The sequence below is a fragment of the Hephaestia mangrovi genome (assembly GCF_019880555.1).
Taxonomy (GTDB): Bacteria; Pseudomonadota; Alphaproteobacteria; order Sphingomonadales; family Sphingomonadaceae; genus Sphingomonas; species Sphingomonas mangrovi.
This window is the reverse complement of the sequence record NZ_JAINVU010000003.1, coordinates 115343-173013: the sequence shown is the minus strand read 5'-3', so window position 1 is coordinate 173013 and position 57671 is coordinate 115343. Positions and strand designations below refer to the sequence as shown.

44 protein-coding genes (2 of these 44 running past the window's edge) are annotated in these 57671 nt (G+C 66.1%); 26 read left to right on the top strand and 18 right to left on the bottom strand.

Annotated features, from left to right (window positions below; translation table 11 throughout):
* Window positions 1-867: the 5' portion of an ABC transporter ATP-binding protein gene (locus K7G81_RS08175; protein ID WP_255586791.1), read on the bottom strand. Its footprint begins 66 nt before the window's first position; the window shows 867 of its 933 coding nt (coding positions 1-867); the start codon lies at window positions 865-867; the stop codon falls past the left edge of the window.
* Window positions 868-914: 47 nt separating this feature from the next.
* Between K7G81_RS08175 and queG the strand changes: the two genes are divergently transcribed.
* The gene (queG, locus tag K7G81_RS08170) at window positions 915-2075 is read left to right on the top strand and encodes a tRNA epoxyqueuosine(34) reductase QueG (RefSeq protein ID WP_223030285.1); all 1161 of its coding nucleotides are present in this window, start codon (window positions 915-917) and stop codon (window positions 2073-2075) included.
* On the opposite strand, the gene K7G81_RS08165 is transcribed toward queG, so the two are convergent.
* The 6 genes from K7G81_RS08165 to K7G81_RS08140 all read right to left on the bottom strand — a co-directional run bounded on the left by K7G81_RS08165 (window position 2030) and on the right by K7G81_RS08140 (window position 9847).
* Entirely contained in the window at window positions 2030-2833 is an 804-nt protein-coding gene (locus K7G81_RS08165) for a fructosamine kinase family protein (RefSeq protein ID WP_369412062.1), read from the bottom strand. The two genes, queG and K7G81_RS08165, sit on opposite strands and share 46 nt — an antisense overlap.
* The gene (locus tag K7G81_RS08160) at window positions 2830-3300 is read right to left on the bottom strand and encodes a low molecular weight protein-tyrosine-phosphatase (RefSeq protein ID WP_223030284.1); all 471 of its coding nucleotides are present in this window, start codon (window positions 3298-3300) and stop codon (window positions 2830-2832) included. Before K7G81_RS08160 ends, K7G81_RS08165 begins: the two co-directional genes overlap by 4 nt.
* Window positions 3297-5201: a CocE/NonD family hydrolase gene (locus tag K7G81_RS08155; RefSeq protein ID WP_223030283.1), complete on the bottom strand. Its 1905-nt coding sequence runs from the start codon at window positions 5199-5201 to the stop codon at window positions 3297-3299. The genes K7G81_RS08160 and K7G81_RS08155 overlap by 4 nt, the downstream gene beginning before the upstream one ends.
* A gap of 131 nt (window positions 5202-5332) precedes the next feature.
* Window positions 5333-5635, bottom strand: a complete 303-nt coding sequence (locus K7G81_RS08150) for a hypothetical protein (RefSeq protein ID WP_223030282.1) — start codon at window positions 5633-5635, stop codon at window positions 5333-5335.
* A 28-nt stretch (window positions 5636-5663) separates the two neighbouring features.
* A complete protein-coding gene (locus K7G81_RS08145; protein WP_223030281.1) occupies window positions 5664-8525 on the bottom strand; it encodes a M16 family metallopeptidase in 2862 nt (953 codons plus the stop codon).
* A gap of 791 nt (window positions 8526-9316) precedes the next feature.
* Window positions 9317-9847, bottom strand: coding sequence for a type VI secretion protein (locus tag K7G81_RS08140; protein ID WP_223030280.1), 531 nt, complete (start codon window positions 9845-9847; stop codon window positions 9317-9319).
* 220 nt (window positions 9848-10067) lie between these two features.
* Here K7G81_RS08140 and K7G81_RS08135 point away from each other — a divergent pair, with 220 nt between their 5' ends.
* The 4 genes from K7G81_RS08135 to K7G81_RS08120 all read left to right on the top strand — a co-directional run bounded on the left by K7G81_RS08135 (window position 10068) and on the right by K7G81_RS08120 (window position 17154).
* On the top strand, window positions 10068-13196 hold the full coding sequence (locus K7G81_RS08135) for a TonB-dependent receptor domain-containing protein (protein WP_223030279.1): 3129 nt from the start codon (window positions 10068-10070) through the stop codon (window positions 13194-13196).
* 70 nt (window positions 13197-13266) lie between these two features.
* Window positions 13267-15297, top strand: coding sequence for a tetratricopeptide repeat-containing sulfotransferase family protein (locus tag K7G81_RS08130; RefSeq protein ID WP_223030278.1), 2031 nt, complete (start codon window positions 13267-13269; stop codon window positions 15295-15297).
* Between the two features lie 49 nt (window positions 15298-15346).
* Window positions 15347-16870, top strand: coding sequence for a 2OG-Fe(II) oxygenase family protein (locus K7G81_RS18005; protein ID WP_223030277.1), 1524 nt, complete (start codon window positions 15347-15349; stop codon window positions 16868-16870).
* A gap of 56 nt (window positions 16871-16926) precedes the next feature.
* Window positions 16927-17154: a hypothetical protein gene (locus K7G81_RS08120; protein WP_223030276.1), complete on the top strand. Its 228-nt coding sequence runs from the start codon at window positions 16927-16929 to the stop codon at window positions 17152-17154.
* A 66-nt stretch (window positions 17155-17220) separates the two neighbouring features.
* On the opposite strand, the gene clpB is transcribed toward K7G81_RS08120, so the two are convergent.
* Window positions 17221-19800, bottom strand: coding sequence for an ATP-dependent chaperone ClpB (gene clpB, locus K7G81_RS08115; protein ID WP_223030275.1), 2580 nt, complete (start codon window positions 19798-19800; stop codon window positions 17221-17223).
* 169 nt (window positions 19801-19969) lie between these two features.
* Here clpB and K7G81_RS08110 point away from each other — a divergent pair, with 169 nt between their 5' ends.
* The 6 genes from K7G81_RS08110 (at window position 19970) to K7G81_RS08085 (ending at window position 24789) form a co-directional block, all read left to right on the top strand.
* Window positions 19970-20293, top strand: coding sequence for a glycine zipper 2TM domain-containing protein (locus tag K7G81_RS08110; protein ID WP_223030274.1), 324 nt, complete (start codon window positions 19970-19972; stop codon window positions 20291-20293).
* A 62-nt stretch (window positions 20294-20355) separates the two neighbouring features.
* Window positions 20356-20742, top strand: coding sequence for a glycine zipper 2TM domain-containing protein (locus K7G81_RS08105; RefSeq protein WP_223030273.1), 387 nt, complete (start codon window positions 20356-20358; stop codon window positions 20740-20742).
* Window positions 20743-20767: 25 nt separating this feature from the next.
* A complete protein-coding gene (locus tag K7G81_RS08100) occupies window positions 20768-21196 on the top strand; it encodes an OsmC family protein (protein WP_223030272.1) in 429 nt (142 codons plus the stop codon).
* Between the two features lie 122 nt (window positions 21197-21318).
* Window positions 21319-22233, top strand: a complete 915-nt coding sequence (locus tag K7G81_RS08095; RefSeq protein ID WP_223030271.1) for a sulfite exporter TauE/SafE family protein — start codon at window positions 21319-21321, stop codon at window positions 22231-22233.
* On the top strand, window positions 22230-23000 hold the full coding sequence (locus tag K7G81_RS08090) for a TIGR02186 family protein (RefSeq protein WP_223030270.1): 771 nt from the start codon (window positions 22230-22232) through the stop codon (window positions 22998-23000). The genes K7G81_RS08095 and K7G81_RS08090 overlap by 4 nt, the downstream gene beginning before the upstream one ends.
* Window positions 23001-23106: 106 nt before the next feature.
* Window positions 23107-24789 carry an ATP-binding protein gene (locus tag K7G81_RS08085; protein ID WP_223030269.1) on the top strand — a complete coding sequence of 561 codons (1683 nt, stop codon included), beginning with the start codon at window positions 23107-23109 and terminating at the stop codon, window positions 24787-24789.
* 21 nt (window positions 24790-24810) lie between these two features.
* Here K7G81_RS08085 and K7G81_RS08080 read toward each other — a convergent pair whose 3' ends face one another.
* Together K7G81_RS08080 and K7G81_RS08075 are read right to left on the bottom strand one after the other, a co-directional pair.
* Entirely contained in the window at window positions 24811-25812 is a 1002-nt protein-coding gene (locus K7G81_RS08080) for a phosphatase PAP2 family protein (protein WP_255586789.1), read from the bottom strand.
* Between the two features lie 87 nt (window positions 25813-25899).
* Entirely contained in the window at window positions 25900-27393 is a 1494-nt protein-coding gene (locus tag K7G81_RS08075; protein WP_223030268.1) for a M23 family metallopeptidase, read from the bottom strand.
* Between the two features lie 229 nt (window positions 27394-27622).
* Here K7G81_RS08075 and K7G81_RS08070 point away from each other — a divergent pair, with 229 nt between their 5' ends.
* The 7 genes from K7G81_RS08070 to K7G81_RS08040 all read left to right on the top strand — a co-directional run bounded on the left by K7G81_RS08070 (window position 27623) and on the right by K7G81_RS08040 (window position 36214).
* Window positions 27623-30124 carry a helicase-related protein gene (locus K7G81_RS08070; RefSeq protein WP_223030681.1) on the top strand — a complete coding sequence of 834 codons (2502 nt, stop codon included), beginning with the start codon at window positions 27623-27625 and terminating at the stop codon, window positions 30122-30124.
* Window positions 30114-30407 carry an RNA-binding S4 domain-containing protein gene (locus tag K7G81_RS08065; protein WP_223030267.1) on the top strand — a complete coding sequence of 98 codons (294 nt, stop codon included), beginning with the start codon at window positions 30114-30116 and terminating at the stop codon, window positions 30405-30407. The genes K7G81_RS08070 and K7G81_RS08065 overlap by 11 nt, the downstream gene beginning before the upstream one ends.
* Window positions 30408-30473: 66 nt before the next feature.
* Window positions 30474-30815: a ferredoxin FdxA gene (gene fdxA / locus K7G81_RS08060; RefSeq protein WP_223030266.1), complete on the top strand. Its 342-nt coding sequence runs from the start codon at window positions 30474-30476 to the stop codon at window positions 30813-30815.
* 271 nt (window positions 30816-31086) lie between these two features.
* Window positions 31087-31620: a CarD family transcriptional regulator gene (locus K7G81_RS08055; protein ID WP_223030265.1), complete on the top strand. Its 534-nt coding sequence runs from the start codon at window positions 31087-31089 to the stop codon at window positions 31618-31620.
* 187 nt (window positions 31621-31807) lie between these two features.
* Window positions 31808-32539, top strand: coding sequence for a head GIN domain-containing protein (locus tag K7G81_RS08050; RefSeq protein ID WP_223030264.1), 732 nt, complete (start codon window positions 31808-31810; stop codon window positions 32537-32539).
* 33 nt (window positions 32540-32572) lie between these two features.
* Window positions 32573-33274 (top strand): head GIN domain-containing protein, encoded by a 702-nt coding sequence (locus tag K7G81_RS08045; RefSeq protein ID WP_223030263.1) that lies wholly within the window; start codon window positions 32573-32575, stop codon window positions 33272-33274.
* Between the two features lie 39 nt (window positions 33275-33313).
* Complete coding sequence (locus K7G81_RS08040; RefSeq protein WP_223030262.1) at window positions 33314-36214, top strand: M16 family metallopeptidase; 2901 nt, start codon at window positions 33314-33316, stop codon at window positions 36212-36214.
* 79 nt (window positions 36215-36293) lie between these two features.
* Here the strand turns inward: K7G81_RS08040 and pth are convergent, their stop codons facing one another.
* From pth to K7G81_RS08025, 3 genes are all read right to left on the bottom strand, one after another.
* The gene (pth, locus tag K7G81_RS08035; RefSeq protein WP_223030261.1) at window positions 36294-36863 is read right to left on the bottom strand and encodes an aminoacyl-tRNA hydrolase; all 570 of its coding nucleotides are present in this window, start codon (window positions 36861-36863) and stop codon (window positions 36294-36296) included.
* 188 nt (window positions 36864-37051) lie between these two features.
* Window positions 37052-37714: a 50S ribosomal protein L25/general stress protein Ctc gene (locus tag K7G81_RS08030; protein ID WP_223030260.1), complete on the bottom strand. Its 663-nt coding sequence runs from the start codon at window positions 37712-37714 to the stop codon at window positions 37052-37054.
* 215 nt (window positions 37715-37929) lie between these two features.
* The gene (locus tag K7G81_RS08025; RefSeq protein WP_223030259.1) at window positions 37930-38853 is read right to left on the bottom strand and encodes a TraB/GumN family protein; all 924 of its coding nucleotides are present in this window, start codon (window positions 38851-38853) and stop codon (window positions 37930-37932) included.
* A 133-nt stretch (window positions 38854-38986) separates the two neighbouring features.
* Here K7G81_RS08025 and K7G81_RS08020 point away from each other — a divergent pair, with 133 nt between their 5' ends.
* The 4 genes from K7G81_RS08020 to ppdK all read left to right on the top strand — a co-directional run bounded on the left by K7G81_RS08020 (window position 38987) and on the right by ppdK (window position 45287).
* On the top strand, window positions 38987-39856 hold the full coding sequence (locus tag K7G81_RS08020; protein ID WP_223030680.1) for a glycine--tRNA ligase subunit alpha: 870 nt from the start codon (window positions 38987-38989) through the stop codon (window positions 39854-39856).
* On the top strand, window positions 39856-40329 hold the full coding sequence (locus K7G81_RS08015) for an endonuclease domain-containing protein (RefSeq protein WP_223030679.1): 474 nt from the start codon (window positions 39856-39858) through the stop codon (window positions 40327-40329). Before K7G81_RS08020 ends, K7G81_RS08015 begins: the two co-directional genes overlap by 1 nt.
* A complete protein-coding gene (gene glyS, locus K7G81_RS08010; RefSeq protein ID WP_223030258.1) occupies window positions 40326-42524 on the top strand; it encodes a glycine--tRNA ligase subunit beta in 2199 nt (732 codons plus the stop codon). Before K7G81_RS08015 ends, glyS begins: the two co-directional genes overlap by 4 nt.
* Window positions 42525-42620: 96 nt before the next feature.
* On the top strand, window positions 42621-45287 hold the full coding sequence (ppdK, locus tag K7G81_RS08005) for a pyruvate, phosphate dikinase (RefSeq protein WP_223030257.1): 2667 nt from the start codon (window positions 42621-42623) through the stop codon (window positions 45285-45287).
* A gap of 100 nt (window positions 45288-45387) precedes the next feature.
* Here ppdK and K7G81_RS08000 read toward each other — a convergent pair whose 3' ends face one another.
* The 3 genes from K7G81_RS08000 to K7G81_RS07990 all read right to left on the bottom strand — a co-directional run bounded on the left by K7G81_RS08000 (window position 45388) and on the right by K7G81_RS07990 (window position 48383).
* Entirely contained in the window at window positions 45388-46683 is a 1296-nt protein-coding gene (locus K7G81_RS08000) for a homoserine dehydrogenase (RefSeq protein WP_223030256.1), read from the bottom strand.
* A 46-nt stretch (window positions 46684-46729) separates the two neighbouring features.
* The gene (locus K7G81_RS07995; RefSeq protein WP_223030255.1) at window positions 46730-47683 is read right to left on the bottom strand and encodes an isopenicillin N synthase family dioxygenase; all 954 of its coding nucleotides are present in this window, start codon (window positions 47681-47683) and stop codon (window positions 46730-46732) included.
* 211 nt (window positions 47684-47894) lie between these two features.
* Entirely contained in the window at window positions 47895-48383 is a 489-nt protein-coding gene (locus K7G81_RS07990) for a hypothetical protein (RefSeq protein ID WP_223030254.1), read from the bottom strand.
* 119 nt (window positions 48384-48502) lie between these two features.
* Here K7G81_RS07990 and K7G81_RS07985 point away from each other — a divergent pair, with 119 nt between their 5' ends.
* The 3 genes from K7G81_RS07985 to K7G81_RS07975 all read left to right on the top strand — a co-directional run bounded on the left by K7G81_RS07985 (window position 48503) and on the right by K7G81_RS07975 (window position 51184).
* Window positions 48503-49738 carry a multidrug effflux MFS transporter gene (locus K7G81_RS07985; RefSeq protein WP_223030253.1) on the top strand — a complete coding sequence of 412 codons (1236 nt, stop codon included), beginning with the start codon at window positions 48503-48505 and terminating at the stop codon, window positions 49736-49738.
* A gap of 106 nt (window positions 49739-49844) precedes the next feature.
* Window positions 49845-50183, top strand: coding sequence for a DNA primase (locus tag K7G81_RS07980; protein ID WP_223030252.1), 339 nt, complete (start codon window positions 49845-49847; stop codon window positions 50181-50183).
* Complete coding sequence (locus K7G81_RS07975) at window positions 50180-51184, top strand: MliC family protein (protein WP_223030251.1); 1005 nt, start codon at window positions 50180-50182, stop codon at window positions 51182-51184. Before K7G81_RS07980 ends, K7G81_RS07975 begins: the two co-directional genes overlap by 4 nt.
* A 91-nt stretch (window positions 51185-51275) precedes the next feature.
* On the opposite strand, the gene K7G81_RS07970 is transcribed toward K7G81_RS07975, so the two are convergent.
* Both K7G81_RS07970 and K7G81_RS07965 read right to left on the bottom strand, forming a co-directional pair.
* Window positions 51276-54254, bottom strand: a complete 2979-nt coding sequence (locus K7G81_RS07970; protein WP_223030678.1) for a TonB-dependent receptor domain-containing protein — start codon at window positions 54252-54254, stop codon at window positions 51276-51278.
* 47 nt (window positions 54255-54301) lie between these two features.
* Complete coding sequence (locus K7G81_RS07965; protein WP_439649536.1) at window positions 54302-57316, bottom strand: glycosyl hydrolase family 28-related protein; 3015 nt, start codon at window positions 57314-57316, stop codon at window positions 54302-54304.
* 271 nt (window positions 57317-57587) lie between these two features.
* On the opposite strand from K7G81_RS07965, the gene K7G81_RS07960 reads away from it, so the two are divergent.
* A protein-coding gene (locus K7G81_RS07960) for a gluconokinase (protein ID WP_439649535.1) crosses the window boundary here: on the top strand, window positions 57588-57671 show its start. 477 nt of this gene lie beyond the right edge of the window; only the first 84 of its 561 coding nucleotides appear in the window; it begins with the start codon at window positions 57588-57590; the stop codon falls past the right edge of the window.

Here is a 57671-nt window from a genome sequence, read left to right as displayed (position 1 = left end):
GTGCAGGCTGGGCCGTTCGATCGACAGGCCGGCGATGCCGTAGCCGGCGTCGATCAGCCGGACCAGCAACGCCTCGATCCCTTCCTCGGGCAGCGTGAAGCGCCAGCCGTCATCGGCGCGCTCGGCGTCGTTCGGCAGCAGCGCCTTGATCCCGCCGTCGTCGTGATGCGGCACGTAATGCGCCTTGAACGGCAGCGTCCCGCGCGCGTCGGCGACGGTGCCTTCGAAGCGGCGCTTGCCCCCGGCGATGATCGCCAGCCGATCGCACAGCCGCTCGGCATGCGCCATGATATGGGTCGAGAAGATCACCGTCGCGCCGCGGTCGCGCTCGGCGCGGATCAGCTTCTCGAGCTTCTCCTGATTGACCGGATCGAGCCCCGAAAACGGCTCGTCGAGCACCAGCAGGTCGGGCCGATGGACGATCGAGCCGAGCAGCTGGACGAGCTGCGCCATGCCCTTGGAAAGCTTCCGGATCTTCTCGTCCGCCGCATGGCCGAGCCCGGCGTCCTCGAGCATCTCGATCGCCCGTGCGCGCCCGGTCTTCCAGTCGAGCCCGCGCAGCGCGCCCATGAAGGCGATCGCCTCCTTCGCCTTCATCGCCGGATAGAGCCCGCGCTCCTCGGGCAGATAGCCGACGCGGTCGCCCACCTCGCGCGGCGCGTCGTTCCCCAGCAGCATGCGGTCACCGTCATCGGGCTCGATGATGCCGAGCATCATCCTGAGCGTCGTCGTCTTGCCCGCGCCATTGGGACCGAGCACGCCGTAGATCATGCCGGCGGGCACCGTCAGGTCGACGCCGTCGACGACGCGGCGGCCCGAAAATTTCTTCACCAGCCCCGTGGCGCTGGCTGCCGGCTCGTTGGCCAAGTGAATTTCCCCCGTGCGATCCGTGGCTGACGTGGTAGCGGGGGAGGGTGGAGCAAGACAAGCCATTGCCGGCACGGATCAAGGCGAAAGCGGCCGAACTCGGCTTCGCTGCCTGCGGCGTCGCGCGCGCGGATGCCGCGCCGCGGGCCGCCGAGCGCTTGCGACAATGGCTGGCGGACGGCGCGCATGGCGAGATGATCTGGATGGAGGCGCGTGCCGATCAGCGCGTTTCGCCGGCCGGGCTGTGGCCAGAGGCGCGCTCGGTGATCGCGCTGGGCATGAGCTACGCGCCGGCGAGCGATCCGCTGGCGCTCGCCGACGTCACCGGTCGCGGGCGCATCTCGGTCTATGCGCAGGGCGCGGATTATCACGATGTCGTCAAGCGCGCGCTGAAGGCGCTGGCGCGCTGGCTGGTGGAGGAGGCAGGCGGCGACCTCAAGGTGTTCGTCGATACCGCGCCGGTCATGGAAAAGCCGCTCGCCGAGGCGGCGGGGCTCGGCTGGCAGGGCAAGCACACCAACCTCGTCTCGCGCGATCACGGCAGCTGGCTGTTCCTCGGCGCGATCTACACGACGCTCGACCTCGCACCCGATGCGCCGGGCAATGACAATTGCGGCTCGTGCGACGCCTGCCAGCGCGCTTGCCCGACCGATGCCTTCCCTGAGCCCTATCGCCTCGATGCGCGGCGCTGCATCTCGTATCTGACGATCGAACATGCCGGGCCCATCCCGCATGAATTCCGCGCCGCGATCGGCAACCGCATCTACGGCTGCGACGATTGCCTCGCGGTCTGCCCGTGGAACAAGTTCGCCGCCGCCGCGCATGCCAACCGCGCCTTCCATCCCCGCGCCGAGCTGACCGCTCCCGCGCTCGCCGATCTGCTCGCGCTCGACGATGCCGGCTTTCGCCAGGTTTTCGCCGGCTCGCCGATCAAGCGGATCAAGCGCGACCGCATGGTTCGCAACGCCGCGATCGCCGCGGGAAACAGTGGCGATCATCGACTGGTCGCGCCGATTGCCGCGCTGCTTGACGATGCGGCGCCGGTCGTGCGCGGCGCGGCGGCCTGGGCCTTGTCGCGACTGGACCGGGCGCGGTTCGAGGCGGAACGCGCGGCGCGGCTGGGCGAGGAGAGCGACCCCGAGGTGCGTGCCGAATGGCGCGATCAGGCGCCGAGCGACGCCAGGTCGCGCTCGACCGAGGTGAGATAGCCGCCGCCGAACAGGCGGACGTGAACGAGCAGCGGCCAGAGCCGATAGACCGGCAAACGCTCGCGCCAGCCGGGCGCAAGGTCGAGCGCGTCGAAGAACGATGGCGGCGGCCGATCGAACAGCGTCAGCATCGCGACATCGACCTCGCGGTCGCCGAGATAGCAGGCGGGATCGATCAGCCCGCTGATCCGGCCGCCCGATACCAGCACGTTGCCGCCCCACAGATCGCCGTGCAGCAAGGCGGGGGGCGGGCGATCGGGCAGATGCTCGTCAAGACGATCCGCCAGCCGTTCGATCCGCCGGCCGATTGCGGGTGGAAGGCGCGCGAGATGGCACCGCAGCCGATGCGCCGCCCAGAAATGCGACCAGTGCGTCTCGCGCCGATTGACGATGGCGACGGGCCCGAAGGCATAATCCTCTTCCCAGCCATAGGGCTGGTCGCGGGGCCGGTGCAGATCGCCCAGCACCGCCGCGAGGTCGTTCCAGGCCGATCCCGACAAGCGGCCGTCGGCGGGCAGGCAGGTCATCAGCAGCAGATCGTTCTCGATCGCGATCACGGCGGGCGCCGGCGCGCCGTTCGCGGCCAGCGCGGCGAGCATCCGCGCTTCGCTGGCCACCGATGGCCCCGATTTGGCGACGATCGTGCGGCCGTCGGCAAGCGTCGCCTGGGCGACGCCGGAGAGATCGCCGCCCGCCATCGGCGTGCGCTCGACGACCGCCGCGCCGGCCAATCGTTCGATGATCGCGTCCGCGCTCACGCCGTCAGGCGAACGACCAGCGCGTGGGCGGCGGCGCTGACATCGGCCCAGGTCGCGGCGAAGCCTTCGGGGCCGCCGTAATAGGGATCGGCGACGCTCTCGCCTTCGCGCCCCGGCACGAGGTCGAGCAACAAGCCGAGCTCGGCCGTCGCCTCGGGCGGCGTCAGGGCATCGAGATCGGCGAGATTGTCGCTGTCGAGCGCGAAGATATGCGTGAACCGGGTAAAATCGTCGCGCGTCACCTGGCGGGCGCGATAGCCGGAAATGTCGATGCCATGTTCGCGCGCCATCGCCTGGGCGCGGCGGTCCGGCGGATCGCCCGCATGCCAGCCGCCGGTGCCCGCCGAGTCGACGATAATTTCGATCGCGGCGCGGTCGGCCGCCTCGCGCAGTGCCGCTTCGGCCAACGGCGAGCGGCAAATATTGCCCAGGCAAACCAGCAGGATCGCGGCGCGCGCCTCGGTCATTTCACCACCGGCAGGTCGATCCGGCTCTGGTCGGGGCCCGAAACCGTCACTGATTGCGTCGCAGTCACATAATCCGCCGGCTTGGCGTCGAAGATGTTGGGCACGTAGGTCTGCGGGTTGCGATCGTAGAGCGGGAACCAGCTCGATTGCACCTGCACCATGATGCGGTGTCCAGGCAGGAAGACGTGGTTCGCATTGGGCAGGGCGAACGAATAGGTTTCGGGCGTGTTGGCCGGGATCGGGTGCGGTTCGGCCAGGCTTTCGCGATAGCGCCCGCGGAAGATGTCCATCGCCACCGCGAGTTCATAGCCACCCATCGCCTCGTCGCCTGGCACGCGATCGGGATAGACGTCGATCAGCTTGACCACCCAATCGGCATCGGTGCCGGTGGTTGCGGCGTTGAGATGGACGACCGGCTGCCCGGCGATCGTCACCGGCTGGGTCAGCACGCCGCTGGTGAAGGTCAGCACGTCGGGCCGCGCCGATACGCCGCGCTGATCGTCGACCAGCCAGCGCCGCCAGGTTGAATTGGTGCCCGAGCGGCTGACCACCGGCCGCACGCGATACGGCACCGGATGCGCCGGATCGGAAATGTAGGATATCGTCGCGTCGCCAGAGGGGTCGGCCGAAAAGCCAAGCGCGCCGCCGGGCTTGAGGTAGAGCGGCGTCTCGGCCTCGTCAGGCACGATCGGCCAGGCCTTGAGCTGCTGCCATTGGTCGGCGCCGGTGCGATAGGCGGTTACGGGCGCGACATCCATCGCATCGCCTTTCAGGTAATGCGCGAGGAACGGCGCCAGCACATGCCAGCGCCACCATTTCGCGGTGTCGCTGCCGAACTTGATCGCGCCCAGCGCGCTGCCGTCGCCGATCTCCTGGCCGTGATACCAGGGGCCGAGCGACAGATAGACCATATCGTTGCCGGCGTCCTTCGGCTCGAGCGCGGCATAGACCGCCATCGCGCCGTAGATATCCTCCTGGTCCCATTGCCCGGCGACGATCATCGTCGGCACCTTGAGCGGCTGGTGTGCGAGGATCTTGTCCATCGCCTGATCCTGCCAGAACGAATCATAGGCCGGGTGCTCGTGGATCTTGCGCCAGAAGCCGACCTGATCGAGGCCGTGCGCTTTGGCGATCGCGCCCGCCGATCCGGCGCGCAGATAGACGTCGTAATCGTCGTAAGCGGTGTCGGTGAAGCCGGCCGAATTGTCGGGCGTCGCTTCCTGCTCCCAGATGTAGGGCAGCATCGTCTCGCGGAAGGCGCCGTTGTGGAACCAGTCGTCGCCGCGCCAGCCGTCGACCATCGGATTCATCGGCACCGCGACCTTGAGTGCGGGGTTGGGATCGATCAGCGGCATCAGCGAGGTGAAGCCATCGTAGGAGATGCCGAGGATGCCGACCTTGCCGTTCGATTCGGGCAGGTTCTTGACCAGCCAGTCGATCGTGTCGGACGTGTCGGTCGAATCGTCGGTCTTGGTCGGGTTCAGCGCCGTTGCGTGGAGCGGCGGGTTCATCATGTAGATGCCTTCCGATCCGTATTTGCCGCGCACGTCCTGCAGCACGCGGATATAGCCGCCCCGCGCGATCACGTCGGCGGCATTGTCGTATCCCTGCAGCGCTTCTTCCATCGATGCGGTTGCCGGGTCGCCCGCCATGCCTTCGGCGTTATAGGGCGTGCGCGTCATCAGGATCGGGGCGTCCTTTGCGCCCTTCGGGATCAGGATCACGGTGTGCAGCTTCACGCCGTCGCGCATCGGGATGTCGACGACGCGGCGGCTGTAATCGAACCCGGCGGTCGGCGTGGTGAGGCTCGTCGGCCGCTCGTCATATTGCTGTTGAGCGATCGCCGGCTGGGCGATGACGATCGCGGCCAGGGCGGTGGCCGCCCACCAGGCTTTGTGCATGCGCGTCGGTCCCCTTTGCGGCCATGATCGGCCGGGGGCAGCATGCCGCGTGCCGGGGCCGCAAGCAACAAGGGCCCGCGCTTCACGGATGAAGCGCGGGCCCTCGTCTAACCGGACAGCAAAACGGCGCTTCAGCCCGCGCGCGTGCCCGTCATCGGGAAGCTGCCGAAGGCGCCGGCGCCGACGGTACCGGTGAGCGTATCACCGTCGATCGTCGCTTCGCACTCGAGCGTCATCGGCATCGGCACCGTCATGTTCATCTTCCAGCTGATCGTGTTGCCGGCGACCTTGCCGTCGACGACATCGGCTGATCCCATCGCGCCCGAATTGGTGCCGGTGAAGCTGTCGCCGTCACTCTTCACGGTGAGGGTCGATTTCTGGTCACCGAGCGGAGACTTGGTGACGCATTCCCAGGTGCCATCGACATCGGCCATTCGAGTCTCTCCTTACTTTACGTTCGCGTTAAGGTGTGCTGTTCACCACCTCTACCGGGATGCCCAGCGAGTCAAGCTGCGGCTTCACCTTGGCGGCATCGCCGATCACCACCCAGGTCAGCTTCGACGGATCGATCGCCGCCTTGGCCGCGGCGTCGAGCTGCGGCGCGGTGAGCGCGCGATATTTGCTCGCCAGCGTCTCGTAATAATTGTCGGGACGGCCGTAGAGTGCGTTGGCTTCCATGCCGCCCATCACCGCCTCGGCCGTCTCGAACTCGCCGGGAAGCTCGCGGATCGAGCCGTCGATCGTGCGGGTCAGCTCGGCCGGGGTGACGCCCTTGCCGCTGAGGAAATCCTGCATGTCGCTGCGCATCGCCGCGATCGACGGGCCGGTCTGATCGGCCTGCACCGGCGCATAGATCAGATAGGGCACGTCATGCTGCACGCGGCTGATGAAACCCGATACGCCGTACGACCAATGCTTCGTTTCGCGCAGATCCATGTTGAGCCGCGCGAGGAACGAGCCGCCGAGCACCTCGTTCGCCTGCATCAGCGGCACCAGATCGTCGGTGCCCTTCACCGGCAGCACTTCGCCGCCGAAAATCAGCGATTGCGGCGTGTTGGGCCGGTCGAGCAGCAGGATCCGGCCCTGCTGCGGCGCGATCGGCGTCTTAAAGTCCTTGACCGGCTTAGCGCCGGACGAGCGCCAATCGCCGAAGCTCTTTTCGAGCAGCGGCATCACCTGCGCCAGCGTGGTATCACCGACGACGAAGATCGTCGCGTCGTCGGGGCGCAGCCAATCGTCGTGGAAAGCCCGGAGCTCGGCCGGCGTCAGCTTGCCGACCACCGCGGGATCGCCCAGGCCGCGGAACGGCACGCCATAGGGATGATCCTTGCCGTAGAGCAGCGGCGGCAACGTTCGCAGCGCAAGGCCGATCGGCTGCTTGGTTTCCTCGGCGATCGCCGCGAGCTGCTGGCCGCGCACCCGATCCACCTCGGCCGGCGCGAACGCCGGGTGCCGCACGATATCCGACATCAGGTCGAGTGACGGCGCCAGGTTGGGGGCAAGCGCCGACAGATAGACGCCCGATCGGTCCATGCTCGGTGACGCGACGATGTCCGCGCCCAGATTTTCCTTGGCTTCGGCGATCTGGGTCGAGCCATATTTGTCGGTGCCTTCGTCGAGCATCGACAGCATGAATGCCTGGGTGCCGAGCGCGCTCTTGGGGTCGGCGGCGTTGCCGGCGTTGAAATCGATTGCCACGCGCACCACCGGCACGCCCGACCGGTGGGCGAACAACACCGGGATGCCGTTGGCCAGCTTGGCGTGTTCGACGGTGGGGAAATCGAGATCGGCGATCTGGCCGACCGGCGGCAGCTGCGAGCGATCGACGCCCTTGGCGGTCGGCGTCGCGGCGCTGGCGGCGGTCGCGGCCGTCACCGTGGCGCCCTGGCCGGCGCCGGCCTTGTCGCCACCCAGCGTCGATTCCTCATAAGCGCCGCGCTTGCCGGGTTCGAGCGTGAAGGCGAACACCGGCCGCGACAGCCATTTCCTCGCCACGGCCTGCACCTCGGCCGGGGTCAGCGCCGCTTCGGCGGCCAGCTCCTTCTTGTAGAAGCCGGGATCGTCGGCATAGACCGCGCCCGAGGCCAGCGTCACGGCCTTGCCTCCGAAACCGCCGACCGATTCCAGCCCCTTGATCGTCGAGGCGACGTCATCGGTCTTGGCGCGGCGCAGTTCGTCCGCGGTCGGCCCGTTCTTCAGGAAATCGGCGATCACCTGATCGAGCTGCTGGCCCACCACCGCCGGATCGACGCCCGGCTTGACGGTCGCCTCGATGGTGAATTCGCCGACCCGCTCATAGGGCTGGACATAGGCAGAGACGTGGACCGCGGTCTTCTTGTCGCGGACCAGTGCATTGTCGAGCCGCGAACTGGCCAGGCCGCCGATCACGCTCGCGGCCATTTGCAGCGCGGGCATATCCTTGTCGGTCATCCCCGGCACCGCCCACATGCGGGAGAGGGTGGTGGTCGCAACCTCGTCGTGGAAGGTCTTGGTAACGGGCGCGGGCAGCGTCGGCACCTCGGCTGCCGCCGGGGTCGACTGCGGCCCGCGCGGAATGTCGCCGAAATATTTCTCGACCAGCGGCTTGGCCTCGTCCGCGGTGATGTCGCCGGCCAGCACCAGCACGGCGTTGTTGGGGCCGTAATGCGATCGGAACCAGTCCTTGACGACGTCGAGGCTGGCCTGGTCGAGATCGCTCATCGAGCCGATCACGGTGTGGTGATAGGGATTGCCCTCGGGGAACAGCGTCTGCTGGATTGAATATTGCAGCAGCCCGCCGGGCTGATTGTCGTCGCCGCGCTTTTCGTTCTGGACGACGCCGCGCTGGATATCGAGCTTCTTCTGGGTCACCGCCGGGAGCAGGTGACCCATGCGATCGCTTTCGAGGAACAGCGCGCGGTCAAGCGCCGCTTTGGGCACCGTCTCGAAATAATTGGTGCGATCGTAATTGGTCGTGCCGTTCATGTCGGTCGCGCCCATCGCCTGCATCGGCTGGAACCAGCTCGTGTCGCTATGTTCCGATCCGCCGAACATCAGATGCTCGAACAGATGCGCGAAGCCGGTGCGCCCCGCCGGCTCGTCCTTCGATCCGACATGATACCAGACCGATACCGCCACCACCGGCGCCTTGTGATCGGTATGGACGACCACGCGCAGGCCATTGGCCAGCGTGAATTGAGTGAAGGGGATGTTGACGTCCTGCACCAGCTGCGACACCGGCACGCCCTGCGGCAGCGCCGTGTCGGCCGATTGCGCCTGCGCCAAGGCGGGCGCTGCAAGCGCACAGATTGCCGCGCCCGAAAGCACCAAGAGCTTGATTTTCACGTTGATTCCCCTCGCAACTGATATAGCGCACCATAACACCGCTTCGCCGCTGAGCAAGAGAGCCGTGGCCGAATGACGAGCGAGGTTTTGCGGCGCGGCGACGCGCACTTTTTGCCGTGCCGGGCAGCTATGCACGATATCCACGTTATCCACAGGTTCGGACGCGCATTTTCCTGTTGGCGCGACTCGCCAACGGTGACAGCATCGGTTGTGCAAGAGGATGACGGGACGGCGAGAAATCGCAGAAACGTCAAAACCTTGCGGCGGTCGAGACGGTTGGTGCCTCACGGAAACTGACGCGGTTTCGATCGAAGGAGTGCAGGTCACGTCGTGGCCGATCGAGAGGATCGCGCAAGCGGTTCGAACGAGCGAAGCGGCGAAGAGGCAGTCCGACGCAACGCCAAGGCTGTTCGCAGAGGCGGCGATGCGATGGTCGATGATCGGCCGGACGGCACGGCCGCCCTTCACGGGGAGGCAAGGCCGATACGGCAGATCGAGACCGAGGCGCGAAACGCGAGCTTCGGCTTGAGTTTCGAGCTGGCCGCCGAGGCCGGAAACGCGGCGCTCTCCCGGGAGTGCGGGCGACCGGCCCCGGTGACCGACCCGCCGGCCAGGCGCCCCAGTGGTCCTGCACCGGCTGCCGCCGAAACCTGATCGGCTTGCGCGCCCTTCACCGGGCTGTGCGATACCGATCGAAGTCCGGCGACCGGGGGCCGACAGCAATGTCGGCCCCTTTTTGCGTTGCCGATGGCACGATCGCGGCCAGCAATGCTGCGGCTTGGCCGCGTGTGTCAGCGGTCGCGCCGCACCCGGATCGGCACGCCGCGCTCGAACTTGGCGAAATAGCTGCCGAGCGATGCGACGCTGATCGTCACTTTGGTGCCGTGCTTGACGCCGAAGGTCGGCCGGTCGTCGATCTGATGCCAGGTCGCTCCTTCGGCCGTGCCGAACACCATGCGGCCGTCGATGTCATGGCTGACCGACGTCACGCTGGTATCGATCTGCTTCATTTCTTCCTTGTCGCCGCCGCTGCCGCCGAACAGCCCGATCCTGGGCAGCGAGAAGCCGAACAGCGAGCGGCGCGTCTCTCGCACCGCCTCCTTGTCCATGACGACGAGTTGGTCGGCGGTCACCGCCTGGTCCAGCGCGGTGGCGGCGCGGTCATAACATGCCAGCCGAGCCGTGGAATCGGCGATCGCGCGGCACGCGACGACGTCCTGCAACACCTTCGCCTGGCCTGGATCCTTGCCCTTGTCCGCTGCTGATGCAGCGACCATCGGTGCGAGCAACGCCGCGAGGGCGATCAGCTGCAAATGCTTCATCGGTCAGCCTCATTGTTCTGCGTCGCGGCATGGGCATGCATTTCGGCAACGCTGTCAAGCGGCGGCAATGTTGCAAATTCGATACACCTCCAGCGGGAATCCCCCAAAAGCATGGATTTCCGATTTACAGCGCATCTGCACAAGAGCAATCAAGCGCCCATTGGCGAAGATGGCGTGCGATCATCAGGCCACACTCACATCGAGATAAAGGGAGCTTGTCTTGACCAAGCAGCAGTTCATCAATGGCCTGAAGGTCGGCGCCGCGCCGGTCGTTCTGGGCCTCGCGCTGGTGTCGGCGCCAGCCTTTGCGCAAACCACCGACTCGTCGTCGCAGGATGCATCGCAAGCGGCCGATCAAACCGCGCCAGCCCCCGAGATCATCGTCACCGGCTCGCGCATTCAGTCGCCGAACATGCAGTCGGTTTCGCCGATCACCACGGTGACCAGCCAGGACATCTCGCTGTCGGGCACGACCCGCACCGAAGACCTGCTGAACTCGCTGCCGCAGGTGGTCGCGGGCCAGAGCTCCGCGCTTGCCAATGGTGCCACCGGCACGGCAACGGTCGACCTTCGCGGTCTCGGGCCGTCGCGCACGCTGGTTCTGATCAACGGCCGCCGTCTGATGACTGGTGACCCGAACTCGACCTCTTCGGCGGCCGACCTCAACTTCATCCCGTCGTCGCTGGTGAAGCGCGTCGACGTGCTGACCGGCGGCGCTTCGGCCACCTACGGCGCGGACGCCGTTGCGGGTGTCGTCAACTTCGTGATGGACACCGATTTCACCGGGTTCCGGCTCGACACCAATTACGGCATCTACAATCACAACAACCGCAACAGCCTGATCCGGCCGCTGCTCGACGCGAAGACCGCAGCGGGCGTTTCGGGATATGGCTATCCCGACGGCACGACCACCGATGGCGCGCAGTTCGACACGACCGCGTCGTTCGGTGCCGCGCTCGATGGCGACCGCGGTCACGTGACCGCCTATTTCGGTTATCGCAAGGCCAACCCGGTCCTGCAGTCGCGTCGTGATTATTCTGCGTGCACGATCCAGGGAAGTAAGAGCAGCCCGAGTACGCTTGCCTGCGGTGGTTCGGCTACCTCGCCCAGCGGCAACGCGCTCTATTTCGTGCCGGGAAACGTCTCCTCGTCGACCATCGGGGCGCTTGGCCCGGGCACGATCGATACGGGAACCTATGGCCTTTATAACTATGCGCCGCTGAACTATTTCCAGCGTCCTGATCGCCGCTACACGGCTGGTGCCTTCGCCGATTACGAGATCACGCCGGCGATTCATCCGTACATGGAATTCATGTTCATGGACGATGAGACGAAGGCCCAGATCGCGCCGTCGGGTGATTTCGGTAACACGCTGACGATCAACTGCGATAACCCGCTGATGTCGGGAGCGCAGTCGTCGGTGCTCTGCCAGGATTCGAACCTGATCAATGGCCACCTCGGCACGTTCCCGCTGGCCGAAGGCGCGCCGTACAATACGAATCCGGGTGCTGCGCCGCTCACCTATTACGATCCGTCGACGGGTGATCCGTACAATATCGCCTATTTCCAGCCGCTGCGGCGTAATGTTGAAGGCGGCCCGCGCGTCGCCGATCTGCAGCACACCGCATATCGCGCCGTGCTCGGCAGCCGTGGCGATCTCGGTAAGGCGTGGTCGTACGACGCTTACTATCAGTACGGTCGTACCAACTACCAGCAGACCTACTACAATGAATTCTCGGTTGCGCGTCTGACCAATGCGCTGGACGCGGTGCTCGCGCCGTCGACCTATACCGGGAATAACTATGTCACGAACTCGGCCGGGCAGAAGGTGATCTGCCGCTCGACTGCGGCTGGCACCGACGCCAACTGCGTGCCCTACGATATCTTCGGCGGTACGCCTTCGGCTGCGTCGCTTGCCTATGTCAACGGCACGGGCTTCATCAAGGGCTATACCTCCGAGCAGATCGAGAGCGCGACGCTGACCGGCTCGCTCGGCGAATATGGCATCAAGTCGCCTTGGGCCGACGACGGCGTCAATGTCGCGCTTGGTGCCGAGCATCGGGTGGAGAAGCTCCAGCTGACGCCGGACAACGAGTTCGAAACCGGCGATCTCTCGGGCCAGGGTGCGCCGACCAAGTTCACCCAGGGCAGCTACAACGTGACCGAGGTGTTCGGCGAGCTCAACGTGCCGATCGTCCACGATAGCTTCATCTACGACCTGTCGTTCGATGGCGGCTATCGTTATTCGCACTACAAGATCTCGAACGGGCGCACGTTCAACACCAATACCTACAAGCTCAATCTCAACTTCGCGCCGATCTCGGACATCAAGATTCGCGGCGGCTACAACCGTGCCGTTCGTGTGCCGAACATCGAAGAGCTGTTCGCGCCGCAGATCGTCGCGCTTGATGGTGTGAGCGATCCGTGCGCCGCGCAGAGCTCGGTCTCGGCCAATTGCGCGCTGCAAGGCGTCGCTGGTGGTACGCCGGCAAACCCGGCTGCGCAGTATAACGGCCTGATCGGCGGCAACCCGGACCTCAATCCGGAGAAGTCGACCACCAAGAGCCTGGGTATCGTGCTTCAGCCGCATTGGGTTCCCAACTTGATGCTGAGTGTCGATTATTTTGACATCAAGGTGAAGGACGCCATTCAGCAGTTTGGCGCGGACGCGATCGTCGCATCCTGCACCACCACGGGGAACCCCACGGCGTGCGATCTCATCCATCGCAACGCGGCGGGTTCGCTGTGGCTGACGTCGGATGGCTATGTCACCGACATCAATCACAATGTCGGTTCGGTTAAGACCACGGGCTTCGAGTTCAACGGCAGCTATGCGCACGAGCTCGGCGGTATCGGCTCGCTCTCGCTGAGCTTCGTCGGCACGGCGCTCGACAAGTTCAAGACCGATAACGGCCTCACTGACGTGTATGATTGTGCTGGTTATTACGGCCCGACGTGCGGCAATCCGCTGCCCAAGTGGCGGCACAAGCTGCGTGCGACCTTCCGGACCCCGGGCGGCATCGGGCTGTCGGCGCAGTGGCGTTACCTGTCGTCGGTGAAGGTTGAATATCTCAACCCGAGCTCGACGCTGAATAGCTCGCTGATCTACCCGCAGGATGCGAAGATCGGTGCGCAGAGCTACTTCGACGTTACGCTGACGGCGGATCTGGGCGAGCATCTCTCGTGGCGCCTGGGTGCGAACAACGTGCTCGATCGCCAGCCGCCGCTGGTCACGTCGTCGTCGACGAACAGCGGTTGCGCCAGCGTCGTGTGTAACGGCAACACTTATCCGGGCACCTACGATGCGCTCGGCCGGTACATCTTCACCGGGATCACGCTGAACTTTTAATTAGCTGTTCCTGGCTCTATTCTGGCGGCGATCCCCAAGGGGTCGCCGCCTTTTTTTTAGGAAAATGTGCATGGCTTCAGCAGCCGCGGATGTCGTTATTCAAAGGATCGGGCAGGCCGCGCGCTCAGGGCGGCTGGATGAAGCGGCGGTACTCGCGGCGCAGGCGCGGGCGCAGAATATCAGCACGCCGGTCCTGTCGGCGCTTGCCGGCGCGGTCGAATTTCATCGCCGCGAATTTGCCCGCGCCGCCGATTATCTGCAGGATGCCAACGCGCATTTCCCGAACGATCTGGTGATCCGCGCGAATCTGGCGGAGGCGCTGTATCATCTTGGGCGTCTCGCTGACGCGCGCAGGATTTGCGAACTCGCGCACGCTTTCCGCGACGAGAGCCTGCGGCTGGCGCGGCTCGGTGGTTTCCTCGCGCAGGAAGACGGCGATTTCGATACGGCCATCCGGTTTTATGATCATGTCGTCAACAAGCGATCAGACGATTGGGAGGCGTGGAACAATCTCGGCAACGCTCGTCGTGGAGGGGATGATTTCGACGGCGCAGTGCAGGCGCTCGAGCGAGCAATCGAACTCGCGCCGGAGGCTCGACCGGTGCGGCTCAATCTCGCCAATGGTCTTTATGAACTGGGGCGCATCGACGAGGCAGAAGCGGTGTTCGATGGCCTGATCGCCGATGATGCATATGATCCCGCGCCGCATCTGGCGCGCTACACGCTGTATCGAGTGTCCGGTCGTGAGGACGAGGCTTATGCGGCGATGCGCCAAGCCGCACGGGCCGCACCATCGGACGCCGCCATCCTTTCCGACTTCGGCCATGAAGCCGCGCGATACAACGATTATGCCGATGCGGAGCGCGCCTACGAAGCGGCGCTGGCGATCGATCCGGCGCTGGGGCCTCCGTTCGTCGGCCTTGGCTCGGTGTATGAGCGGATGAACCGCGAGGACGAACTCGATCCGCTTCGTGCCCGGGCGGAGGCCGCCGGCATCGATGCGGAGTCGATTGCCTATATCGACGCGCTGATCCTGAAGCGCGGCGGCGATTTCGCCGGCGCTTATGCCGCACTCGAGCGATCGGGCGATGTCGTCGTGCCCGGCCGCAAGTTCCATCTGCGCGGCGTACTGCTCGATCGACTCGGTCGCCATGATGAAGCGATCGAGGCGTTTCAGGCAATGAACGATCACTGGCGCGCCGAGCCGTCGAGGCCGCTGGATCGCGCTCGCCAATATCGCGATATGATACGCAATGATATCGAGTCGGTCACGCCGGAATGGGCCGCCAGTTGGACCTCCGTCGATCCTGAGAGCCCCTATCGAACGCCGGTGTTCCTTGTCGGCTTCCCGCGATCCGGCACAACCTTGCTCGATACGATGCTGATGGCCGAGGAGAACACCCTCGTCCTCGAAGAAGAGCCCTTCATCGGCGAGATCGAAGCAGAGCTCGGCGGGACGGAGGCGCTGCCGTCGCTCGACGAGGCGGCAATCCGGCGGGCACGCGACTCCTATTTCGTCAAGGTCGCGACTTGCGGGCCGCTCGACGCCGACACCCTCGTCATCGACAAGCACCCGATGCACCTCAACAAGGTGCCGGCTATCCGGCGCCTGTTTCCGGAAGCACGCTTTGTGCTGATCCTGCGGCACCCGTGCGACGTCTTGCTGAGCTGCTTTATCACCAATTTTCGTACCAATGCGGCGATGGCGAACTTTCTCGATCTCGGCGATGCCGCGGCGCTTTACGATCTCACCTTCACCAATTGGCAAAAGGCGCGCGAGATTTTCGATCTGCCCGTCCACACGGTGATCTACGAACGTCTTGTTGCCGATCAGCATCGCGAACTGGCGCCGCTGTTCGACTGGCTGGGCTTTGCGAGCCTCGACGCCGAATTCGATCACCGCCATGCGGCGCGCTCGCGCGGCACGGTGCGCACGGCCAGCTATTCGCAGGTGACCGAACCCGTCTACACCCGCGCTGCCGGCCGATGGCGGCGGTATCGCGATTTCCTCGAACCGGTGATCCCGACACTTGCCCCGTGGATCGACCGTTTCGGCTATTCGCTCGAAGACGAGTCGATCCCCGCGGTGGCGCCGCGCTGATGCCATCCACCCGGTGCCCCGATCGCCTCGTTGCGGGATCGCGGGACCGGTGAGCGATCCGGCCGTCCCCGGCGTCCCGGCGACGGTCTATGAAATGGCTGAACGCGCGCTCGCCGCCGGCGACGAGCAACCCGCAATCGACGCCGTAGAGCGGTTTTTGCGCAGTCACCCCGGCGACGTGCGGGCGGCGCAGTGGCTCGCACTCCTGTGGCGCGCGTGCGATCGCCGCGACAAGGCGGTCGACCTTCTGGAGCGCGCCCTGGCACGGGCGCCCGAAGATGTCGGCATCCGGCGGACGCTTGCTTATGTTCGGCTGGAGGCCGGCTTGCCGGCCGTTCGAAACTTTCTGGAAGCGATCGCTCACCGCCCGGGCGACGCCGAACTGCGTCTCGCGCTCGCGTCGGCGCGTTATGCCGAGGGCGACGGCCTGCAGGCCCTTGACGAACTAGACCGCATGCTGGCGGTGAACCACGGTTGGTACCAGGGACACCGGCAGTTCGCGCAGCTCGCCTCGATGGTCGGTCAGCCCGACCGCGCGCTTTCGACACTCGATCGGGCCATCGCCGCGTTCGGCCAGTCGATCGATCCCGATCTGGTGGCGATCGACCTGCTGCTGGACGCCGAGCATCCGGCCGAGGCGCGCGCCTATATTGACCGGGCCGTTGCGCGGACGGGCGATCCGCGGCCGTTCGCGCTGTTAGACGCCGTCGCCGAGGATGAGCTGCGCCACCTCGATCGTGCGGCGGAACGGTTCGATCGGCTGGCGCCGGTTGACGAGCCGGGCCATCGCATTCGCCGCGCCAGACATTTGATTCGCAGAGGCGCGCTCGATGCGGCGCGCGCAGAGATCGAACCGCTGCTGGGCCAGCCCGGCGACGCGGAGGCCTGGCCTTATGCCTGGCTCATTTGGCGAGCGACCGGTGACGTCCGGGCCGACTGGCTCGATTGCGACGGGAAGGCGACCCACGTCGTCGATCTCGATCCGAACCGGCTCGATCTCCCCGGATTGAGGCGCGAGTTGCGTGCTCTCCATGACCGCTCAGGGCGGTTCCTCAACCAGTCGGTCCGCCATGGCAGTCAGACGGATGGCCCGCTGCTTGCGCGGATCAGTCCGGCGATCGCCGCGGCGCGCGAACTGGTGCGTGCCGAAGTCGCGGCATTTGCTCGGGCGATGCCGCCCGCCGATGCCGCGCACCCTTTGCTTCGCCAGGATCGCGACGCCGCGGCGCGCTTTGCGGGAAGCTGGTCGGTGCGGCTGACCGGGGACGGCTATCACAGCGCCCATCACCACCCCCAGGGATGGTTGAGCGGGGTTCTCTACATCGAGGTTCCCGAAATGCTGTCGGGTCTCGCGGGGCATTTATGGCTCGGCGGCGGGCCGGAAAATCTCGGTCTGGAGATTGCGCCGTTACGGACCGTCGAGCCAAAACCGGGCAGACTCGTTCTCTTGCCCTCATGTATGTGGCATGGTACCAATCCGAGCATAATGGGAGAGCGCGTCACGATTGCGTTCGATATGATTCCCAAGCGGTTAAACCAGTCGGTTCCCGGTGTTCCGGCAAACCATATATGATCGGAGTGGCGAGATAGATGGTCCCTCTTCTGATGATCTTGGCTTTGGGTGCGGGTGTGCCGGGGCAGGCCGCTGACGCTTCTACGGCGACCGCGAAGCCGACGAAGACGGCAACGGCAAAAGCCGATGACCCGATCACCTGCGAAACGTCGGGTGAGCTCGGCTCGCTGATCCGCAAGAAGCGCGTCTGCATGCATCGCAGCGAATGGGAAGCCCAGCGCGCGTCCGATCGGATGGAAATCGAGCGCGGTCAGGTTCAGGTGCCGGTCAACGGCGGCGGCTGAGCAGCAGAACTGTCACAGATAATGAGGCCGGCGTTGCCCGCCGGCCCCATCGAGTGTCATGACATCTCAGGCGACAGCGAGCGTCAGGCCGCCGTCACCTTCATCGACCTTCACCGTCGCGCCGTCCTTGACCTCGCCCTTGAGGATCAGGTCGGCGAGCGGGTCTTGCAGATATTTCTGCACCGCGCGTTTCAAGGGGCGCGCGCCATAGACCGGATCGTAGCCGACGCGGCCGAGCCAGGCGCGCGCGGCGTCCGTCAGGTCTAGCGTCACCTTACGATCGGCCAGCAGCTTCTGGACGCGGGCGACCTGGATGTCGACGATCGGGCCCATATGCTCGGCGTCGAGGCGGTGGAACAGGATGATCTCGTCTAGCCGGTTCAAAAATTCCGGGCGGAAATGCGCGCGGACGATCTCCATCACCTGCGGCTCGACCTCCTCGACCTTCTGGCCCTCGGTCATGTTGGACAGATACTGGCTGCCGAGGTTGGAGGTGAGGATGATCAGCGTGTTGGTGAAGTCGACCGTGCGGCCCTGGCCGTCGGTCAGCCGGCCGTCGTCGAGCACCTGCAGCAGCACGTTGAACACGTCGCCATGCGCCTTCTCGACCTCGTCGAACAGCACCACCTGATAGGGGCGCCGACGAACCGCCTCGGTTAGAACGCCGCCCTCCTCATAACCGACATAGCCCGGAGGCGCGCCGATCAGGCGAGCAACGGCGTGCTTCTCCATGAACTCGCTCATGTCGATGCGGACCATGGCGTTGGGATCGTCGAACAGGAATTCGGCGAGCGCCTTGGTCAGCTCGGTCTTGCCGACGCCGGTCGGGCCGAGGAACAGGAACGAGCCCAAGGGCCGGTTCGGATCCTGCAGCCCGGCACGCGCGCGGCGCACGGCGGTGGACACCGCCTTCACCGCATCGGCCTGGCCGATGACGCGCTTGGCCAGAGCCTCCTCCATATGGAGCAGCTTCTCGCGCTCGCCTTCCATCATCCGGTCGACGGGAATGCCGGTCCAGCGGCTGACCACGCCGGCGATATCGTCCTCGGTCACTTCCTCGCGCAGCATCGCGCCCTCCGACGCGCCCTGCGCCTCGGCAACCTGCTTTTCGAGCGCGGGGATGGTGCCGTAGGAAAGCTCGCCGGCGCGCGCGAGATCGCCCGCGCGTTGCGCCTGCTCCAGTTCGAGGCGCGCGGCGTCGAGCTGTTCCTTGAGCTTGGCTTCGGACTGGATCTTGACCTTCTCGGCCTGCCAGCGCTCGGTCAGCGCCGCCGATTGCTCCTCGAGGTCGGCGAGTTCCTCCTCGAGACGGCCGAGGCGATCCTTCGAGGCGTCGTCGGTTTCCTTGCGCAGCGCCTCGCGCTCGATCTTGAGCTGGATGATGCGGCGGTCGAGGGTCTCGATCTCCTCGGGCTTCGACTCGACTTCCATGCGGATGCGGCTCGCCGCCTCGTCCATCAGGTCGATCGCCTTGTCGGGGAGGAAGCGGTCGGTGATGTAGCGGTTCGACAAGGTCGCCGCCGCAACGATCGCACCGTCGGTGATCCGCACGCCGTGGTGGAGCTCGTATTTTTCCTTCAGCCCGCGCAGGATCGAGATGGTGTCCTCGACCGTCGGCTCGCCGACGAACACCGGCTGGAAGCGGCGCTGGAGCGCGGCGTCCTTTTCGACGTACTTGCGATATTCGTCGAGCGTCGTCGCGCCGATGCAATGCAGCTCACCGCGGGCGAGGGCGGGCTTGAGCAGGTTGCCGGCATCCATCGCGCCTTCGGATTTGCCGGCGCCGATCAGCGTGTGCATCTCGTCGATGAACAGGATGATCTGCCCCTCCGCGCCCTTCACCTCATCGAGCACGCCCTTCAGGCGCTCCTCGAACTCGCCGCGATATTTGGCGCCGGCGATCAGCGCGCCCATGTCGAGCGCCATCAACTGGCGGTCCTTGAGCGTGTCGGGCACGTCGCCATTGGCGATGCGCAGCGCCAACCCCTCGGCGATAGCGGTCTTGCCGACGCCGGGGTCGCCGATCAGCACCGGATTGTTCTTGGTGCGCCGCGCGAGGATCTGCACGGTGCGGCGGATTTCCTCGTCGCGGCCGATGACGGGATCGAGCTTGCCGGCGCGCGCCGCCTCAGTGAGGTCGCGGGCGAATTTCTTGAGCGCGTCGTAGCGATCCTCGGCGGACGCGGTGTCGGCGGTGCGGCCGCCGCGAAGCTGGTTGATCGCGGCGTTGAGCCCCTCGGGCGTAACGCCCGCCGCCTTCAGCGCCTTGCCTGCCGCGGTGTTGAGCGACAGCGCGAGCGCCAGCAGCAACCGCTCGACGGTGACATAGCTGTCCCCCGCCTTCGCTGCCACCTGCTCGGCCTGGTCCAGCACGCGCACGGCATCGTTGTTGAGCCCCGGCGGCTGCTGCGCGCCCGAGCCGGAAACGGCGGGCAGCTTCGACAGCGCGAGATCGGTCTCAGTGACGGCGCGCTTGGGATCGCCGCCGGCCGCCTGGATCAACCCGGCTGCCATGCCCTGCTCGTCCTCGAGCAGCGCCTTGAGGAGGTGTTCCGGCGTGATCTGCTGGTTGTTCATGCGGATCGCGACGGTTTGCGCCGATTGCAGGAAGCCCTTGGCGCGGTCGGTGAATTTTTCGAGGTTCATGCTGGCCCCTTAAGACTGTGTGTCGGATGTAATGTTGCAATTTTGCAACACAAGGGTCGAGTCGCCGATACGATGAATGGAATGTTGTTTTCGGTTCATGCAACCCCCTCGCCAAGCGAGCGTTACGCTTCCGATATCAAGTTCGATGAGACCATAAGGGAGTGTCACGATGAAGAACGCAATCCTTGCGATTGGCATTGCCGCGGTCGCCATGCCAGCAGCCGCGGTGCTGCCGGCGACCAGCGCTGTCGCGCAGCACCATTATCGCCATCACCAGCGTCACTATGCCTATAAGGAATGGCGCGGACGCGACGGGCGGCGCTATTGCCGCAAGTCGGACGGCACGGTCGGCACCGTTGTCGGCGGTGTGGCGGGCGCGTTGCTCGGCCGTACCGTGGATACCCATGGCGATCGCACCACCGGCACCGTGCTCGGTGCCGCCGGCGGCGCGCTCGTCGGCCACGCGCTCGACAGCAAGACGCACTGCCGCTGAAGATCACCGGCCGGCGGTGCGGCATATGAAAGGCCGTCGGCTCCCGACAGGGGAGACCTGAAATGAACAAGCTTATTCTCGCAATCGGCGCCGGCTCGATGCTCGCGCTCGGCGCCTGCGCCAGTGACGGGTACGGCAGCCGCGGCCCCGGCTATTACAGCCAGGCGCCGAGCGGCAGCTACGATGCCTATCGCCATTATCGCAGCGGCGATCGCTATCACCCCCGCCATCTCAGCCGCGACGACACGATCTATCGCGGTTCGGACGGCCGCTATTATTGCAAACGCGACGATGGCACGACAGGACTGATCGTCGGCGGCCTTGCCGGCGGCGTGCTCGGCAACCTGATCGCGCCGGGCGGGTCGGCCACGATCGGCACCCTGCTCGGCGCAGCCGGCGGCGCGGTGCTCGGTCAGGCGATCGACAAGGGCAATGCCGAGTGCCGGTAACGGCGAAACAGGTGGAGCAACCGGCATGACGACACGCAGCGGATCGGCCCGTTACGAGGGCTTCGGCAAGGACGGAAAGGGCCACGTCTCGACCCAATCGGGTGTGCTGGCGGACCAATATTACGGTTTCGGCACGCGCTTCGAAAACGAGAAGGGCACCAATCCGGAGGAATTGCTCGCCGCCGCGCATGCCAGTTGCTTCACCATGGCGCTGAGCTTCGCCCTGGCGCGCGCGGGATATAGCGAAGGCACGCTGGAAACCGACGCCAAGGTGACGCTCGACAAGGATGGTGACGGCTTCACGATCACCAGGTCGGCGCTCAGCCTGAAGGCGAAAGTGCCCGGCATTTCCGCTGACGAGTTCGAGGAACTGGCGGCGGGTGCGAAGGCCGGCTGCCCGGTTTCGAAACTGTTCAAGGCGGAAATCACGCTCGAGCATCAGCTCGAGAACTGACCTCGCCGTAAATGAAGGAAAGGGCGATCGGCGCGACCGGTCGCCCTTTTCTTTTGCTCGCGGCCGCGCGGCGTCATCCAGCGGCTTCCGCCGGGCGGGCGAAAGCGATATCGCTGGCCGGCATGGATGTGTACCTGCCGATCGCCAATCTCTCGGTCAACGCGCTGGTGATCGTGCTGCTCGGCGGCGGCGTCGGCCTGTTGTCGGGCATGTTCGGCGTCGGCGGCGGGTTTCTCACCACGCCGCTGCTGATCGTCTACGGCATCTCGCCGACGGTCGCTGCCGCCACCTCGGCCAGCCAGGTGACCGGATCGTGCGTATCGGGCGTGTTCGCGCATTTCCGTCGCAACGGCGTCGACGTGAAGATGGGCGCGACGATGGTCGCCGGCGGCATCGTCGGGGCGATGCTTGGCGCGCTGCTGTTCCGCTGGCTGCAGCAGACCGGGCAGATCGATACCGTGATCGCGCTGATCTACGTCGTGCTGCTCGGCACGATCGGCACGATGATGGCGCGCGAATCGCTGCAGAGCATCGGCGCGATCCGCGCCGGAGAGGCGCCCCGGGCGCGCAAGCGGCGGCATCATCCGCTGGTCGCCGCGCTGCCGCTTCGGACGCGCTATTATCGCTCCGGCCTCTATATCTCTCCGCTCGCGCCGCTGCTGCTCGGCTGCTTCACCGGCATTCTCACGACCCTGCTCGGGATCGGCGGCGGCTTCATCCTGATCCCGGCGATGCTGTATCTGCTCGGCATGTCGACCCAGGTGGTCGTTGGCACCTCGCTGTTCCAGACGTTGTTCGTCACCGCGGCGGCGACCATGGCGCACGCCACCGGCACCAAATCGGTCGATATCGTGCTCGCCGCGCTGCTGCTGGTCGGCTCGGTCACTGGCGCGCAGGTCGGCGTGCGGCTGGCAACGCGGATCAAGCCGGAATATCTCCGCCTCGCGCTTGCGCTGATGGTGCTGATCGTCGCTGCCCGGATGGCGATCGGGCTGGGGTGGCGGCCGACCGACCTGTTCTCGGTCGACGTAACATGAGGCCGCTCAAGCCTTTCGCCGTGCTGGCGCTCGCCCCCTTGCTGGTCGGCGCGGCCAAGCCGACGCTGGTGCCGGACGTATCGCAGCGCACGATCGATATCGCCTACAGTTTCACCGGCGCCGAATTGCTGCTGTTCGGTGCGATCCTCTATCCCGGTGGGCGCACCCCCGGCCCCGACGACAAGCCTGCCGACATCATCGTCGTCGTGCGCGGGCCGGTGCAATCGGTGACGGTGCGCGAAAAGCGCAAGATCGCCGGCATCTGGATGAATGCGGATAGCCTGCGCTATCGCTCGGCGCCGTCTTATTATGCGGTCGCGTCGTCGCGCCCGGTCGACCAGTTGCTCGACGATCGCACACGCGCGATCTACGAGCTCGGGCTCGACAGCCTGCAGCTTTCCCCGGCATCGACCGCGCCGATCGACGAGCAGAACCGCTTCGCCGCCGGCCTGGTGTCGCTCAAGGCCAAGCAGGGGCTGTACGTCGACGTGCCTCATGCGGTCGAGATCGCCGATGGCGTTCTGTATCGCGCGCGCATCCAGATTCCCGCGCGCGTGCCGGTCGGTCGCTTCACCGCGGAAACCTTCCTGGTGCGCGACGGCCGTGTCCTCGCGGTGGCGACGCGCACGATCCACATCCGCAAATCGGGCTTCGAGCGGTTCGTCGCGGCGAGCGCGGAGGATCGCTCTATCCCTTATGGGTTGACCGTGATCGCAATGGCGGTCGGCCTCGGCTGGACCGCCGGCTGGGTGGCACGGCGGCGATAGCGCGGGGGCGGCGCGCCGTCCCGGGCCCGTTCGCTCGCCGGCAAAACCTTATCTTTACTGTTGGCGTGCAATCGTCCCGGCGATGGACCCGGGAGAGGCGACCCGTATGATCGACCAGATGAATCCGCGTGGCTTCGAGCCGGCCGCGGCCGCACCGCCGACGACCGTCGAGGGCTTGCCCGGCACCACATCGGTGCGCGGGATCGGCGCCGTTTCGGATATCGCCGGGTCCGGCGGACAGGTGGTGTTCGATATCGCCGCGGTCGACGAGGCTGCGCTGTCGACCGACGCGGTCGTCGCCAGCGCCGGCCAGGTCGGCAGCCAGGTCAAGATGCGCGTCGGCGGCTCGTGGCTGATCGCCAACGTCCGCTCGCTCAAGCTGCTCGACCACAAGGATGGCCGGATCGCCGCGCAGGTCGATTTCCTTGGCGAGGGCGACGAGGAGCGGCTGACCGGCAAGCTCTACAAGTTCCGCCGCGGTGTGACGCGCTATCCGCAGCCGGGCTGCGTCGTCTTTCCGGTCTCGACCGCCGATCTGCAGCAGATCTACGCCGCCGAGGATCGCGCGCATATCGAGATCGGCACGGTCTATCCCACCGCGGACGTGCGCGCCGCACTCTATGTCGATGCCTTGCTGGGCAAGCATTTCGCGCTGCTCGGCTCGACCGGCACCGGCAAATCGACGGCGGCGGCGCTGCTGCTCCATCGCATCTGCGAGCGAGCGCCGCAGGGCCATATCGCGATGATCGATCCGCATGGCGAATATGCCGCAGCGTTCAAGCATAGCGGCGCGATCTACGACGTCGGCAATCTGCAGATGCCGTATTGGCTGATGAATTTCGAGGAACATTGCGAGGTGTTCCTCACCACCAAGGGCTCCGATCGCCAGATCGATGCCGACGTGCTCGCCAAGTGCCTGCTCGCCGCGCGCGCCAAGGGGCGCGTGGGGCAGGAGATCGCCAAGCTGACGGTCGACGCGCCGGTGCCCTATCTGCTCAGCGATCTCACCAACCTGATCCAGCTCGAAATGGGCAAGATGGATCGCGCCGGCGATACCGCGCCCTATCTGCGGCTCAAGACCAAGATCGAGGAGATCAAGGCCGATCCGCGCTACGGCTTCATGTTCTCCGGCATGCTGGTCGCCGACACGATGGCCGATTTCATCGCCCGCGTGTTCCGTATGCCCGGCGACGGCAAGCCGATCTCGATCATCGATGTGTCGGGCGTGCCGTCGGAGATCACCTCGGTGGTGGTTTCGGTGCTCAGCCGGATGGTGTTCGATTTCGCGATCTGGTCGCGCAACGAGCCGCAGCGGCCGATCCTGCTGGTTTGCGAGGAAGCGCACCGCTACATCCCCAGCGACGACATGGCCGAAAAGTCCTCGGTCGGCCGCATCCTCAGCCGGATCGCCAAGGAAGGGCGCAAATACGGCGTTTCGCTCGGGCTCATCACGCAGCGTCCGTCGGACCTCGCGGAGGGCGTGCTGTCGCAATGCGGCACGATCATCTCGATGCGCCTCAACAACGATCGTGACCAGGCGTTCGTCCGCGCGGCAATGCCGGAGGGCGCGCGCGGCTTCCTCGATTCGATCCCCGCGCTCCGGAATCGCGAGTGCATCATCTGCGGAGAAGGCGTCGCGGTGCCGATCCGGGTTGCCTTCGACACGCTGGACGAAGCCAAGCGGCCGGCCTCGGGCGATCCCCTGTTCTCCGAATTGTGGCGTGACGTTGGCGGCGAGGACGCGATCATCGCCCGCACGATCAAGCGCTGGCGCGCCCAGGGGCGCTGACGCCGCCTTTCCGTGCGCGGTTCAGGGTAATTGTGCCGGTCGCAGACCGTTGCCCCGGCTGGACGCAATCGGCGCGCGCGCCGGCCAGGCACGCAGGCCGGCGACCAGCGAAAGTGCGGCGACCGCAACTAGCACGCCGAGGATCATGTCGGTCAGGTAATGCGTCCCTTCGACCGGCGTGGCGAGCAGCATTGCGAGGTTGATCGCGACCAGCAGCCCGCGGATGCGCGGCTGGCGCCAGGCGAAGGCGATCAGCAGCACGCCCGATGCGGCATGAAAGCTCGGCGCCGAAACCAGCCCGACGAGGTGCCCGAGGTCGATCAGCGGCACGTCATGATCGCGCAGCCGCGGGATCAGATGCGGCTGCCACAGATCGCTGACCGGCAGATAGGGGATCGGCCCGTGCCACAGGTAAGCGAACGGCCCGATCGCCGGCATGAAGCGGAACGCCGCCAGCGTGATCGCCGCGGCGAACCACACGGCAGCGATGAACTCGTGCGCCTCGCGCCGCTGGTCGGTGATCGCCAGATAGCCGAGCAGGATCGCTGGCGAGACGTAGATCATCGCATAAGCGGTACGGCTGGCGGCCTGCAGCATCGGGTGCGCGGCGACCGCGCGATACCAGTCGAGCCAGTTGAAATGCAGCGCCAGATCGCTGCGCTGGAGCAGCGGGTCGACGAAGCCGTGGCTTCCCGCCGCAATCGGATAGCTGGCCACCGCGCCGGTCAGCGCGATCGCGGTGAACAGCCCGAAATAGTGCGCCATATCGCGGGCTATCCGCATCATCGGCGAGGCGCCTGAACGGCACGTCCAGCGAACCACGCCGAGCAAGGCGAAGGCGAGGGCAAAGCGCAGCGTTCCCGGTGCAAGCGGATCGATCGCCAATCCGGCCGCGAACAGCAGCAAGGCGACCGCCGCAACGCTGATCGCGAGCAGCGCGACGATCGCGCGGCCGGTGATGGTGGCAGGAGCCGGCGCGCGCCCGCCATGCGATCGCGCAATCAACCAATTGACGGCAGGCAACGATTTTCCCTCGAACCAATTCGCAGCGGCCGCGTTCCGCCGCTGCGCCTGCTTTGCGCCGGCCATCCTTAATGTAACATAGCTGACTTATTTGGAAGCGAGTTGTGCGCTCGCCGGCTTGACCGCGAGCAGATTTGCCACCTGGGCCTTGAACTTGCGCAGGTCGGCGCCGGCCAATTGTGCCATGCTGGTCAGCTTGACCGACAGCGGGTTGATCGGGCGGCCGCCGCGGCGCACCTCGTAATGGACATGGGGTCCGGTCGAAAGTCCGGTCGAACCGACATAGCCGATCACTTGCCCCGCCGCGACGTGCTGGCCGCGATGGACCGCGATGCGGCTCATATGGCCGAAGCCCATCGACAGGTTGTGGCCCGCATCGATCGACACGAAATTGCCATAGCCGCCCTTGTGCCCGGCGAGCGTCACGGTGCCGGCGGCGGTGGCGTGGATAGGGGTGCCATATGGCGCGCCGACGTCGATCCCTTCGTGCATCCGGTAATAATGCAGGATCGGATGATAGCGGCGCCCGAAGGTCGAGGTGATGTGGCCGGCGACCGGCAGCCCGCCCCCCGCTTGCTTGATCATGCCCTTGCCCGAGGCGGAGAACCATTGCGTCTCGCCATCGTCCTGCCACCGCACGAGCTGAAGCTTGTCGCCATGGCCCTGGTCAAGCCCGGCGAACAGCAGGTCGCCGAGGCGCACTTCGCCGGTCGCGGCGCGATCGCGCTGGATGATGAAATCGAACCGGTCGCTCGATCCCACGCGGCCGATCGAGACGTGGCTCGCGATCGCCTTGAGATAGGCGGCGACGATGGTGGCCGGCACGCCGGCGGCGCGCGCCGAGCGATAGAGCGAGCTGCCGACCAGGCCTTCGATCCGCAGCGGCGTGTGGTCGATCGCGATCGGCCGGGGGGTGAGGGTGAGCCGCCCGTCCTCGCGCGCGATCGTCAGTTCGAGATCGAAGCGCGCGCGGAAGGCCAGCTTTTCCAGCGGGCGCGGCACCGATTTGCTGGCGCGGCGCCCGAGCGTGAGGTCGAGCCGCGTGCCAGGTTTGAGATCGTCGAGCGCCATCCGGCGCGAAACCAGCTCGGCGACTTGATCGGCATCGTCGTTGCTGACGCCGGCGCGCTCGATCGCCGACGACAGATCGTCGCCCTGGCCAAGCGTCGCGGTCAGCTCGATGATCGGGCGTTCGGGGGTTTCGGCGAGCGGCGCGACGAGATCGCCCGCGGCGACATGGCGGCCGGTGGTCGCGCCCCAGGCGATCGGGGCGATCGATTGCGCGCGCGCTTCATCCCATTCGCTGCCCTGAAGCGGGGCGGGGGCGGCGCCGATCAGCGGGCGCGGCGCAAGGCCCGGTGACAGGAACCACGCGCCGGCGAGCAGCGCCAGGCAGGTGGCGGCGCCGCGGAACCATTCGGCCGAGCCGATCCGCGCGCCGAGATCGGGCGTCCAGTCGATCGCTTCGGCGCGATCGCGCAGGCGGTCGATCAGCCGGTCCGGCGCCGGCGCCGCGAGGGCACGGCCGAAGGTGACGGTGCCGCCACCGCCGCCCAGTCCATGATCGTCGCGTAGAAACACCTGGCGAGCGTCCCCGGTAAAAGCTCACTCATGGCCCACCCCGGCCATGAGGCAAGGAGTGTGCCGCACAGAGCCTAAAGTCAAATTAACCGCGGAATCCTGCGGCATTCGTTGCGGTGAGCCGTGCGGCGGGGCGGACGAAGGGATGAGCCGTTGCGCGGAGCGCCCCGTGGTGCGCTTAACCTCGGTGCTTGCACAGGCGGGGGCGAGCGCCGATCTTGCCGGGGCAATGACGACGTTCGCTCGCTCGCCGGTCACCGCCGTGCTGGGGCCGACCAATACCGGCAAGACCCATCTCGCGGTCGAGCGGATGTGTGCGCATTCGAGCGGGATGATCGGCTTTCCGCTGCGGCTGCTGGCGCGCGAGGTCTATGATCGCGTCGTCGCGATCAAGGGGCCGAAGGAGGTCGCGCTGATCACGGGCGAGGAGAAGATTCTCCCGCCCGACGCGCGCTGGTTTCTGTGCACCGCTGAGTCCATGCCAGTCGATCGCGAAGTCTCGTTCGTCGCGCTGGACGAGGCGCAACTCGGCGCCGATCCGGAGCGCGGGCACGTGTTCACCGATCGGCTGCTCCATGCCCGCGGACGCGACGAGACGATGATCCTGGGCTCAGAAAGCCTGCGGCCGATCGTCCGCGCGCTGGTGCCCGATGCCGAGGTGATCGGCCGGCCGCGCTTCTCGACGCTGAGCTACGCCGGGGCGAAGAAGATTTCGCGGCTGCCCAAACGCTCTGCGATCGTCGCCTTCTCGGCCGAGGAAGTCTATGCCGTCGCCGAGATGCTGCGGCGGTTGCGCGGTGGCGCCGCCGTGGTGATGGGCGCGCTCAGCCCACGCACGCGCAACGCGCAGGTGGCGATGTTCCAGTCCGGTGAGGTCGATTATCTCGTCGCCACCGATGCGATCGGCATGGGGCTGAACATGGACGTGGCGCATGTGGCCTTCGCCTCGCTCAACAAGTTCGACGGCCGGCGCCAACGGCGGCTGACAGTGGCCGAGATGGCGCAGATCGCCGGCCGCGCCGGCCGGCATCAGCGCGACGGCACGTTCGGCGCGATCACCGAGCAAGGCCCGGGCGCATTCACGCCGGAGGAGATTGCGGCAATCGAGGAGCATCGCTTCCCGAGGCTCGATTTCGTCTATTGGCGCGAGGGCGCGCCGGATTTTTCGAGCGTCGATGCGCTGATCGCCAGCCTTGAGGCGAAGCCCGATCACGAGCGGCTGCGCGCGGCGCCCGAAGCGGTCGATCTCGCGGTATTGAAGCGGTTGGCCGAGGAGGAGTGGGTGCGCGCGCGGGCGCGGCATCCCCGGATGGTCGCGCGGCTGTGGGCGGCGTGTGGCCTGCCCGATTTCCGCAAGCTCGGCGTCGATCCGCACGCGCGGTTCGTGTCGCGCCTGTTCGGCGATTTGTCGGAGGGCGCCGGCCACGTACCCCACGATTGGTTCGCGGCCGAGATCGCCCGGCTCGACAACGTCCAGGGCGATGTCGAGACGCTCGCCGGGCGGATCGCGGCGGCGCGCAGCTGGGCCTATATCGCGCATCGCGCCGATTGGCTCGCCGATCCCGTGCATTGGGCGGACCGGACCCGCGCGATCGAGGAGCGCCTGTCGGACGCGCTGCACGCGTCGCTGACGCAGCGTTTCGTCGATCGCCGGACGACGGTGCTGATGCGGCAGATCGGGGCTGATGTTTCGGCGCTGCCGGTGGTGGTCGGCGAGGAGGGCGAGGTGATGGTCGAGGATCATCCGATCGGCCGGCTCGACGGTTTCCGCTTCACCGTCGCGCCCGAGGCGCGCCACGCCGACAAGAAGATGCTGCTCGCGGCTGCCGAAAAGCGGCTCGCCGGTGAGCGCACGCGGCGCGGCGAAGACCTGGCGCAAGCCGCCGACGCGGCGATCGCGCTGGTCGCCGCGCCCGGCAACACGCCGGAGCTTCACTGGCGGGGGCATCGCGTCGCGCAGCTTGTGCGCGGCTCGTCGCCGGCCAGCCCGCGGCTGGTGCTCGATCGCAGCCTCAATTGTCTCGATCGGCCGCTCGCCGAGCGCATTCGCGATCGGCTCGGTGGCTGGCTCGCTGCGCAGGTGGACCGGCAGGCACCCGCGCTGGCGAGGCTCGATACGCTGAGCCGGGACGAACATGCCAGCCCGGCCTTGCGCGCGATCGCTGCCGCGCTGCTCGACAAGGGGGGAATCCTGCCGCGGGTCGCGGTGGGCGACAGCATCGACCGGCTCGATTCGCCCGAACGCAAGCGGCTGCGCCAGGCAGGGGTGACGATCGGCTCGCTCGACCTGTTCGATCCACGCCTGCTCAAGCCGGAGCCGGCGCGATGGCGCGCGGCGCTGCTCGCGGCGGCCGGGGAGGCGCCGGTCGCGGCGGGCGCGCCCGAGGGAGCGACGGTGCTCGCCGGCGGCGCTGTCGCGGGGTTTCGTGCGCTCGGCCCACAGGCGGTGCGTGTCGATCTGGTCGAGCGGCTGGCGCGCGCCGCGCATGAAGCGCGCAAGGGCAAGGCGCCGTTCGCGCCCGATCCCGCGCTGGCGACGTCGATCGGCCTCGGTCCCGAAACGCTCGCGCGCCTGATGACGGCGTTGGGCTTCCGCAGCGCGCCGCCGATCGAGGGCGCGCCGCGCTGGCAATGGCGCGGCCGGCCGCGTCCGCGCCGCGCCGCGCCGGCCAGGCCGCGTCCGGAAAACGCCTTTGCCGCGCTGGCCGATTGGGGGTCGCATGGCCGCTGAAACGATGCGGCTCGATCGTTTCCTGTGGTATGCCCGGCTGGTGAAGACGCGACCCCATGCCCAGGCGCTGGCGGGATCGGGGCATCTGCGCATCGACGGCCGCGCGATCGACAAGGCCGCGGCGCCGGTTCGCCTCGGCAACATACTGACCTTTGCCGATCATCGCGGCGCTGTCCGCGTGCTGCGCGTCGACGCGCTGCCGGTGCGGCGCGGCCCGCCGGCGGAGGCGCGCGCATGCTATGCCGATCTTGCAAACGTCTCGCAGGAAGCGGCGGGCGATTGACGTGCCCGGCGCGCGCGCATAGCAGCGAACCCGCATTCGTCACGCCGCCAAGGGAGTTTTCCGGCAATGACCTACGTCGTCACCGAGGCCTGCATCCGTTGCAAGTACATGGATTGCGTCGAAGTCTGTCCGGTCGATTGTTTCTACGAAGGCGAGAACATGCTCGTCATCAATCCCAATGAATGTATCGATTGTGGCGTGTGCGAGCCCGAATGCCCGGCCGAGGCGATCCTGCCCGACACCGAAAACGGGCTGGAAAAGTGGCTCGAGGTCAATTCGACTTTCTCGACGCAATGGCCCAACGTCACGCGCAATGCCGGCCAGACGCCGGCCGATGCCGATGAGCACAAGGGCGAAGAGGGCAAGTACGATAAGTATTTCTCGCCCGAACCCGGCCAGGGCGATTGATCGCTCCGCGCCGATAAAAGGCTGAATACCCGTTTGGTTGCGGGTCAGGCGATCCGCCGGTCAGTTGCCGGCGGAAACGCGCGGTGCTGCGCTGTTCGGATCGAAGCAACGCTGGTAATTTTATTGCAAGTATGTTAAATGAAGATTCGACGGGCACGATCTTTGTCGTCGCCCGCCTGGAGTCGCATTTATTCCTCCCCGATGCGCCATCCGGTTTCATGCCGGCAATAGGCGATCGTGCGGAGTCGATCCAAGGGAAAGGCTTTCAAGAATGGTCGCCAAGGCGCTCTCCTTCGATGTCGGAGATTATGTCGTTTACCCCAAGCACGGCGTCGGCCGCGTGATTGAACTGCAACGCCAGGAAATCGCCGGCATGCAACTTGAGCTTTACGTGCTACGCTTCGAAAAGGAGAAGATGACGCTCCGCGTGCCGACCAACAAGGCGGAATCGATCGGGATGCGCAAGCTTTCCAGCGACAAGACGCTCAAGGAAGCGCTCGATACGCTGAAGGGCAAGCCCAAGGTCAAGCGCACCATGTGGTCGCGCCGCGCGCAAGAATATGAAGCGAAGATCAATTCGGGCGACCTCGTGTCGATCGCCGAGGTGGTCCGCGACCTGTTCCGCGCCGACGACCAGCCCGAGCAGAGCTATTCGGAACGGCAGATTTTCGAAGGCGCCACCAGCCGTCTTGCCCGCGAGCTGGCTGCGATGGAGGAAACCGACGAGCGCGCGGCGCAGGAAAAGATCCTCGATATCCTGCGCAAGGCCGCACCGCTCCACGCCAAGGAAAAGGCAGAGGCCTGACATCGGGCTTTTGCGGGAAGAGGGCGGTCGCGCTGCGGCCGCCCTTTTCGTGAGCGCAAGGCGCGGGACGGCGGTTGGTCCATGGACCCTGAAACAAGTTCAGGGTGACGTCGGGCAAGATGCGCGGGATCGTCTTGCACGGCCATGACAAGTGTATTATAGAAGCAATACACAAAGGAGGTTGCCGATGCGTGCCCTGATGATTCTCGCTGCCATGCCCCTCGTCGCCTGTTCGTTCCACGGCGGCGGCGATAACGACAGCCAGCCCGGCGTGCCCGCGTCGGGCCAGGGCACGTTGCGGACGTTTCAGGTCGCCGGCTTCAACGCGGTCGATCTGCGCGGATCGGACAATGCAGACGTGCGCGTCGGCCCCGATTTCTCGGTCCGTGCCGAAGGTCCGTCGGATCGGCTCGACGATCTCAAGATCGTCAAGGACGGCGACGTGCTCAAGATCAGCCGCAAGTCGAACCATATGAGCTGGGGCGGCGGCCGCGACGTCAAGGTGTTCGTGACGATGCCGGCGATCCGCGCGGCGAGCATCTCGGGCTCGGGCGACATGGCGGTCGATCGCGTCGAGGGCGGCGCATTCGAGGGCTCGACCGCGGGTTCGGGCGATCTCTCGATTCACCAGATCAAGGCCGGTTCGGTGACGCTGTCGATCGCCGGTTCGGGCGATATCGACGCATCGGGGGCGACGCAGGATCTGTCGCTGTCGATCGCCGGATCGGGCAATATCGACGCCGGCGGGCTGACCGCGAGCGCGGGCAAGGTCTCGATCGCTGGCTCGGGCGATGCCAAGGCGGTGGTCAACGGCCATGCCAAGGTGTCGATGATGGGATCGGGCGACGTCGATCTCGGCGGCAACGCCACCTGTGATGTGTCCAAGATGGGGTCGGGCGAGGTGCGCTGCGGGCATTGACCCGCGCGCGCGATCGGTGCGAGTGAAGCGGGGATGATCCGCCCGCTCCTCGCGCTCGCGCTGCTCGCCTTGCCGGGCATCGCCCACGCCGCCGACCGCAGCTTCATGGTCGGCAGCTTCACGCGCCTCCGCGTCGACGGGCCATTCGCCGTCACCGTGCATACCGGCGCCAGCCCCGGCGCGACCGCCAGCGGCAGCAACAACGCGCTTGACGCGCTCACGGTGCGCGTCGAGGGCGATACCGCGGTGGTGACCATGGGCGCCGCCGACTGGTCGAGCGATTCGGGCGAGATGATCACCCCGCCCGCCGTCACGCTGACCACCCCCAGCCTGCAATCGGCGACGATCAATGCCGGCGCGACGCTGACGATCGACGCGATGAAGGGCCAGAAGATCGATCTGACGCTCAATGGCTCGGGCGCGCTTGCGGTGGGCGCGATTACCGCCGATCAGCTCAACGCGCGCATCGTCGGCGCCGGGCAGATGACGCTCGGCGGCACCGCCCATCGCGCGCTGGTGACGGTGATGGGGCCGGGCTCGGTAAAGGCGACCGATCTCATGGTCGACGATCTTACCGCGCGCTCCGATGGGCCGGGCCAGCTCGATCTCGCCGCGCGCTACACCGCCGCGATCACTACCACCGGCCTCGGCCCGGTGACGGTGGCCGGATCGCCGTCCTGCACCGTCCATGCCGTCGCGGGCGGCCCGGTGCGATGCGGGAAGCAGGCGCATTGATCGTCCCCCCGTTCGACCATTCGTGAAAAAGGAATAGCCATGACCAGAAACTGGTGGCTGAGCGGCACCAGCCTGCTCGCGGCGCTCACGCTCGCCCAAGCGGCGCCCGCGCAGGTCCAGGCGTCTGGCGCGGCGGCGGGCCGGACGGCTCAGGCGACTGCCCCCGGGATCGCCGCAGCGACCTCATGGGAGCATGAGGGGAGCGACATCCCCGCCGATCCCGCCTGGGTGACAGGCATTTTGCCCAACGGCGTGCGCTATGCCGTTCGCCAGAACGCGATTCCGCAAGGCACGATCGCGATCCGGGTGCGGATGGATGTCGGCGCGCTCGACGAGACACCCGATCAGCAGGGCTGGTCGCACCTCATCGAACACATGGTGTTTCGCGGCACCAAAAATTATCCGGACGGCGATGCGGTGCGCATCTGGCAACGGCTCGGCGCCAGCTTCGGCAGCGATACCAATGCCTCGACGACCTACACTGCGACCACCTTCATGCTCGATCTGCCCAAGTCCGACCCCGCATCGTACAAGCAGGCGATCGACGTGCTGTCGGACATGATGCGCGAGGCGAGCTTCGACCCCAAGCTGCTCGATACCGAGCGCCAGGTGGTGATTGCCGAGCGCCAGCAGCGCATCTCGCCCTTGTCGCGTAAGGTGCAGGATGCCGGCAACGCGATCTTCCTCACCGGCCTTACCGCGGCCAAGCGCGAGCTGGGCGGCACCGATGCGACACTCGCCGCCGCCACCGCGGACAAGCTCAAATCATTCTATCATCGATGGTATCGCCCCGATCGCGCGGTCGTGGTGGTGGTCGGGGACGCCGATCCGCAGATGCTGGTCGCCGGCATCAAGCAGGCGTTCGGCGATTGGCGGGCGACCGGCGCACCGCCACCCCAGCCCGACGATGGCAAGATTGCGACGCCGCCGAAGCCCGCCGCAGTCGTGGTCGATCCGCAGGCTCCGAACGCGATCCAGCTCGCCTGGATGCACCCGCATGACGACGCGCCGTTCACCATCGCCAGGCAGCAGGCGCAGTTCGCCGATTTCGTCGCCACGCGGATCATCGCGCAGCGGCTGGCGACCGAGGCGCAGCAGGGCAAGGCGATCGTCAACGCGACGGCGAATTATCCCACCGCGCGCCACGTCGCCGATCAATTGACCGTCTCGATCGTGCCCAAGCCGGGCGACTGGAAAGCTGCGCTCGACGAAACCTTCGGCGTGCTCAACCGGCTGCGCGAGACGCCGCCGTCGCAGGCCGAGATCGATCAACAGGTCGCCGGCATCGAGGAAGGGCTGCGCAAGTCGGTCGACATGCGTCAGACCGAGAATTCGCCGTCGCTGGCGAACACTTATATCCGCGACGTCGATCAGCACGACGTGACGCCGACGCGCGCCTTCTATCTCAAGCTGTTCCAGGCGGCGAAGGCGTCGCTCACCCCCGATGTCGTCGCCAGGGCGATTGATCGCCAGCTCGCTCCCGATCCGCGGATGATCCTGCTGAGCTCGACTCCGGTCGCCGGTGGCGACGATGCCGTGGTCGCCGCGCTTGAGGCAGCGCGCAAGACCGCGGCCGCCGCTACCGAGGCGCTGCGCAAAGTGTCGCTGGACGAGCTCAGGATCGACGAGACGCCGGGCAAGGTCGTCTCCCGCCGGGCGATCCCCGATCTCGGTATCCAGCGAGTCACTTTCGCCAACGGTGTCGAGCTCGATTACAAGCAGACGCCGTACGAAAAGGGCGCGATCCGCCTCAAGGTCGAACTGGGCCACGGCCTCTACGGCCGCCCGGTGGACGATCCCGGCCTGTTATGGAGCTCGGCTGCACTGACCGCCGCGGGCTTCGGGCCGTTCACCCCCGATGAGCTGACGCGGCTCACCGCCGGCCGCCAGATCGGTTTCGCCCTGCAACAAGCGCCCGATGCGCTGACTTTCACCAGCCATACCGATCAGCAGGACGCTGGCGACGCGCTCAAGCTGATTACCGGCGCGATCACCCAGATGCGCTATGCCGAAACGCCGATCGATCGCATGAAGAACAGTTTCAAGGCGACCTATCAGGCCTATTTCGCGGCGCCGACCACGGTGCTGCAGGCGTTCGGTGCGCCCTATTTCCACGGCGGCGACAAGCGGTTCGAGGCGCTGCCGTCGCCCGACACGGTCGGTGCGCTGACGCTCGATCAGTTCCGCGCTTTCTGGCAGGCGCAACTTGGCCAGGGGCCGGTCAAGGTCGTCGCGGTCGGCGATCTCGATCCCGATGCGCTGGTCGCCGACGTCGCGAAAACGCTCGGCGCGCTGCCGCCACGCCCCTCGGCCAAGCCGACCGCGCAGGAACTCGCGGTCAGCGCGCGCTGGACGGGCAAGACGCCGGTGATCCTGCGTCACAAGGGCGATCCCGATCAGGCCGCGGTCGGCCGCGTTTATCCGACGACCGGCGTGCTCAAGAATTTCCCCGAAAGCGTCGCGCTCGATGTCGCGGCATCGGTGATCCAGGACCGGCTGACCAGCCAGTTCCGCGAGACGCAGGGCGGCAGCTACACGCCGTTCGCGGACAGCACGCAATCGAGCGAGCTGCCCGATTACGGCTTCGTGCTCGCCGCCGCGCAGCTTCGCGTCGAACGGATCGGCGATTTCTACAAGACGCTGGATTCGATCATCGCCGATCTCGCCGCCAAGGGGCCGACTGCCGACGAATTGCAGCGCGCGCTCAGCACCAAGCTCTCGGCCTACCGGCGATCGCAGACCAACAATGTCTATTGGCTCGGGCGCGTCGACGACGATCTCGATGATCCACGCGTGCTGGCCGCGATCCGCGCCCTGCCCGGCACGATCGAAAAGGTCGATGCCGCGGCGGTCAAGGCAGCGGTGCAGCATTGGCTCGCCGGCGCGAAACACGCTTATGATGTCGAGGCGCTGCCGCAGGGGGTTAAGGCACCGTCCTGAGGGGGAGAACCGCGGGTCGGCGCAGAATAGGGGCGAAGAATGGACCCGCGCCGACATGGCGGGATCGGGGCGAAACCGCTCAATCCTGCTGGCGCAAGGCCACGTCGTTCATGAAGCGCGCGTCGTCGCCGGCGGCGAGCCAGTGCGCCTCGGCGGCGATCGCGCCCAGCATCTCGGCGAGCGGATCGATCTCCGCCTTGGCATAATTGCCGAGCACATAGCCATGCACCCGGTCCTTGTGGCCGGGATGGCCGATGCCCAGGCGCACGCGGCGGAAATCGGGGCCGATATGCGCCGCGGTCGATCGCAAGCCGTTATGCCCCGCCGTGCCGCCGCCGACCTTCACCTTGACCTTGAACGGCGCCAGATCGAGCTCGTCGTGAAACACCGTGACGTCGGCCGGCGTCAGCCGATAGAAGCGCATCGCTTCACCGATCGACTGGCCGCTGTCGTTCATGAAGGTCGCGGGCTTCAGCAGGATCAGCTTTTCGGTGCCGAGCCGCGCCTCGATCGCCCAGCCGTTGAAGCGCTTCTTTGCCGCCTCGAAACGATGCAGGTCGGCGATCGCGTCGATCGCCATGAAGCCGACATTGTGCCGGTTCATCGCATATTTCGCGCCCGGATTGCCGAGGCCGGCCCACAGCTGCATCTTGTCTCCTTGGTCGGCTGCCCCGAAACGGTCGCGGCGCCGGCCTGCTCTCCGCCCCGGCTTCCCATTCAGCATGATAGCTTGAGAAATCGAGGCGGGAGAGCGGGCCGGCGCCGCGCAGCGTAGCTGCAAACCGATCAAATAAGAAACCGGCCTCCGATCGCTGGACCGGAGGCCGATTGGAACGATCAGCCCTCGGCGTCGTCCGATTGCTCGGTCGCCGGGACGTCGCCGGCGGCGGGTTCGGCCGCTTCGGTTTCGTTGTCGCCTTCGCTCGACTTCAGTGCCGACGGCGCAACGACGGTGGCGATGGTGAAATCGCGATCCTCGATCGCCGACGCTGCGCCCTCGGGCAGCTTGACGTGGCTGATGTGGACCGAATCACCGACATCGAGGCCCTCGAGCGAGATCTCGATCTCGTCGGGAATGTTCGCCGCGTCGACCACCAGCTCGAGCTCGTGGCGAACGACGTTGAGCACGCCGCCGCGCTTGATGCCGGGCGCCTTTTCCTCATTGGTGAAGTTCACGGGCACGTTGACGTGCACCTTGGCGTGTTCGGAGATGCGCAGGAAGTCCGCGTGGACCGGGCGATCGGTGACGACGTCGAAGGTAACGTCCTTGGGCAGGGTCCGCGTGGCCTTGCCGCCCACCTCGACCATGATCACCGAGTTCATGAAGTGGCCCGTCATCAGCAGCTTGGTCAGCGCCTTTTCCTCGACGTGAATCGGGGTCGGGTCTTCGTTGTTGCCGTAGATCACGGCGGGTACGCGGCCTTCACGACGCAGCGAACGGGAGGCTCCCTTGCCAACCTGCTCACGCGTCTCGGCAGCGAGCGTCAGATTGTCGCTCATTCTGATTCTCCGAAACATAAGGGTTCGTCTTCCCGCGTCACGCCTCCAGGGATGACCATGGCGCGGAAGCGCGCGCCTATAGGCTACGCGCGCGAGAGACGCAAGGTGGTGGGAGTTCTTGTTGGAGAGCCGCACCGGCCCGCTCCCCCACCCCACCTCCCAAGACTTTATGCTGCATGGGAAGTGGGGTGGGGGAGCGGGCCGGTGCCGCTATACTAATATGCCACCCGCACCGCCTTCAGCTTGTAGGTCTTGGCGAGATCGGCCTGCACGCTGCCGTCGCCCGCCAGATGCCCGGCGCCGACCGCGACGAACACCGTGCCCGGCTGCTTCATCCGGTTGGCGATCCACGAGGCGAAGCGCGCGTTGCGATCGATCAGCAGCGTCTGCTTGAGCTCGGGCTGGCCGGTCAGATCGTCGTTCATGATCTTCGCCAGCGCCTGCGGCTCGCCCTTCGACCAATCGGTCACCATCTCGCCCATCTCATCGCCGAGCTTGGGCATGTCGTCGATTGCCGATTTCAGAAAGGCCATCTGCGCGGTCTGCGACAAGCCGTCGAGATAGCCGAACTGCTGCTCGGCGGTTTCCATGCCGAGCACCTGCTTGTTGGCCGCCTTGGCCGCGCCGGTCAGCACCGCCTCGGGCCCGTTGGCCGGGCTGTAGCCGAGCTTGACCAGCGGCGCGACCGAGAATTCGGTCGCCGCCAGCCACGGCTTCAGGCGATCGACCACCGCCTGCGGCGCGCCGATCTCGGCGACTGCCTTGGTATAGTCGCCGCGCTCGTCCTCGGGCAGCTTCTGCGACAGCGGCGTGCCGTCGGTCGCCATGCCCATCTTCATCACCATCGCCTGCATCGCCGCGGGATCGGGCATCACCATTTCCAGCACCAGCGCATCGGCCTTGTCGAACGCCGCCTTCACGCCGTCGTCGAACCACGAATAGCCCGGTTTCAGCACATGGATCGTGCCGAACAGATAGACCGTGGTGTCCTTGTCCTTGACCACCCACAAGGCCGGATCGGCAGCGATCGTCGCGGGCGCCGGCGTGGCGGTTGCGGCCGGCGGCACGGCCGTGGTCTGCGCGCTTGCCGAAAGCGATACGGTGGCAAGCGCGAGCGCCGAAAATCTGACAAATCTCATCGAATCCCTCCCCGACAGGTGTCGTGCACCGATAGGCCACCGCTCGCGCCGGGTCCACTGCTGCTCCGCTTGATTCCGTCCGCCCCTTCCGGCAAGGCACCGCGCGAGATTACCGCACCGCAACAGGCACCCGATTTTGACCGAGCCGCTCAGCTTCCAGCGCATGATCCTGACGCTCCATGATTACTGGAGCGATCGCGGCTGCCTGATACTGCAACCCTATGACATGGAGATGGGCGCCGGCACCTTCCACACCGCGACGACATTGCGCGCGCTGGGCCCCAATCCGTGGAATGCCGCCTTCGTCCAGCCGTGCCGCCGGCCGACCGACGGCCGCTATGGCGAGAACCCCAATCGCCTGCAGCATTATTATCAATATCAGGTGATCCTTAAGCCCTCGCCACCCGGCCTGCAGGATCTCTATCTCGGCAGCCTCGCCGCGATCGGCATCGATTTCACGCGCCACGATATCCGTTTCGTCGAGGACGATTGGGAAAGCCCCACGCTCGGCGCCTGGGGGCTCGGCTGGGAAGTGTGGTGCGACGGGATGGAGGTGACGCAATTCACCTATTTCCAGCAAATGGGCGGCTTCGACTGCAAGCCGGTGGCGGGCGAGCTGACCTACGGGCTCGAGCGGCTGGCGATGTACATCCAGAATGTCGACAGCGTGTACGACCTGAAATTCAACGACGCCGGCGTCAGCTATGGCGACGTGTTCCTCGAAAACGAGCGCGAGATGAGCGCGTGGAATTTCGAGGTGGCAAATACCGACGCGCTGTTCGATCTGTTCAGGAAAGCGGCGGCCGAGTGCGAAAACTGCCTCGAAAAGCAACTCCCGATCCCGGCCTACGAACAGGCGATCAAGGCCAGCCACGTCTTCAACCTGCTGCAAGCCCGCGGTGTGATCTCGGTCGCCGAGCGCCAGGCCTATATCGGTCGCGTCCGCGATCTGGCGAAAGGCGCCTGCGCGTCGTGGATGGAAAAGCACGGGTGGTCAGCGTGATGGCGTCGGCAAATCCTCCCCGGGACGGGGAGGGGGACCGCGCCGCGAAGCGGCGTGGTGGAGGGGGCTCGCCGTCGCTCCGCCGCCCCGAAGTCTATGAAGCTCGCCGCGCCCGCAGGAAAATGAGCTTGCCCGAAGTTCTATTGTGGCAGCGTCTGAAAGGCTCGCCGCAAGGCATCGCCTTTCGCAAACAGCACCCGATTGGCCAATATCGTGCCGATTTCTACTGCGCCGCTGCCAAGTTGGTTATCGAGATCGATGGCGCCGCGCATGACATGGGCGACCGGCCGGAGCGGGATGCGAAGCGGACGGTGTGGCTGGAAGAGGAAGGATATCGAGTTCTGCGCGTGATGGGGGCTGATGTGCTTAAGGATGCGGACGAGGCAGCGCAGGCGATCGTCTCATATGCGGCTGCGCCCCCTCCACCGCCTTCGGCGGTTCCCCTCCCCGTGAACGGGGAGGATTTTGCGTGACCGATTTCCTGCTCGAACTCCGCTCGGAGGAAATCCCCGCGCGCATGCAGGCCAAGGCCCGCGAGGATCTCGCGCGGCTGTTCGCTGCTGAACTTGCCAAAGCCGGGATCGAGGCCGGCGCTATCGTCACCTACGCCACCCCGCGCCGCCTCGCGCTGATCGCGCGCGACCTGCCGCTCGAAACCGCCTCGGTCTCCGAAGAAACCAAGGGCCCGCGCACCTCGGCCCCGCCGCAGGCGCTCGAAGGCTTCCTGCGCAAGACCGGGCTGACCCAGGACCAGCTCGAGGATCGCGACGGCATCTGGTTCGCGGTGGTCGAGAAGCCCGGCCGCAAGACCGCCGACGTGCTCGCCGAGGCGATCCCGGTGATCGTCCGCGCCTTCCCCTGGCCCAAGTCGATGCGCTGGGGCGCAGCCTCGGCCAGCACCGAGAGCCTGCGTTGGGTCCGCCCGTTGCAGGGCATCGTCGCGCTGCTCGGCGAGGAGGTCGTGCCCTGTGAGATCGCCGGCATCGCCAGCGGATCGGCGACCCTCGGCCACCGCTTCCACCATCCGGGCGCGATCACGATCGGCTCGGCGGCCGATTATATCGAGAAGCTGCGCGCCTGCCACGTCATCGTCGATCAGGACGAGCGCGCGGGCATCATCCGCGATGCCGCCGCCAAGCTCGCCGCCGACGCGGGGCTGGAACTGATCGAGGACGAAGGGCTGGTCGCCGAAAATGCCGGCCTCACCGAATGGCCGGTGCCATTGCTCGGTCGCTTCGACGAGGCGTTCCTGAGCGTCCCGCCCGAGGTGATCCAGCTCACGGCTCGCGTAAACCAGAAATATTTCGTCTGCCGGGGGCGCGACGGAAAGCTGGCGAACGCCTTCATTTGCACCGCCAACATCGCCGCGTCGGACGGCGGCGCGAAGATCGTCGAGGGCAACCGCAAGGTGCTCGCCGCGCGGCTGTCCGACGCCAAGTTCTTTTACGAAACCGATCTCAAGACGCGGCTCGAGGACCAGCTCCCCAAGCTGGAAAAGATCGTCTTCCACGAAAAGCTCGGCACCGTGGCGGACAAGGTCGAGCGCGTCGCCAAGCTGGCGCGGTGGCTGGTCGAGGAGGGTATCGTGAAATCCTCCCCGCAAGGCGGGAAGGATTTAGCGTCCCTCGCCGAACGCGCGGCGCGGCTGGCCAAGGCCGATCTCGTCACCGGCATGGTCGGCGAGTTCCCCGAGCTGCAGGGCCTGATGGGCGGCTATTACGCCGCCGCGCAAGGCGAGCCGAAAGAAGTCGCAGAGGCGATCCGCGATCACTACAAGCCGGTCGGCCAGGGGGATGATGTGCCCACCGCGCCGGTGACGGTGGCGGTGAGCTTGGCGGACAAGCTGGATACGATTGTATCGATGTTTGCTGTCGAGCCACCTACTGGCTCGAAAGATCCATTCGCGGTTCGCCGATCGGCGTTGGCAGTTTTGAATCTTGTACTATTGAACGACCTACGCGCAGAGATTGGCAAGGTCGTGCAAGCTGCTGTGGGGAACTTTCGAAATCTCGACAACCCGGGCGATGGGAAGCCAAATCACTTCCTGACGATTGCGATGATGTCGAACAGATTACCCGACTTCTTCGCCGACCGCCTCAAGGTCCAGCAGCGCGAGGCTGGCGTCCGGCATGACCTGATCGACGCGGTGTTCGCGCTTGGTGGGGAGGATGATCTCGTCCGGCTGCTCGCGCGGGTGAAGGCGTTGCAGGCGTTCGTTGGCACCGAGGACGGGGCGAACCTGCTCACCGGCTATCGCCGCGCGGCGAATATCCTCAAGAAGGAAGGGTGGGACGCAGCCCAACAATCCACCAGTCACCCCGGACTTGTTCCGGGGTCCAACGCGCCACAAGCGCCAGCACCCGCGGAGGATTGGATGCCGGAACAAGTCCGGCATGACGATCTGGGGTATGAGCCCCAACCCGAGGAAGCCGCCCTCATCGCTGCGCTCGACACCGCCGCGCCGGCGGCCGCCGCTGCCGTCGCCGCCGAGGATTTCGAAGCCGCGATGGCCGCGCTCGCCACGTTGCGCGCACCGATCGACGCGTTTTTCGAGCATGTGACGGTGAACGACGCCAATCGGGAAAAGCGTGCGGCGCGTCTCGCTTTGCTGGCGCGCATCCGCGATGCCGTCCACGGCGTCGCCGATTTCTCGAAGATCGAAGGCTGAGCGGAGGCCGACGCACCCGAAAGACAAGCCTGGATCACAACACCATGCGCACGGACCGAGCATAACGGCCGGCGCTTCATACTGGGGAAGGCATATATGGCGCATTACGTGTATCGCTTCGGCGGCGGTGTTTCGGATGGTGGGGCAGGGGACAAGAACCTGCTTGGCGGCAAGGGCGCGAACCTTGCGGAAATGGCCTCGATCGGCCTGCCGGTGCCGCCCGGCTTCACCATCACTACCGAGATGTGCACGCGCTATTACGAGGAAGGCGAAACCTTCCCCGATTCGGTGCGCGAGGAAGTGGCCAACGGCATCGCCCATATCGAACGGATCACCGGCAAGCGTTTCGGTGACGCCGCCGATCCGCTGCTCGTCTCGGTCCGCTCCGGCGCGCGGGTGTCGATGCCCGGCATGATGGACACCGTCCTCAACCTCGGCCTCAATGACGAGACGGTCGTGGGATTGGCGAAGAAAGCCGATGACGAGCGCTTCGCGTGGGACAGCTATCGCCGCTTCATCCAGATGTATTCGGATGTCGTGCTCGGCCTCGATCACGGCGCGTTCGAGGAAGCACTGGAAATCGCCAAGGAGGATCGCGGCTATTATCTCGACACCGAGATGACCGCCGACGACTGGGAGGGGCTGGTCGACGAATATAAGTCACTCGTCGCCAAGCTGTGGGACAAGCCTTTCCCGCAGGACGCTCACGACCAGCTATGGGGCGCGATCGGCGCGGTGTTCGGCTCGTGGCAGTCCGAACGCGCCAAGGTCTATCGCCGCCTGAACGCTATTCCCGGCGATTGGGGCACCGCGGTCAACGTGCAGGCGATGGTGTTCGGCAACATGGGCGACACCTCGGCCACCGGGGTCGCCTTCACCCGCGATCCCTCGACCGGCGACGCGAACCATTATGGCGAATTCCTGATCAATGCCCAGGGTGAGGACGTGGTGGCGGGAATCCGCACGCCGCAATATCTGACCAAAAAGGCCCGCGAGGAGGCCGGCGCCAAGCCAGCCTCGATGGAAGAGGCGCTGCCGGACGCTTATGCCGAACTCGCCGCGGTCTTCCGCACGCTCGAAGACCATTATCGCGACATGCAGGACATCGAGTTCACCGTCGAGCGCGGGCATCTGTGGATGCTGCAGACCCGCACCGGCAAGCGCACCGCCAAGGCCGCGCTCAAGATCGCGGTGGATATGGCCAACGATGGCCTCATCACGCAGGAAGAAGCGATCGCCCGGATCGATCCCAAGGCGCTCGACCAGTTGCTCCACCCGACGCTCGATCCCGATGCGACCCGCGATGTGCTGACCAAGGGCCTGCCCGCCAGCCCCGGCGCCGCTTCGGGGGCGGCGGTGTTCGACAGCGACACGGCCGAGCGCCGCGCCGGCGACGGCGATGCGGTGATCCTCGTGCGCGTCGAAACCAGCCCCGAGGACATTCACGGCATGCACGCCGCCAAGGGCATCCTCACCGCGCGCGGCGGCATGACCAGCCACGCAGCGGTGGTCGCGCGCGGCATGGGCCGGCCATGCGTTTCGGGCGCGGGCACGCTGTCGATCGACATGAAGGCGCGGGTGATGCGCGTGGGCGCCCGCGAGATCAGGGAAGGCGAGACGATCACCATCGATGGCGCCACCGGCGAGGTGATGGCGGGCAGCGTGCCGACGGTGCAGCCCGAACTCGCCGGCGATTTCGGCACGCTGATGGAATGGGCCGACACCGTCCGCCGCCTGCGCGTGCGCGCCAATGCCGAGACGCCCGACGATTGCCGCACCGCGCGTGATTTCGGTGCCGAGGGCGTGGGGCTGTGCCGCACCGAGCACATGTTCTTCGATTCAGGGAGGATCACCGCCGTCCGCCAGATGATCCTCGCCTCGGACGAGAAAGGCCGGCGTGCCGCGCTCGACAAGCTGCTCCCCGAACAGCGCGCCGATTTCACCGAGATTTTCGAAGTGATGGCGGGCTTGCCGGTGACCATCCGCCTGCTCGATCCGCCGTTGCACGAATTTCTCCCCCACGAGGAGGATGAGTTCGCGGAAGTCGCCGAAGCCGCCGGCGTCGATGTCGAGACGTTGAAGCGCCGTGCTGCCGAGCTGCACGAGTTCAACCCGATGCTCGGCCATCGCGGCTGCCGGCTGGGTGTCACTTATCCCGAAATCTACGAGATGCAGGCGCGCGCGATCTTCGAAGCCGCCTGCGACGTCGCGGCGAAATCAGGCGAGGCGGTGGTCCCCGAGGTGATGATCCCGCTCGTCGCCACCCGGCGCGAGCTCGAACTGATGAAAGCGGTGGTCGAAAAGGCCGCCAAGGCAGTGTTCGAGGAAAAGGGTCGCACCCTCGACTATCTCGTCGGCACGATGATCGAGCTGCCGCGCGCCGCATTGAAGGCCGGCGAGATCGCCGAGGTCGCCGAATTCTTCTCGTTCGGCACCAACGATCTGACGCAGACCACGCTTGGCGTCAGCCGCGACGACGCCGGCCGCTTCCTGACCACCTATGTCGACAAGGGCATCTACCCGACCGACCCGTTTGTCAGCCTCGACATCGACGGGGTGGGCGAATTGATCGAGCTTGCCGCCGAGCGGGGCAGGGCCACCCGCCCCGACATCAAGCTCGGCATCTGCGGCGAACATGGCGGCGATCCCGCCTCGATCGCCTTCTGCGAAAAGGTCGGCCTGAACTACGTCAGCGCCTCGCCCTATCGCGTGCCCATCGCGCGGTTGGCTGCGGCGCAAGCGGCGCTCAAAAGACCAGGTTAAACAGATTTGCCGGTCGCCCTGAGCCTGTCGAAGGGCCGTTCTTCTTCCCGAGCGGAGGAAAAGAACGGTGCTTCGACAAGCTCAGCACGACCGGATTTTGCTACCCCAGAATATGCATCCACACCGGCTCGCCGGCCAGGCTCGGCGAGCCGCGTAGTTTCTCCAGCGCCTGCGCCACCGCGCGCTCCGGTCCTTCGTGGGTGACGATCGCGACGATCACGCTGCCGTCGGCCATCGCGCCGCGCTGCATCAGGCTTTCGATCGAGACGCCGGCATCGCGCATCGCCGCGGCGATCTCGGCCAGCACGCCCACCTTGTCCGCCACGGTGAAGCGCAGATAGGCGCGGCCGCGGCGATCGCCGGTGTCCGCGCGCGGATCGTCGGCAAGGCTCGCCGCGGGCATCGCGAAGGCCGGGCCGAACTCGCCCCGCGCGATGTCGATCAGGTCGGCGACCACCGCGCTCGCGGTCGGCCCGTCGCCGGCGCCGGCGCCCTCGAAGAACAGCCGGCCGACGAAATTGCCTTCCGCCACCACCGCGTTCAACGAGCCCGTCACATGCGCCAGCGGGTGATCGAGCGGCACCAGGTGGGGATGCACCCGCTGGAACAGCCCGTTCGCGCCCGCCTCGGCAATGCCGACCAGCCGGATGCGATAGCCCAGCGATGCCGCTTCGGCGATGTCGGCGGCGATCACGTGGCGCACGCCATGCACCGCGACCTGATCGAACGCCGGCCGCGTACCGAACGCGAGGCTGGCAAGGATCGACAATTTGTGCGCGGCATCCACCCCGTCGATGTCGAAGCTGGGATCGGCCTCGGCATAGCCCAGCGCCTGCGCTTGCCCAAGCACCTCGGCAAAATCGCGCCCCTCGCTCTCCATCTTGGAGAGGATGAAGTTGCACGTCCCGTTGAGCACGCCATAGACGCGCGCGATCTCGTTCGCCGCGGCGCCCTCGCGCAGGCCCTTGATGACCGGGATGCCGCCCGCCACCGCGGCTTCGAACTTGAGCGGCACGCTCGCCGCCTCCGCCGCTTCCGCGAGTTCGAGGCCATGATGCGCGATCATCGCCTTGTTGGCGGTGACGAAGCCCTTGCCGTTCTTCAGCGTCTCGCGCGCCAGCGCCACCGCTGGCCCGTCCGATCCGCCGATCAGCTCGACGACGATATCGGCGCGATCATGCTCGGCCAGCGCGACCGGATCGTCGACCCAGTCGAACCCCGAAATGTCGACCCCGCGGTCCTTGGCGCGATCGCGCGCCGACACCGCGACAACCTCGATCCTGCGCCCCGCGCGCCGGGTAATCAGCGGCCCGTTCGCTTCGAGCAGACGAATGACGCCGGCGCCGACGGTGCCGAGGCCGGCGAGGGCGATGCGGAGCGGTTGCGTGTCAGCCATGACGGCCGCGCGTAGCGTTGCGTGGGCGCGCCGTCCAGCTTTGCGATTATTTCTTGATCAGCCCGATCTCGACCAGCCGCTCGTGGAGATAATCGTGCGCGGTGATCGGCGCCGGATAGCGGTTCGGATTGGCGTCCGAGATGCAGCCCGGCAACGTCTCGATCAGGAAGTCGGGCGCGGGATGCAGGAAGAACGGCATCGAGTAACGCGAATGCCCGCGCCGCTCGGGCGGCGGATTGACGACGCGGTGGGTGGTCGAGGGCAGCACGTGATTGGTCAGCCGCTGCAGCATGTCGCCGACATTGACCACCATCGCGCCTTCGGGCGGCTTGATCGCCAGCCAGCGCCCGTCCTTGTCGAGCAGTTCCAGCCCCGCTTCCTCGGCGCCGAGCAGCAGCGTGATGAGGTTGATATCCTCATGCGCGCCGGCACGCACGCCCTCGGCATCGGCAGGAATCGGCGGATAATGCAGCAGCCGCAGCACCGAATTGCCGTCAGTCACCGCGCGGTCGAACCAGTTCGGCTCGAGCTTCAGATAGCGCGCGATCGCCGAGAGCAATTTGTCGCCCGCGGTATCGAATGCCGCGAACAATTCGAGGAAGGTCTCGCGAAATCCCTCGGGTCGCGATGGCCACACGTTGGGCGCCATGTCGTCGGCATATTTGTGGCCCTGCGGCAGCTCGCGCCCGACATGCCAGAATTCCTTCAAATCGACGACGCTGGCACCCTTGGCGATCTCGGTCTTGAACGGCGTGTAGCCGCGCGCGCCGCCGCCGCCCGGCTGGTGATAGCCGCGCTTCTCCTCCTCGGGCAGCTTGAACAAGTCCTCGGTCTGCCGCCACGCGCGATCGATCAGCCCCTGATCAATGCCGTGATCGGCGACGATCGCGAACCCGAACCGTTGGAAAGACCCGCCGAACGCGGCGGCAAAGCCTTCGGGATCGGTTGCCTGCTGCTTCAACGACAGCGTGGGAACCTCGGCGGCAGGGGTATCGAGCATGGCGAATCCAATCGGGAACACGAATTACGGAAACCACCAATATAGCCGCGGGCGAGGGAGCGCAGCAAGCAGCCAGGCGACCGCGCATACCGTCACCGGCGAACTTGTTTCAGGGTCCATGGACCGACATCCGTCACGAACCCTACAGGCGTTTCTCCATGGATGCTGAACCACGTTCAGCATGACGCCTGCCTTGCAACGACGCGGCCGCTCAGCTGACGGTAATCATCCCCTTGGCGTGCCCGTCGCCGTCGGGCTGCAGGTCCAGCCTGAACGGCTTGTCCTCGTCGGTCGTGCCCGCCAGCCCGCTCCCTTCGGCGTGCAGCGTGAACCCCGCGCCACCCAGCTTGGTCTGGAAATAATCGCGCACGGTCGCCGGATCGGCGGGGCTGTCGAACGCGATGTGGACGGTGCCGTTGTCGTGATCGGCATCGATGTTCATCCCCGTCACCTTCGAACCGGGATAGAGGTGAACACCGTTGAACTCGACGTCGTCGCCGTCGAGATGCAGCTTGGGCAGGTTGATCTTGCCCGAAAAGCCGGGAAGGTTGAGCGCGACCTGCCCCGCCTGGCCATTGTCGGCCAGCGCCATCGCGCCGTTGCCATCACTCTCGTTGAGCGTGATCGTCGTCCCTTCCTTGTTGTCGCACCCGCCGAGCGCCAGCGCGGCGAGCGTCAGTCCGAGCATCATCGGGCGCATCAGGTCGACCTTTCGTGTATTGACCAAACAACACACTATGCCGGCGCCGGTTTCCGGTCAAGCCGCCCCGCGCTGTCGAGCGGTGACAATCGCGGCGCTTTGCGGCATGGCGCCGGGTGATGACCGCACCCGCCCGCCAGCCTGCCGACGCCCCGCCGCTCGCCTTCGCCGAGTTCGTGCCGCTGATCGCGGCGCTGATGGCGCTGGGCTCGCTCGGCATCGATTCGATGCTGCCGGCGCTGCCCGCGATCGGCGCCAGCCTCGGCGTCGTTTCCGAAAACGAGCGCCAGCTGATCGTCACCGCCTTCCTGATCGGCATGGGGTTGGGCCAGTTGATCCACGGGCCGCTTGCCGATCGCTACGGGCGGCGGCCGGTGATGCTTGGTGCGCTCGCGGTCTATTTCGCCTCGAACGTCGCGGCATCGCTTGCCGGCAGTTTCGAGCTGATGCTCGCCGCGCGCGTGATCGGCGGCATCTCCGTGGCCGCCACGCGCGTGGTGACGATCGCGCTGGTCCGCGATTGCTTCACCGGGCGCGCCATGGCCCGGGTGATGAGCCTCGCCTTCATCGTCTTCATGATCATGCCGGTGCTGGCGCCGACCTTCGGCCAGACGATCCTGCTGTTCGGCAAGTGGCGCCTGATCTTCGGCATGACCGCGCTCGGCACCGCGATCGTAACCTTGTGGTTCGGGTTGCGAATGCCGGAGACGCTGCATCCGGACGACAAGCGCCCGCTCGCGCCGGCGCGCCTGGCGCGCGGCTTCATGCAGACGCTCGGCGATCGCTGGTCGCTTGGCTACACATTGGCCTCGGCGGCGCTGCTCGGCGCGCTTTACGGCTATATCAATTCGATCCAGCAGATCATGTTCGATACCTTTCACCGGCCGGGGCTGCTGGTGATCGTCTTCGCCATCACCGCGGCGACGATGGCGCTGACCAATTTCGTCAATTCGCGCCTGGTGATGCGGCTCGGCACGCGGGTCATCTCGCACTCGGCGCTGCTCACCCAGATCGCGCTGTCGGGCGTCCACCTCGTCATTGCCGCGACCGGGCACGAGACGCTCGCCATCTTCGTCGTGCTCCAGGCGCTGACGATGGGCTGTTTCGGCCTTGCCACCTCGAACTTCTCGGCGATGGCGATGGAGAATATGGGCCATATCGCCGGCACCGCGTCGAGCGTGCAGGGGTTCATCGGCATCACCATCGGCGCGGTGATCGGCGCGGCGGTCGGCCAGGCGTTCGCCGGCACGACGGTGCCGCTCTATATCGGCTTCTTCGGCGCCGGGCTGGTCGCGCTCGGCGTGATCCTGATCACCGAGCATGGCCGGCTGTTCCGCGGCCATATGGCGGCGTAGCGCGGCGGCATGTCTGCCACGATTTGTCGCACCGCGTGGGAACCCGTATTGACCTGTCGCCGTTCGATTGTGCGAATGGCCGCATGATGCGGTGAGGAGACGAACGATGGGCGGTTATCAGGTTCCCGGTCACGGTTCCGGCGACGACGGCTATGACGAGGATGGCTATGACGAGAGCCAGCGCGCCGAAATTCTCGAAACCACGCGGCAAGGCCCCGGCGACGGCACGATCCAGACCGATCTCGATCCCGATCTCGAGGAGGATGACGACGAGGACGAACTCGACGATCTCGAGATGACCGACGACGATTACGGCGAGGAAGAGGACGATTCCCGCGAATCCGAAGAGGATATGGACGAAGACGACATTCAGGACGAATTCGACGATGGCTCGATAGACGATGACGAGCTCGACGATGAGGATGACGACGCGCTCAACCCATGATCCGTCCGATTCGCCTCCCTCTCATTGCCGCCCCGCTCGTGCTCGCGCTGGGCGGGTGCGGCAGTGCGCCCAGGGCCGCCGACGGCAACAGCAGCCGGTTCGACATCAACGGCGCCGCCGAGCTGGCGCAGGGCGACATCGATACCTATGCCTCGAACGCGCTGCAGACCCCCGGCGAGGCGGCGACCACCGCGCCGCCGCCCGCGCCGGTGCCGTCTCCCAGTCCCTCACCCGCGCCGCTCCAGCCGCCCGGCCCCGGCGAGCCCGGCGGCCTGCCCGATGATGGCACGCCGGTTTCCGAAGCGCCGTTCACGCCAGGCAGCGCGCAGGGCGCCGCCAATGTCGTCCAGACCTATTTCGCGCTGATCGAGGCGGGCAAATACCATCAGGCCTGGGCCTTGTGGGCCGATGACGGCAAGGCATCGGGCATGAGCGCCGATGCCTTTGCTGGCAGCTTCGCCAAATATGCCGAATATCACGCCAATATCGGCGCTCCCGGCCGGATCGACGCCGGCGCGGGCCAGCGCTACGTGACGGTGCCGGTGCAGGCCTATGGTCGTCTCGAGGACGGCGGCCGCCCGTTCAACCTGCGCGGCGACATCACGCTCCACCGCACCGCGGACATCGACGGCGCGACCGCGGCTGACAAGACGTGGCACATCACCGCCAGCAACCTCAAGCCGCGCCCGGCCGATACGGATGGCAACGCGGGTAGCCCGCCGCCGCTCGAGCCGATCGACAGCGGCCCCGGCGACGACGTGCCGGCCACCGCTTCGGCCGATTATCGCTGCGCCGACGGCACCGCTTTCCACATCGCCTTCGACAACCGCGCCAACACCGGCACGGTCAGCGTCGCCGGCAAGCAGCTCGTCGTGCTCGAGGCGCAGCGCGCCGGCTCGGGCATCTGGTATGCCGCCGGCGGCTACACCCTGCGCGGCAAGGGCGACGAAGCCGATTTCACCGCCCCCGGCAAACCCGCCACCCACTGCACCGCGAACTGACCTCCCGCGCGTTTCAGCGTGCGTGAGGTCGCGCAAAAAGAAACGCTCCGACCGGGAGGTCGGAGCGCCAGTGGGGAGGGGCCTCGAAAGATCAGAAATTATAGCGGATGCCGAACCGGTACATCCGGCCGATCGTGTCATAGAGCGACGGGTTGATGTCGACGCCGGTATTGGTCTGGGGTGATGGCGTCGGATCGCGGTTGAACAAATTGTCGACCTTGAAGAAGGCGCTGACCTTGGGCGTGATATTATACGATCCCGATACGTCGAAATAAAAGGCGCCGGCCATGTGGTTATAGTCGATCGTCGGGTTGAGATCGGTCGAAACCGGGCAGGAGCCGGGGTCGCAGACGATATATTGATGGCCGAACACGCCGTCCGAAATCCAGCGTTGCTGCAGCGTCAGGCTGTAGCGATCGGTCTGCCAGGTCTCGACGGCAAGCAGCTTCCAGTCGGGCGTCGCGCTCGAATTGACGCCCGCCTGCTGGATCGGAATCGCGCCAGGCAAACCCGTATTGGTGATGAAGTTGCGCACGTTGGTCGCGAGCGTGCGCAGCGTCAGGCTGCCCGAGCTGTTGAACGGATGCCGGAGTTGATAGCTCGCCTCGATATCGAAGCCGTCAGTGAAGATCGAGGCGAGGTTGAACGGCTGAACGGTGACGTAATTATGCGTGTTGGTCGGATCGTCGAGATAGAAGGTGCCGCACAGCTGCGTCACGCCCTGATGGCAGTAATTGACCTGATCCTGCGCCGATAGCGCCGAGATCGCGTGGTTGAGCTTGATCCGGTAATAATCGAACGAGATGCTGAACCCCGGCAGCCATTGGGGATGGGACAGCACGATGCCGGCTTCGGTGTTGCGCGCGATCTCCGGCTTGAGGTTGGGGTTGCCGACGGTGTTCTGCATGATGTTCACCGACGTGTTGTTGAACGGATCGGTGAAATTGGGGACGTTGACCGAGATCGGCGCGGCGTAGAGCTCGGATAGGTTGGGCGCGCGGATATCTCGGGAGGTGACCGCGCGCAGGCGGACGCCGTCGATCGGCGTGTCCCAGGTGCCGCCGACCTTCCACGTATAGACCGTGCCGGAGGTGCTGTAGTGCGTCGCGCGGCCCGCGACGTTCAAATTGGCGCTGCCGAGCGACGTGTGATCGAGCAGGGGCACGTTCAGCTCGAGGAAGCTCTCCAGCACGTGATAGCTGCCATGGCCGCTATGGTAATTGCCGGCATACCAGTTGTTGCCCGCCTCGCTCAGGATCGGATCGGCGGGATAGGCATCGGTATAGTCGCTCGCGTCGCTGACGCCGTTGCCATAGGGATCGCCGGTGACGCGATAATATTCGCGGCGATATTCAAGCCCGGTGGCGATCGACACCGGGCCTGCCCATAGCGAGAAGGGCGCGCCCGACAGGTTGGCGCTGACCACGTCTTCGGTCTGGCGCGTATGCTGGAACGGACCGTTGTTCGGCTCGATATAGGAAAGCGCGGCGGCCGACGGCGCGTCGCCGCCGATGATGTTGATCGGCTGGCAGCCATTGGCGCGCGCCACCGGATCGGCGCAGACGATCGCGCCATTGAGTTCGATCGCCTGGATCGCCTGGTTGTAGCGCGGCGTCAGCGTGATGTTGTCGACATTGATGTCGCTGATGTTCTCGCCATGCTCGTAATAGACGTCGTAATGCCAATCGCCGCCCAGCCCGTGCAACGTGCCGTCGGCGCCGCCGACGAAGCGATATTGCTTGCGTGAGGTGTTGACCTTGATGTTGGGCAGGATCGCGTTGCTGACGCCGTATTTGAAACTGGTGATCCCCGCGTCGGCGCATTGCTGCTGGATCGCATCGGGAACGAACGGGTTATCGCACTGGAGCGTCAGCCCGGCCTTGGCCGCGCCGGGATTGGGCTGATTGGCCGTTTGGACGCGCGCGATGTTGACGGTCGCGTAGATCTCATTGTCGGGATCGAGGTCGAAGCCGGCGCGCGTATAGCCGTTCCAGCGCTTGATCGACGATTGCAGCGATGTGCCGATGCCGACATTGCCGGAAAGGTCGCCGCCGACGCAGAAGCCGGTGTAGCAGCCGTTGACCTTGCCCGAATCGTCTTTGGCCGGCGTGCCGTTCGAGCCGTAGTTGAACTGGAAGGGATTGCCGTTGGCATCGAACGCGATGCCCTGCAGCGGGCCGGCGGTGATCAGGCCATATTTGGTATATTGATAGGCTTGCGCGTGATCGCGGTAGAGGAATTGCGGCGATCCATCGTCGCGAATGCCCCGGTTGATCAGCGTTGACGTGCGATACCAGTCGCGGCCGCTGGGCGCTTCCTCGCCGAAGCCGCCGGCGGGAACGCCGTTTTCATGATCATATTCACCGCTCACTTCGACGTGCAGCCGGTCGTTGAGGAAGGCTTTGCCGGCCGCGGCCTGGATCGTGTACTGGCCGTTGTCGCCATAATCGCTGATGCCGCCCTGGACGTTGGCCTTGAAGCCTTCGAAATGCTTGTCGGTGATGAAGTTGACGACGCCGCCGACGGCATCCGAGCCATAGGAAGCCGACGCGCCCCCGGTCACCACGTCGACGCGCTGGATCAGGAGCTGCGGGAAAAGGCTGATATCGGGCACGCCGGTGACGTTGGCGCCGACCACGCGCTGGCCGTCGAGCAACGTCAGTGTGCGGATCGTGCCAAGGCCGCGCAGCGAGAAGGAGCTGAGCCCCTGCTGGCCGCTCGACGTGCTGTTGGTGCCGGTGGTGACGCCGGTCGAGCCCGCCAGCGAGGGCAACTGCGCGATCGTGGTGAAGACGTTCGGTTCGCCGTTCTTTGCCAGATCATCGGCGCTAACGATCTGCGTGGGGGTGGGCGCGCGGAACCCCGAGGTGGTGATGCGCGAGCCGGTGACGACGATGTCCGATGATGCCGGTGGCGTGCTCGCGTCGCTGGTCTGCGCAGGCGCAGGCGCAGGCGGCGCGTTGGTCTGTGCGAACGCCGGCGCCGCAAGTGCCACGGTGAGCAATGCGGTGGCACCGGCCATCAGGCGACGGCGCGCCGAACGGGACAGGGCCGATTGGGTGTCGAACATGGTCATGGAACCTCCCCTTCTTTTTCGAATGGCAATCGGCGCCGGCATCAGACGGTCACCGCGTAGAGCGCGTGGTGCGTAAGGATGAACAAGGTGCGGTGGTCGGCGCCGCCGAAGATGAGTTGCAGCGGGCGCTCGGGCACGTCGATCTGGCCGAGCGGCGTGCCGTCGGGCGCGTAGGCGAACACCTGGCCGTTGGCGACGAAGACATGGCCGTCGGGGCCGACCGCCACGCTCTCGCCGCCGCGATTGGCGAACGGCTTCAAATCGGTCAGGCTGCCGCCGGCGCCGACCAGCGCGCTATAGGTCTTGTCCTCGGATTCGTTGCTGACGAACACGCGGCTGCCGATCTTCGTGTCGACGAAGCCATAAGTGTCGAGCGAATCGGACCAGCGCCAGCCGGTGTGATCGGCCGGGCCCTGCTGGAACACGCGGAAGGCTGGCAGCACCAGGCTGCCGTCGGGCGAGACATATTCCTGCCGCTTCGGATCGCCGACATCGGCGGCGAACATCTCGGCCAGCGTGGTGAACCGGCCGGCATCGGTGTCGAACTGGTCCTTGAACTCGCCATTGACCCACCAATTGCCCGGCAGCAGCACGGTCGCGCCGGAATGCGGCGCGGTCGCGGTCGGCTGGATCATCGTCAGCGCGCCGTCGCGATCGTCGGGCTTGAAGCTGTAGACGCTCGCTTGCGGCCCCAGCGACGACAGCACCATGATGTCGCCCGATTTGGCAACGCCGAGGTTGACCGGGTCGGTCGGCGTGTCGCGCACCACCTGCAGGCCGCCGGCGGCGTCCCAGCTGTAGATGCGCTGGAAGCGATGTTCGACGAAATAGAGCGTGCCGGCCGCATCCACCGCCGCGCCGGAGATCGAGAAGAAGCCGTCGTGCAGCTTCCGGACCTTCGCGTCGGCGGACAAGAAGGCAGGGCGTTCGGCCGCCGGCGGCGCAGGCGGATCGGCGGGCACATCAAGCCGGGCGAACTCGCGCTCGCGGACCTCAAGGCCGCTGGTTTCATCGAGCAGCGCATTCTCGAACGGGAACTTGCTGGCGCGCAGATAGGTGGCGCAGCCGTTGTCGTCGCAGGTGGCATAGCCACTCTCGGCATTCACATGGACGTTGCGGAAGTGGATGTCGCTCGAATTGTAGAGCTTCACCGCCATCTCGGCCGGGTGCCAGGTCCGGGTGACGCGATAGCCGTGGTAATTGGCCAGCAGGATGTTGCTCGAATCGCGCATCTCGAACGAGACGGCGTTCATGCCCTCGGCAACTTCCTGCTCCGTCTGTGGTGCCAGGAACTCCCAGTTGCGGACGTGATCGAGCACGAACTCGTTGCGCACGTGATGCTCGACCGACACTTCGTAGATATGGCCGGGCGTCGAGGTGTTGGAGATGTAGAAGCCGGCCTGCGCGAAGCTGTCGGGGCTCCACACGTCGGCAAAGGTGCCGCCGCCGCCGTCGGTTACCCAGATGCTGGGATATTGTGCATCGAGCCAGGTGTTGGCGATCGGATCGCCGCCGGGGCGTGCATACTCGCCCTGCGGCTTGCCGTCGGCCAGCGCGGTGCCGCCGCCGCCCATCATCTTGACGTCGTCGACCAGCGAGTCCGCGCCGGCCTTCCACATCAGCGCCATCGCGCGATGGTTGATCCGCCCGGCGAACAGGCCCAGCCCGGTGACGATATTGTGCCCGCCCTTGGGCGCCTCGATCACCGGGCGCGGCGCGCCGACGCCCTGAAAGCCGGGCAGGCGATCGGGGAAGTATAATTGCGTCAGATTGGGGTGCAGCCCGATCAGCACGGTGTCGGGCTTCAGGTGGATCGTGTCGGTGATGCGATAGAAGCCGGTCGGGAAATAGAGCACGCGGTGCGTATCGACTGCATGCTGGATCGCCGCAGTATCGTCGGTCGTGCTGTCGCCCTTCACGCCCAAAGTGCGGACGTTGATCCAGTCCGCCTGCGGCGGCCGCGCGCGGATCGCCGGTGCTGACGGGGCCGGCATGGCGGCGATCGCCTCGGCCTTCATCACCGTCTCGTAATGGCCGGTCCGGCCGAGGCCGGGCACAGTCATGCCATAGCCGAAATCGCTGACCTGATAGGTGTTTCCCTTGCCCGGCACCGTTCGCCCGCTGTCGCGAAAGCGGGCGAAGGTGGGCGTGTTGCTCGCCAGCGCATTCTGGAAGCCGATCTGGGTATAAGCGTTGTTCTCGTTGCTGATGACGACGCCGGCGGTCGAGATATTCTCGAACCGCACATCCTTGCCGAACATCCAGTCGCCGTAGCCCTTGTCGATATCGATCCCGACGGGCGTGTCGCGCATCGTCACGTTGACCAGCGTCAGCCCCGCCTCATGCTCGCGGATCGCGGCGTCGCGCTGGCCGTCGAAGCTCGAATCGATCAGCGTGAACTGCCAGGCGGGCGAGGTCTTCTCGGTGACGATGCCGTAGCGGCCGCCGTGGAAATGGACGTCCTCCATCTCGTTGCCGGCTTGATAGACACCAGCGAATCCCGAGCCGAGGCGGAAATCCATGTGTTTCAGAAAGGCGTGTTGAGCGACGTGGAAGCGGATCGCCGCGGCGGCGGGATTGCCGGCGCCGATCTCGACGTCGATATTGCTCATCGCCGAATAGAAAGTGGCGGAATTGGCGTCGCGCACCGGCTTGTCGCGCGGCACCACGGTCGGCACCGGCATCGGGATCTGCCCGACCTGATATTGGTCGCCGCCGGTGAAGATCACCATGTTGGAAACGCCGTGCTGGAAGCCGGGTGTGTTCGGCGCGAGCACCAGCACCGGTCGCGTCGCGCCGATGCCATAGAGGCGCATGCCTTGCGGCACCAGGATGCTGTGAGTGATGCGGTATCGGCCCGAGGGCAGCAAAACGATACCCTCACCGGTCTTGGCGTGGGCCCGATCGATCGCGGCCTGGATCGCGGCGGTGTCGTCGGTGCGGCCGTCGGCGGCGCCGTGAACCGTCACCGCGTTGGGATCGTCGGGCGCTTTGGTCATCATCGACACCGTTGCCGGTGCGGCGAGCGCCGGCAGCGGGGCAAAGGCAATCGCCATTCCAAGCCATTTTGACTGCCTCATCCGCACCTCTGCCCGATATTTTGTTCTGTCTCCCGGGCGTGCCGCCACCGCTCTGCCGTCATGACGGCGGCGGCATGCCCGGGATTGTGAGGAGGGATACCAATCGATGCGGGGCGACACAGCCACGACCAAGGTCGTAATAGGCAGGCGCGGTCAAAGCGTGGATATGCTGCCCGTGATACGCCGGATCGGCGCCACCGCGCCTGGTTTCCGGCATCCGGGACGAACGACAGGAAGGTAAAGATCAGTGCAGGATGCCGATGACGCGACCCGGGATTGGCCCAAAGCCATCGTCGTCATGGGGGTCAGCGGCAGCGGCAAATCGACGCTG

Excerpts from the sequence above, each read along its gene's own strand:
- K7G81_RS08070 (WP_223030681.1), top strand. The coding sequence starts at position 27,623 with ATGACGACGTTCGCTCGCTCGCCGGTCACCGCCGTGCTGGGGCCGACC.
- K7G81_RS08090 (WP_223030270.1), top strand. The coding sequence starts at position 22,230 with ATGAGGCCGCTCAAGCCTTTCGCCGTGCTGGCGCTCGCCCCCTTGCTG.
- K7G81_RS08000 (WP_223030256.1), bottom strand. The coding sequence starts at position 46,683 with ATGGCTGACACGCAACCGCTCCGCATCGCCCTCGCCGGCCTCGGCACC.
- K7G81_RS08105 (WP_223030273.1), top strand. The coding sequence starts at position 20,356 with ATGAACAAGCTTATTCTCGCAATCGGCGCCGGCTCGATGCTCGCGCTC.
- K7G81_RS08040 (WP_223030262.1), top strand. The coding sequence starts at position 33,314 with ATGACCAGAAACTGGTGGCTGAGCGGCACCAGCCTGCTCGCGGCGCTC.
- K7G81_RS07965 (WP_439649536.1), bottom strand. The coding sequence starts at position 57,316 with ATGGCGATTGCCTTTGCCCCGCTGCCGGCGCTCGCCGCACCGGCAACG.
- K7G81_RS07975 (WP_223030251.1), top strand. The coding sequence starts at position 50,180 with ATGATCCGTCCGATTCGCCTCCCTCTCATTGCCGCCCCGCTCGTGCTC.
- K7G81_RS08155 (WP_223030283.1), bottom strand. The coding sequence starts at position 5,201 with ATGCACAAAGCCTGGTGGGCGGCCACCGCCCTGGCCGCGATCGTCATC.
- K7G81_RS08055 (WP_223030265.1), top strand. The coding sequence starts at position 31,087 with ATGGTCGCCAAGGCGCTCTCCTTCGATGTCGGAGATTATGTCGTTTAC.
- K7G81_RS07985 (WP_223030253.1), top strand. The coding sequence starts at position 48,503 with ATGACCGCACCCGCCCGCCAGCCTGCCGACGCCCCGCCGCTCGCCTTC.
- K7G81_RS08100 (WP_223030272.1), top strand. The coding sequence starts at position 20,768 with ATGACGACACGCAGCGGATCGGCCCGTTACGAGGGCTTCGGCAAGGAC.
- fdxA (WP_223030266.1), top strand. The coding sequence starts at position 30,474 with ATGACCTACGTCGTCACCGAGGCCTGCATCCGTTGCAAGTACATGGAT.
- K7G81_RS07980 (WP_223030252.1), top strand. The coding sequence starts at position 49,845 with ATGGGCGGTTATCAGGTTCCCGGTCACGGTTCCGGCGACGACGGCTAT.
- K7G81_RS08025 (WP_223030259.1), bottom strand. The coding sequence starts at position 38,853 with ATGAGATTTGTCAGATTTTCGGCGCTCGCGCTTGCCACCGTATCGCTT.
- K7G81_RS08045 (WP_223030263.1), top strand. The coding sequence starts at position 32,573 with ATGATCCGCCCGCTCCTCGCGCTCGCGCTGCTCGCCTTGCCGGGCATC.
- K7G81_RS08140 (WP_223030280.1), bottom strand. The coding sequence starts at position 9,847 with ATGAAGCATTTGCAGCTGATCGCCCTCGCGGCGTTGCTCGCACCGATG.
- K7G81_RS08085 (WP_223030269.1), top strand. The coding sequence starts at position 23,107 with ATGATCGACCAGATGAATCCGCGTGGCTTCGAGCCGGCCGCGGCCGCA.
- K7G81_RS08130 (WP_223030278.1), top strand. The coding sequence starts at position 13,267 with ATGGCTTCAGCAGCCGCGGATGTCGTTATTCAAAGGATCGGGCAGGCC.
- K7G81_RS07990 (WP_223030254.1), bottom strand. The coding sequence starts at position 48,383 with ATGCGCCCGATGATGCTCGGACTGACGCTCGCCGCGCTGGCGCTCGGC.
- K7G81_RS07970 (WP_223030678.1), bottom strand. The coding sequence starts at position 54,254 with ATGTTCGACACCCAATCGGCCCTGTCCCGTTCGGCGCGCCGTCGCCTG.
- K7G81_RS08095 (WP_223030271.1), top strand. The coding sequence starts at position 21,319 with ATGGATGTGTACCTGCCGATCGCCAATCTCTCGGTCAACGCGCTGGTG.
- K7G81_RS08050 (WP_223030264.1), top strand. The coding sequence starts at position 31,808 with ATGCGTGCCCTGATGATTCTCGCTGCCATGCCCCTCGTCGCCTGTTCG.
- K7G81_RS08030 (WP_223030260.1), bottom strand. The coding sequence starts at position 37,714 with ATGAGCGACAATCTGACGCTCGCTGCCGAGACGCGTGAGCAGGTTGGC.
- K7G81_RS08150 (WP_223030282.1), bottom strand. The coding sequence starts at position 5,635 with ATGGCCGATGTCGATGGCACCTGGGAATGCGTCACCAAGTCTCCGCTC.
- ppdK (WP_223030257.1), top strand. The coding sequence starts at position 42,621 with ATGGCGCATTACGTGTATCGCTTCGGCGGCGGTGTTTCGGATGGTGGG.
- K7G81_RS08065 (WP_223030267.1), top strand. The coding sequence starts at position 30,114 with ATGGCCGCTGAAACGATGCGGCTCGATCGTTTCCTGTGGTATGCCCGG.
- K7G81_RS08160 (WP_223030284.1), bottom strand. The coding sequence starts at position 3,300 with ATGACCGAGGCGCGCGCCGCGATCCTGCTGGTTTGCCTGGGCAATATT.
- K7G81_RS07995 (WP_223030255.1), bottom strand. The coding sequence starts at position 47,683 with ATGCTCGATACCCCTGCCGCCGAGGTTCCCACGCTGTCGTTGAAGCAG.
- K7G81_RS08015 (WP_223030679.1), top strand. The coding sequence starts at position 39,856 with ATGGCGTCGGCAAATCCTCCCCGGGACGGGGAGGGGGACCGCGCCGCG.
- clpB (WP_223030275.1), bottom strand. The coding sequence starts at position 19,800 with ATGAACCTCGAAAAATTCACCGACCGCGCCAAGGGCTTCCTGCAATCG.
- K7G81_RS08110 (WP_223030274.1), top strand. The coding sequence starts at position 19,970 with ATGAAGAACGCAATCCTTGCGATTGGCATTGCCGCGGTCGCCATGCCA.
- pth (WP_223030261.1), bottom strand. The coding sequence starts at position 36,863 with ATGCAGCTGTGGGCCGGCCTCGGCAATCCGGGCGCGAAATATGCGATG.